The sequence below is a fragment of the Frankia sp. AgB32 genome, from assembly GCF_023243045.1.
Classification (GTDB): domain Bacteria; phylum Actinomycetota; class Actinomycetes; order Frankiales; family Frankiaceae; genus Frankia.
Map to the genome: position 1 here is coordinate 1 of NZ_JALKFX010000042.1, position 54,633 is coordinate 54,633.

General features: G+C 71.2%; 45 protein-coding genes and 1 pseudogene. 33 read left to right on the forward strand and 13 right to left on the reverse strand.

Annotation, left to right across the window (positions count from 1 at the left end):
- From MXD60_RS14695 to MXD60_RS14705, 3 genes and pseudogenes are all read right to left on the reverse strand, one after another.
- Positions 1-180 (reverse strand): annotated as a pseudogene (locus MXD60_RS14695) (hypothetical protein); the annotation flags it as partial.
- A gap of 123 nt (positions 181-303) precedes the next feature.
- The gene (locus MXD60_RS14700; RefSeq protein ID WP_248819627.1) at positions 304-1,614 is read right to left on the reverse strand and encodes a DUF445 domain-containing protein; all 1,311 of its coding nucleotides are present in this window, start codon (positions 1,612-1,614) and stop codon (positions 304-306) included.
- 270 nt (positions 1,615-1,884) lie between these two features.
- Positions 1,885-2,175, reverse strand: coding sequence for a DUF6343 family protein (locus tag MXD60_RS14705; RefSeq protein WP_248819628.1), 291 nt, complete (start codon positions 2,173-2,175; stop codon positions 1,885-1,887).
- Positions 2,176-2,318: 143 nt separating this feature from the next.
- Here MXD60_RS14705 and MXD60_RS14710 point away from each other — a divergent pair, with 143 nt between their 5' ends.
- From MXD60_RS14710 to MXD60_RS14780, 15 genes are all read left to right on the forward strand, one after another.
- A complete protein-coding gene (locus MXD60_RS14710; protein ID WP_248819629.1) occupies positions 2,319-3,311 on the forward strand; it encodes a thioesterase family protein in 993 nt (330 codons plus the stop codon).
- 657 nt (positions 3,312-3,968) lie between these two features.
- A complete protein-coding gene (locus tag MXD60_RS14715; protein ID WP_248819630.1) occupies positions 3,969-7,307 on the forward strand; it encodes a nitrate- and nitrite sensing domain-containing protein in 3,339 nt (1,112 codons plus the stop codon).
- Position 7,308: 1 nt separating this feature from the next.
- The gene (locus tag MXD60_RS14720) at positions 7,309-7,728 is read left to right on the forward strand and encodes a roadblock/LC7 domain-containing protein (protein ID WP_248819631.1); all 420 of its coding nucleotides are present in this window, start codon (positions 7,309-7,311) and stop codon (positions 7,726-7,728) included.
- Between the two features lie 111 nt (positions 7,729-7,839).
- The gene (locus tag MXD60_RS14725; RefSeq protein ID WP_248819632.1) at positions 7,840-8,211 is read left to right on the forward strand and encodes a DUF742 domain-containing protein; all 372 of its coding nucleotides are present in this window, start codon (positions 7,840-7,842) and stop codon (positions 8,209-8,211) included.
- A complete protein-coding gene (locus MXD60_RS14730; RefSeq protein WP_248819633.1) occupies positions 8,192-8,821 on the forward strand; it encodes a GTP-binding protein in 630 nt (209 codons plus the stop codon). Before MXD60_RS14725 ends, MXD60_RS14730 begins: the two co-directional genes overlap by 20 nt.
- Before the next feature lie 116 nt (positions 8,822-8,937).
- Entirely contained in the window at positions 8,938-9,966 is a 1,029-nt protein-coding gene (locus MXD60_RS14735; protein WP_248819634.1) for a LuxR C-terminal-related transcriptional regulator, read from the forward strand.
- Positions 9,967-10,550: 584 nt separating this feature from the next.
- Complete coding sequence (locus MXD60_RS14740; RefSeq protein ID WP_283098385.1) at positions 10,551-10,862, forward strand: TcmI family type II polyketide cyclase; 312 nt, start codon at positions 10,551-10,553, stop codon at positions 10,860-10,862.
- 232 nt (positions 10,863-11,094) lie between these two features.
- The gene (locus tag MXD60_RS14745) at positions 11,095-11,352 is read left to right on the forward strand and encodes an acyl carrier protein (protein ID WP_248819636.1); all 258 of its coding nucleotides are present in this window, start codon (positions 11,095-11,097) and stop codon (positions 11,350-11,352) included.
- Positions 11,353-11,462: 110 nt separating this feature from the next.
- Positions 11,463-11,969, forward strand: coding sequence for an SRPBCC family protein (locus MXD60_RS14750; RefSeq protein ID WP_248819637.1), 507 nt, complete (start codon positions 11,463-11,465; stop codon positions 11,967-11,969).
- A gap of 14 nt (positions 11,970-11,983) precedes the next feature.
- Positions 11,984-12,457: a cupin domain-containing protein gene (locus tag MXD60_RS14755; protein ID WP_248819638.1), complete on the forward strand. Its 474-nt coding sequence runs from the start codon at positions 11,984-11,986 to the stop codon at positions 12,455-12,457.
- Positions 12,445-13,746 (forward strand): beta-ketoacyl-[acyl-carrier-protein] synthase family protein, encoded by a 1,302-nt coding sequence (locus MXD60_RS14760; RefSeq protein ID WP_518467991.1) that lies wholly within the window; start codon positions 12,445-12,447, stop codon positions 13,744-13,746. Before MXD60_RS14755 ends, MXD60_RS14760 begins: the two co-directional genes overlap by 13 nt.
- 110 nt (positions 13,747-13,856) lie before the next feature.
- Positions 13,857-15,074 (forward strand): beta-ketoacyl synthase N-terminal-like domain-containing protein, encoded by a 1,218-nt coding sequence (locus tag MXD60_RS14765; protein ID WP_248819666.1) that lies wholly within the window; start codon positions 13,857-13,859, stop codon positions 15,072-15,074.
- A 133-nt stretch (positions 15,075-15,207) separates the two neighbouring features.
- Complete coding sequence (locus MXD60_RS14770) at positions 15,208-15,945, forward strand: SDR family NAD(P)-dependent oxidoreductase (RefSeq protein WP_248819640.1); 738 nt, start codon at positions 15,208-15,210, stop codon at positions 15,943-15,945.
- A complete protein-coding gene (locus MXD60_RS14775) occupies positions 15,945-16,289 on the forward strand; it encodes an antibiotic biosynthesis monooxygenase family protein (RefSeq protein WP_248819641.1) in 345 nt (114 codons plus the stop codon). Before MXD60_RS14770 ends, MXD60_RS14775 begins: the two co-directional genes overlap by 1 nt.
- A gap of 29 nt (positions 16,290-16,318) precedes the next feature.
- Positions 16,319-16,636: an antibiotic biosynthesis monooxygenase family protein gene (locus MXD60_RS14780; protein WP_248819642.1), complete on the forward strand. Its 318-nt coding sequence runs from the start codon at positions 16,319-16,321 to the stop codon at positions 16,634-16,636.
- A 123-nt stretch (positions 16,637-16,759) separates the two neighbouring features.
- Here the strand turns inward: MXD60_RS14780 and MXD60_RS14785 are convergent, their stop codons facing one another.
- Both MXD60_RS14785 and MXD60_RS14790 read right to left on the reverse strand, forming a co-directional pair.
- Positions 16,760-17,101 carry an ATP dependent DNA ligase gene (locus MXD60_RS14785; protein WP_248819643.1) on the reverse strand — a complete coding sequence of 114 codons (342 nt, stop codon included), beginning with the start codon at positions 17,099-17,101 and terminating at the stop codon, positions 16,760-16,762.
- Between the two features lie 40 nt (positions 17,102-17,141).
- A complete protein-coding gene (locus tag MXD60_RS14790) occupies positions 17,142-17,762 on the reverse strand; it encodes an ATP-dependent DNA ligase (protein WP_248819667.1) in 621 nt (206 codons plus the stop codon).
- Between the two features lie 415 nt (positions 17,763-18,177).
- Between MXD60_RS14790 and MXD60_RS14795 the strand changes: the two genes are divergently transcribed.
- The 3 genes from MXD60_RS14795 to MXD60_RS14805 all read left to right on the forward strand — a co-directional run bounded on the left by MXD60_RS14795 (position 18,178) and on the right by MXD60_RS14805 (position 23,487).
- The gene (locus tag MXD60_RS14795; protein WP_248819644.1) at positions 18,178-19,434 is read left to right on the forward strand and encodes a hypothetical protein; all 1,257 of its coding nucleotides are present in this window, start codon (positions 18,178-18,180) and stop codon (positions 19,432-19,434) included.
- A gap of 500 nt (positions 19,435-19,934) precedes the next feature.
- Positions 19,935-21,092, forward strand: coding sequence for an enoyl-CoA hydratase/isomerase family protein (locus MXD60_RS14800; RefSeq protein WP_248819645.1), 1,158 nt, complete (start codon positions 19,935-19,937; stop codon positions 21,090-21,092).
- A gap of 1,057 nt (positions 21,093-22,149) precedes the next feature.
- Positions 22,150-23,487, forward strand: a complete 1,338-nt coding sequence (locus MXD60_RS14805; RefSeq protein ID WP_248819668.1) for an ATP-dependent 6-phosphofructokinase — start codon at positions 22,150-22,152, stop codon at positions 23,485-23,487.
- A 64-nt stretch (positions 23,488-23,551) separates the two neighbouring features.
- Here MXD60_RS14805 and MXD60_RS30340 read toward each other — a convergent pair whose 3' ends face one another.
- The 3 genes from MXD60_RS30340 to MXD60_RS14820 all read right to left on the reverse strand — a co-directional run bounded on the left by MXD60_RS30340 (position 23,552) and on the right by MXD60_RS14820 (position 27,216).
- The gene (locus tag MXD60_RS30340; protein WP_248819646.1) at positions 23,552-24,487 is read right to left on the reverse strand and encodes a GNAT family N-acetyltransferase; all 936 of its coding nucleotides are present in this window, start codon (positions 24,485-24,487) and stop codon (positions 23,552-23,554) included.
- Positions 24,488-24,698: 211 nt separating this feature from the next.
- The gene (metX, locus tag MXD60_RS14815; protein ID WP_248819647.1) at positions 24,699-25,973 is read right to left on the reverse strand and encodes a homoserine O-acetyltransferase MetX; all 1,275 of its coding nucleotides are present in this window, start codon (positions 25,971-25,973) and stop codon (positions 24,699-24,701) included.
- Complete coding sequence (locus MXD60_RS14820) at positions 25,924-27,216, reverse strand: bifunctional o-acetylhomoserine/o-acetylserine sulfhydrylase (RefSeq protein ID WP_248819648.1); 1,293 nt, start codon at positions 27,214-27,216, stop codon at positions 25,924-25,926. Before MXD60_RS14820 ends, metX begins: the two co-directional genes overlap by 50 nt.
- A gap of 613 nt (positions 27,217-27,829) precedes the next feature.
- Between MXD60_RS14820 and MXD60_RS14825 the strand changes: the two genes are divergently transcribed.
- Positions 27,830-29,080, forward strand: a complete 1,251-nt coding sequence (locus MXD60_RS14825; RefSeq protein ID WP_248819649.1) for a DUF222 domain-containing protein — start codon at positions 27,830-27,832, stop codon at positions 29,078-29,080.
- Here MXD60_RS14825 and MXD60_RS14830 read toward each other — a convergent pair.
- A complete protein-coding gene (locus MXD60_RS14830) occupies positions 29,049-29,462 on the reverse strand; it encodes an ATP-binding cassette domain-containing protein (protein WP_518467984.1) in 414 nt (137 codons plus the stop codon). The genes MXD60_RS14825 and MXD60_RS14830 overlap by 32 nt on opposite strands.
- A gap of 376 nt (positions 29,463-29,838) precedes the next feature.
- A complete protein-coding gene (locus MXD60_RS14835; RefSeq protein ID WP_308222481.1) occupies positions 29,839-30,981 on the reverse strand; it encodes an ABC transporter substrate-binding protein in 1,143 nt (380 codons plus the stop codon).
- Between the two features lie 622 nt (positions 30,982-31,603).
- On the opposite strand from MXD60_RS14835, the gene MXD60_RS14840 reads away from it, so the two are divergent.
- From MXD60_RS14840 to MXD60_RS14880, 9 genes are all read left to right on the forward strand, one after another.
- Complete coding sequence (locus tag MXD60_RS14840; RefSeq protein WP_248819650.1) at positions 31,604-34,948, forward strand: sensor histidine kinase; 3,345 nt, start codon at positions 31,604-31,606, stop codon at positions 34,946-34,948.
- 74 nt (positions 34,949-35,022) lie between these two features.
- On the forward strand, positions 35,023-35,427 hold the full coding sequence (locus tag MXD60_RS14845) for a roadblock/LC7 domain-containing protein (protein ID WP_248819651.1): 405 nt from the start codon (positions 35,023-35,025) through the stop codon (positions 35,425-35,427).
- Positions 35,428-35,484: 57 nt separating this feature from the next.
- Positions 35,485-35,844: a DUF742 domain-containing protein gene (locus MXD60_RS14850; RefSeq protein ID WP_248819652.1), complete on the forward strand. Its 360-nt coding sequence runs from the start codon at positions 35,485-35,487 to the stop codon at positions 35,842-35,844.
- A gap of 131 nt (positions 35,845-35,975) precedes the next feature.
- Entirely contained in the window at positions 35,976-36,914 is a 939-nt protein-coding gene (locus tag MXD60_RS14855; protein ID WP_248819653.1) for a proline dehydrogenase family protein, read from the forward strand.
- A gap of 7 nt (positions 36,915-36,921) precedes the next feature.
- Positions 36,922-38,610 carry an L-glutamate gamma-semialdehyde dehydrogenase gene (gene pruA, locus MXD60_RS14860; RefSeq protein WP_248819670.1) on the forward strand — a complete coding sequence of 563 codons (1,689 nt, stop codon included), beginning with the start codon at positions 36,922-36,924 and terminating at the stop codon, positions 38,608-38,610.
- 129 nt (positions 38,611-38,739) lie between these two features.
- Positions 38,740-38,976, forward strand: coding sequence for a hypothetical protein (locus tag MXD60_RS14865; protein WP_248819654.1), 237 nt, complete (start codon positions 38,740-38,742; stop codon positions 38,974-38,976).
- A 279-nt stretch (positions 38,977-39,255) separates the two neighbouring features.
- Positions 39,256-39,696 (forward strand): DUF5134 domain-containing protein, encoded by a 441-nt coding sequence (locus tag MXD60_RS14870; RefSeq protein ID WP_248819655.1) that lies wholly within the window; start codon positions 39,256-39,258, stop codon positions 39,694-39,696.
- Positions 39,697-39,808: 112 nt separating this feature from the next.
- On the forward strand, positions 39,809-40,492 hold the full coding sequence (locus MXD60_RS14875) for an AIM24 family protein (protein ID WP_248819656.1): 684 nt from the start codon (positions 39,809-39,811) through the stop codon (positions 40,490-40,492).
- Between the two features lie 80 nt (positions 40,493-40,572).
- The gene (locus tag MXD60_RS14880; protein ID WP_248819657.1) at positions 40,573-42,123 is read left to right on the forward strand and encodes a CoA transferase; all 1,551 of its coding nucleotides are present in this window, start codon (positions 40,573-40,575) and stop codon (positions 42,121-42,123) included.
- Between the two features lie 90 nt (positions 42,124-42,213).
- Here the strand turns inward: MXD60_RS14880 and MXD60_RS14885 are convergent, their stop codons facing one another.
- Positions 42,214-43,509: a hypothetical protein gene (locus MXD60_RS14885; protein ID WP_248819658.1), complete on the reverse strand. Its 1,296-nt coding sequence runs from the start codon at positions 43,507-43,509 to the stop codon at positions 42,214-42,216.
- Between the two features lie 843 nt (positions 43,510-44,352).
- Between MXD60_RS14885 and bfr the strand changes: the two genes are divergently transcribed.
- The 3 genes from bfr to MXD60_RS14900 all read left to right on the forward strand — a co-directional run bounded on the left by bfr (position 44,353) and on the right by MXD60_RS14900 (position 47,719).
- Complete coding sequence (gene bfr / locus MXD60_RS14890) at positions 44,353-44,835, forward strand: bacterioferritin (RefSeq protein ID WP_248819659.1); 483 nt, start codon at positions 44,353-44,355, stop codon at positions 44,833-44,835.
- A gap of 648 nt (positions 44,836-45,483) precedes the next feature.
- A complete protein-coding gene (locus MXD60_RS14895) occupies positions 45,484-46,095 on the forward strand; it encodes a superoxide dismutase (protein WP_248819660.1) in 612 nt (203 codons plus the stop codon).
- 700 nt (positions 46,096-46,795) lie between these two features.
- Entirely contained in the window at positions 46,796-47,719 is a 924-nt protein-coding gene (locus tag MXD60_RS14900) for an alpha/beta hydrolase (protein WP_248819661.1), read from the forward strand.
- 23 nt (positions 47,720-47,742) lie between these two features.
- On the opposite strand, the gene MXD60_RS14905 is transcribed toward MXD60_RS14900, so the two are convergent.
- Positions 47,743-48,408 carry an HD domain-containing protein gene (locus MXD60_RS14905; protein WP_248819662.1) on the reverse strand — a complete coding sequence of 222 codons (666 nt, stop codon included), beginning with the start codon at positions 48,406-48,408 and terminating at the stop codon, positions 47,743-47,745.
- Positions 48,409-48,829: 421 nt separating this feature from the next.
- Between MXD60_RS14905 and MXD60_RS14910 the strand changes: the two genes are divergently transcribed.
- A complete protein-coding gene (locus MXD60_RS14910; protein WP_248819663.1) occupies positions 48,830-50,530 on the forward strand; it encodes a GlnX family signal transduction membrane protein in 1,701 nt (566 codons plus the stop codon).
- 122 nt (positions 50,531-50,652) lie between these two features.
- Positions 50,653-51,687 carry a glutamate ABC transporter substrate-binding protein gene (locus MXD60_RS14915; protein WP_248819664.1) on the forward strand — a complete coding sequence of 345 codons (1,035 nt, stop codon included), beginning with the start codon at positions 50,653-50,655 and terminating at the stop codon, positions 51,685-51,687.
- 27 nt (positions 51,688-51,714) lie between these two features.
- Here the strand turns inward: MXD60_RS14915 and MXD60_RS14920 are convergent, their stop codons facing one another.
- Positions 51,715-54,012 carry a serine/threonine-protein kinase gene (locus MXD60_RS14920; RefSeq protein WP_248819665.1) on the reverse strand — a complete coding sequence of 766 codons (2,298 nt, stop codon included), beginning with the start codon at positions 54,010-54,012 and terminating at the stop codon, positions 51,715-51,717.
- Positions 54,013-54,633: the final 621 nt, after the last annotated feature.

Sequence of the window (54,633 nt, forward strand, 5' to 3'; positions counted from 1 at the left end):
GGTCAGGCCACCGCTGGGCGTCGGCAACGGCTCGCCGTGGGCCGCCACCAGCGCCGTGCCGAGCCGTCGGGCGGCCCCCCCGGTGCCCCGCCCGCCGGGGCCGGGGCCCCCCGCCGGGGCCGGGGGGGCGCCCGCCCCCACCCCCCGGTCCGGGCCCTGGGAATCTGGCCGGTGCTGCACTGCGCGCCCATCCCGGTCAACGTCGTCGTGGCCCGCACAGTGGGCCGGGCTCTCCGTGCCACATGGTTCCAGACGTGCGCACCCGGGGATGCGCAGGGTGGCCGGCACGTCGCGCGAAGGTGGTCAGAAGACGAGCTCGGTCACCGTGTGGATGAGCAGGCCCACCAGCGCACCAACGACCGTTCCGTTAATCCGGATGAACTGCAGGTCCCGGCCGACGTGCAGCTCGATGCGCCGCGAGGTCTCCGCGGGCTCCCAGCTCGCCACCGTGTCCCCGATGATCGCCGCGATGTCGCCCTTGTACCGTCCGACGGCCCGGGTGGCGAGGTCGGCGGCCCCCTGGTCGACAGTGGCCGCGAGCACGGTGTCCGTGGCCATGCGCTGGCCGAACGCGGCCAGCTCGGAGCTCGCCCGGACCCGGACGGTGCTCTGCGGGTCGGTGGTGAGGTCCAGCAGGATCGTGCGCGTCGTCGCCCAGATCGCCGAGACCGCCCGGCCGACCTCCGGGTGCCCCAGCAGGCGCTGCTTGATCTGCTCGACCTGCTCGCCGAGGCAGGGATCGGTGCGCAGCCGGCCGGCGAAATCGCCGAGGAACCGATCGATCGTCTGGCGAATCCGGTGGTCGGGGTCGGCCCGCAGGTCCGCCAGCGCCTCCAGGGCCTTGTCGTACGCCTTGGCCGAGACCGCCTCGTCCAGCCACTGCGGCGTCCAGGCCGGAGCCTGATCGCGCACGAGGCGGGTGAACGTCTCCGGATTGCGCACGAGCCAGTCCTGGATCTCGGCGACCAGGACGTCGACCAGCCGGTGGTGCAGGCGATCGTCGAGCACCCGCTGCAGCGCCGTGCCCAGCACGCCCGCCCAGGGCCGTTCGACGATCCGCGGCAGCACCGCCTTCTCGACGATCTCGCCGACGAGGTCGTCGTTCATTCCGGCGATCGCCGCGGACAGCCGCTCGGCGACCTCGGTGGTGACCCGCTCGGCATGCGCCGGCTCGCCCAGCCAGGTCCCCACCCGCCGGGCCACCCCGATGCCGTCGATCTTCTCCCGGATGACGTCCTCGGCGAGGAAGTGCGTGCTGACGAAGTTCTCCAGGCCGCGGCCGAGGGCGTCCTTGCGGTGCGGGATGATCGCGGTGTGCGGGATCGGCAGCCCGAGGGGATGGCGGAACAGCGCGGTCACCGCGAACCAGTCGGCCAGCGCGCCGACGACCCCCGCCTCGGCGGCGGCGGCCACGTAGCCGGCCCAGGCGGGCCCCCCGTGGCTGCGCCAGCCCTGGGCGGCCAGGTAGACGGTCACGACGACTGCGAGCAGTCCCGTCGCGATCAGCCGCATCCGGCGCAGGCCCTGGCGCAGCCCTGGCTCGTCCGCCGTCCCCCGGGGAAAGGCGGTCCCGCGTTCGTAGGTCGCGCCCTCGGGGGCCACCGCGTCGTCCATCGAGCGCCGTCCCTCCCTGACCCGCCTGCGCACCGACCATCCCACCCGGACGGCCCGGTGAACGGTCGTCGCCCCGTCCCCGGGGACTCGCGGCTGCGGACTGATCGTCCGGCTTCTCGGACACCCTATGTGTCGCGGCGCGGCCGATGACCCGCGGCGAGGGCCGAGACCGCGGGGGAGGACGGCACGGGCTGTCCGGTCCGGGTGGGGCGCTCGCGTGGCGGGTGGGCGCAGGGCGCCCCGACCGCGGCCCGGCTGGGCCCCGTGCGGTCACCGGCGCCGTCGCGCCGTCCCGTGGGCCCGGCGGTGGATCACGACGAGATCGACCACGGCCACGGCGGCCAGCAGCGCGAGGAACGCGGCGGCACCGGGATTGCCCGCCCGTGCGAACAGGACGGCCGTCACCCCGCAGAAGAGCAGGCCGAACAGGGCGAGCACCCGGCGCAGCCCGAGGGCGCTGCGCGCCGGCGGCCATCCGCCCGACCCGCGGGACAACCGGCGCCGCCAGCGCCGACGCGGGAGGTCCCCTTGCTCGCGCTGGTGCGGCAGGGAGCTGGTCACGGTCCTCGGCATGCCCTGTCCGCGGCGACGCGAACCGGCTGCCCGGGTCCGCGGGCGGCGGCGTCCGACGGGCGCCGCGGTGGCCTGCCGCGGGTCGACGGTGGCCGGACCGGTCAGGCTGACCCGCCTGGCAGAATGTCAGGGTGACAGCCCCGAGTGAACCCGGCATCTCACCCGGATCGCCCAGCGGGCCGCCGGTGGGGGCGCGCACTCTGGCGACGGCCGCGTCCGCCGGGCGTGCCGAGCCGCCCCTGCCGCGCCAGCAGGCGGCGGCGATCACCGAGGCATGGGCGGAGCGCGACCCGCGCCGGGACGCCACGTCCGCCGCCGATCTGCTCGGTCTCACCGTGGATGCCGAGGCCCGCCGGGGCGCGTTCGTCGCGGCACCACACCTGCTCAACGCCCGCAGGACCCTGTGGGGCGGCTGTGGCCTCGCCGCCGCCATCGCCTTCGCGCAGGCCTGCGGCGCCCGGGAGTGCGTGTGGGCCCAGGCCCAGTTCGTCGGCCCCGTCCATGCCGGCGCGACCGTCGAGCTGCGCGCCGACGGGGGCGCACTGTCCCAGGCCGCGGTCCGGGCGACGGCGGAGGGGCGCACGGTGTTCCGGGCGGGTGGCACGTTCGGCCGGGCGACCGGGGCGGTGACCCGGTTCGCCCCGTCCGGTTCCTGGGCTCCGGACCCGCTCGACTGCCCGCCGCGGGAGTACCCGGCCTGGTTGACCTTTCCGCGCGATGGCGTGCTCTCCCTGGTCGAGCAGCGGTGGGCCAGGCCGCCCCGCACCGTGCTCGACGGAACGCCGGGCACCGGCCGCAGCGCCCTGTGGCTGCGCCTGGTGCCGCCGCTGCCGCTGACCGGTGCCGCGCTGGCACTGCTCGCCGACTTCACTCCGGTCGGCCTGATCGAGGCCATCGGGGACATGTCGATGGGCACGAGCCTGGACAACCAGCTGCGCGTCATCGCCGCACCGGTCGGGGAGTGGATCCTGCTCGACGTGCGGGTGGAGGCCATCGTCCGCAACGTCGCCCAGCTCCGGGCGCGGATGTACGACGCCGCGGGTGCGTTGGTGGCCACCGCCGGCCAGGCGGCCCTGGTCCACCGGGTGCGACCGCCGGGCGACGCCGTGCCCGGGCAGGGATGACCTGCCGGCTCAGGCGGGCAGGTGGGCGGCCGGCGGATTGAATCCGCCGTAACCGGGCACCTGCTCCAGATCTCTCCTTTCGGGCTTCGGGCGGGCGTGGCGACGTAGCCTGATTGCTCTTCACGGCAAGGTAAGAGGCGTGGCCGGTGGGTGGTTGCCGGTTCTCGTCGTCGATGGATGACGGCTGTGCGTCCGGCGGTTCATCGATGTGCCTCTCGGAATATCGATGGGTGCGCGTTGTCGCTGTCGCGAATCCGGTTATCTGGCGCGCCGCCAGGAACTGCGGAGTCGGGTGAGTGCGTGCTGGTTACCGCTGCTGCGTGCTCGCTTTGGCGGCTGGGCGTTGCCTGGGACCGCCTACCCTGGATCTCACTGCCGTTCGTGATAATCGGCAGCTGGCATCCCTTATGCCGTCACGGCCTGCGACCCTGTCGTTGCTTTTTGGTTGAAGCGACAAGCCCCTAACACCCGTCCTGGAATCCCCCGCTAGAGTTAGCCCTCGCCCCGAGGTCAATCGCCCGATGCCCGGGCCAAGTCGGCAATGCGTCGGTCCAAGCGTTGTCGTGTGTGGTCCTCCTGGGGCAAGTCCCGTTGAAGTCGAACCACTCACCCCGCACATGAGGCGCCCACCTGACGGGTGCCGGACGAGAGGACCGGATGCTCCAGAATTGGCCCATCCGCTCGAAGCTCGTGGTGATTCTCGTCGTCCCCCTGGCCGCCTTGGCGGTGCTGAGCGTGATACAGGTGCGGGGGAACGTCGACAACGTACGGGCCGCGAACCGAATCAAGTCGCTGGCCAGCTTCTCGATCAAAGCAAACGACCTGGTAGCGGCGTTGCAGACCGAGCGGTTCGCCACGAACTCCTACGTTGGCTCGAGCTATCTGGCGACCCCCCAGGGGCAGCTGGCCGTCGACGCGCGCGTCCCGGTCGACCAGGCGCTGGCGACCTACCGCGCGGGTGAGTCGGGCCTGCCGTCGAGCGCCCGGGACCCGCTGGCGACGACGCTGGCGGCGATCTCGACCCGGCTGGACAAGCTCCCCGCGCAACGGCGGGCGATCGACGCGCGCGAGGCGCGGGTCGATCAGAACAACACCTATTACAACGATCTGGTCGACGACCTGCTGTCACTCAACGGCCGCGTCGCGCTCGGCAGCCACAGCGCGGCCCTGGTCAACGGGGCGGCCACGCTCGCCAGCATCTCGCAGGCCAAGGAAGAAGCCGCACAGCAGCGCGGCGCCGTCGCCCGCGTGATCATTCTTGGTCAGCAGGACCAGCTCACCCTGCACCAGATCGAGAGCTCGGCCGGTGCCGAGGACGCCTGGCTGACGCAGTTCCGCACCACCGCGACCGCGGACGAGCAGGCGTACTACAACGCCACCGTCGGCCGTACACTGTCGGCCGCGACGGCTATTCGTGACACGACGGTGAACGCAGTGGTGTCCGGTCAACCCGTGACGACCACCCAGCAGGCCTGGCTCCAGGCCGTCGGGGTAAAGATCGACGCACTGCACGAGGTTGAACTCCGGATCGCCAACGATTTGGGTACGACCAGCTCGGACATCTCTAGTTCAGCTACCCGCAACGCACTGCTCGGCGGGATTGGTGTGACGTTGGTCCTATTCCTGTCGATCGCCATTTCGCTGCTCGTCGCGAGTCCGATGATCCGGCATCTGCGTACCCTGCGACAGGGCGCGCTCGAAGTCGCCACCGACCGGCTTCCCGGGGTTGTCGAGAGGCTTCACCGCGGCGAACAGGTCGAGATGACCGCGGAGATATTCCCCGTCGATGTAAAGAGCACGGACGAGATCGGCCAGCTCGCTGAGGCGTTCTCCACGGTGCATGCGGTGGCCGTGCGCACCGCGGTGGAACAGGCCGCCATGCGCAAGAGCATCGGTGACACCTTCCTCAACCTCGCCCGACGCAGCCAGGCGCTCATTCACCGCCAGTTGAAGATCATCGACGGCCTGGAGCGCAAGGAGACCGACCCCGACGAGCTCGAGGAACTGTTCCGGCTCGACCACCTCGCCACCCGCATGCGTCGCCACGCGGAGGACCTCATCGTCCTGTCGGGCTCCAAGCCCGCCCGAGGCTGGCGCCGCCCGGTCGAGATCAAGGATGTCGTGCGCGGCGCCGTCGCCGAGGTCGAGGACTACACGCGGGTCAAGGTCATGCCCATCGACGGCGGCGCCATCAGCGGCCACGCGGTCGGTGACGTCATCCACATGCTCGCCGAGCTCATCGAGAACGCCACCTCCTTCTCGCCGCCCCACACCCCGGTGCAGGTCAACGGGCACGAGGTCTCCAACGGCTTCGTCATCGAGGTCGAGGACCGCGGCCTCGGCATGAGCGCGCAGGAGTTCCAGTCCATCAACGAGCGGCTGTCCGACCCGCCACCGTTCGACCTGTCGACCAGCGAGCGGCTCGGGCTGTTCGTCGTCGGCCGCCTTGCCGTCCGGCACGCGGTCTCGGTGAAACTACGCCCCTCGCCGTACGGCGGCACGATGGCCATCGTGCTGGTCCCGACCGGCCTGCTGCGCCAGTCCGACGAGGACGGCGACGGGCGCCCGACGAGTGGCGGCGCGACCGTCCGCTCGCTGCCCGCGCCGGCCGTGCCCGCGCTCGACGGCCCCCCCTTTGACGAGGACGGCCTGGCCGAGCGCGGGCCCAACGAACCGCGACCGGCCGCGCCCCGTCCCGGCGATCCCCGTCAGGACGAGTCCCGCTCCGGCCAGTCCCGCTCCGGCCAGCCCCACTCCGACGAGTCCCGGCCGAACGCGCTGCGCCCGACCGAGCGCCGGCGCGCGGGCCGCGGGGAACGCCGACTGGATCTCGCTCCGCCGATGGACGCCGACGAGCACCCCGCGGACGGCGTGCGCCCGGCCTCCGTGCCACTCGCCGACGTGCCGCGCGCCGAGGAGCCGGTGCCAGCCGAGCAGATCCCCGTGGATCCGCTCGCCGATGGGCCCCTGACCGCGCCGCAGCCCACCTACATGCCCGAGTCGATCACGGGCGCCGACGAGACCCTCCTCGACGACCTGCCGGTGTTCGCCACCGTCCGGTCGAACTGGTTCGTCGCCGACCGACCCTCGCACCCCGGCGCCGGCGGCCGGCGCTCCGACGGCCCGACCCGCGTCCCGGGCGAGGCCGCCGAGTCCGAGCGGGCGGTCGACGGTGAACCCGGTTCGGTCGACCGTGACCCGTCGACCGGCGGCGATCAGCGCCGCTCGCGGATGATCGGCCGCGACGCCGCCGCGCTCGGCGCGGGCGAGCTGGACCGGGGACCGCGAGGTGGGGATCTGCCGCAGCTGCCCAGCCGTCGGGCCCGCCCGGGCAACGGCTATCCAGCGGGTTTCGCCGACCCGGCAGCCGCCGACGACGGGCGCGCGCCGGTCGAACCGGCCGCGGTGCCGGCCGGGCCCGCGGTGCGACCCGGCCAGGGAGCGAACTTCCCGGATCCCGGCCGCTACGACCCGGCCGGTTATGGGTCCCCCGCCCGCGACGGTGCCCTGGGCGCCGGCCCGCCGGCCTCCAGGTTCGGCAACCCCGGACCGGGGGACCAGCCCGCCAGGTCGGCGCGCCCGGGTGAGGTGGGTCGCCACGACCCGCTGACCTCGCCGCTGAGCCGCACCACCGGCCCGCGCCAGCCCGACCCGCGTCGCGGTGGCCCCGCGGGACCCGGCGCCACCGGCCCGGGCGACGAGGTCGTCCCGTTGCACCGGCGGGCCGGCCGCGGGCGCGACGGCGGGGACGCGGCCGAGGACGGCCAGCGCGGTGAGGAGCAGACCGACCTCGGTCTGCCGAAGCGGACCCGGCGGGCCAGCCTCGCCCCCCAGCTTCGCCGCGACGCCGCCAGCGAGCGCCCCGCCCCGCTCGCCGCGCACCGCAGCCCGGAAGAGATCCGCACGATGATGTCGTCCTTCCAGAGCAACTTCGGTCGCGGTCTGGCGGACGGCCAGGACTCCAACGACGGCGATGACGTAGGAAAGGTGACCTGAGATGCGCCCGCTGGGACCGTCCGAGAACATGAGCTGGTTGCTCAACAACCTCGTCAAGAAGGTGCCGGAAGTCACCTACGTGATCGCTCTGTCCTCGGACGGCCTGCTTCTCGCGACGTCGTACGGGATGGACCGGACCACGGCCGATCAGCTCGCGGCGGTCGCCTCCGGCTTCAACTCGCTCGCCCGCGGAGCCGGCCGGTTCTTCGGCGGTGGCAGCGTCCGGCAGACGATCGTCGAGATGGACGAGGGCTTCCTGTTCGTCACGGCCGTCGGCGACGGTTCCTGCCTGGCGATCCTGTCCAGCCCCGGCGCGGACATCGGCCTCATCGCCTACGAGATGGCCCTGCTGGTGACGAGGGTCGGCGAGTTCCTCACCCCGGAACTGCGCGCGCAGATGCAGTCCGCGCTCCCGCTGTAGCGACCCGACCCATGACGGCCGGCGGGGGTGCGGCGGCGGGTTTGGCCCGCCGGTCGACCTCCTGCCCGCGCCGACCGGACCGCAGAGAACTCTCCAGGCAGGAGGACCGGCATGTCGTACGACGAGGAATGGTTCGACGAAGAGGCGGGTCCGGTCGTCCGTCCCTACGCCGTGACCGGGGGCCGGACCCGGCCGACCAACCGGGCGCTGGATCTGGTTGCCCTCGTGATGACCACACCCAACGGGCGGCTGATGACCGCCACGTTGGAGGCGGAGCAGCGCGCGATCGCGCTGCTGTGCCATCGGGTGCAGTCAATTGTGGAGATCTCCGCCCGACTGGACCTCCCGCTCGGGGTCGTGCGCGTCCTCGTCGGCGACATGCTCGATGCCGGCCTGGTCACCGTGACCCGTCCGGCCCGATCCTCGGACCGCCCCTCCGCGGCCCTCATCGAAAGGGTGCTCGATGGACTACAGGCCCTCTAGAACGCGCCCGCCGGAGGCGGCGACGTCCCTGCACCCGGTAAAGATCATTATCGCCGGCGGGTTCGGGGTCGGGAAGACGACGTTCGTCGGGGCGGTCAGCGAGATCCCACCGCTGACCACAGAGGCCGCGATGACCTCGGCGAGCATCGGGATCGACGACACCAGCTCGGTCACCTCGAAGACCACGACCACCGTCGCCATGGACTTCGGTCGGATCACCCTCGTCGACAGCGTGATCCTCTACCTGTTCGGCACGCCCGGTCAGGACCGGTTCTGGTTCATGTGGGACGAGCTGGTCCTCGGCGCGATCGGCGCGGTGGTGCTCGTCGACACCCGTCGGCTGGCGGACTCGTTCCCAGCCATCGACTACTTCGAGGAGCGGGACATCCCGTTCCTCGTCGCTCTGAACCGGTTCGACGGTTCCCGGGAGTACCGCGGCGAGGACGTCCGGGCGGCGCTCGACCTCGACCCCCGCCGGCCGTTGGTGTTCTGTGACGCCCGCCAGCGCGAGTCGGTCCGCCAGGCGCTGGTCGCCCTGGTTCGCCACGCCCTCGACGTGGTTTCGGCGGAGCAGTCGGGCCGGCCGGCGCTGCCCCAACGGTCCGGGTGAGCGCCGTCGCCGACGGCCGGGGGGCAACCGGTAACACCACACACCTCGCGGTGGGGACGAGCTGGGCGACCGGTCCTCGTCGAGAGACTCACGAACCAGCTCCGGGGAAGGGCACGGTGCTTGATCTTCTCGGCCTCGACGGCGTCGCGTTGTCCGCCTACCGGCTCTGGTTGCGTCACGGTTCGCTGGGTGTGGCCGATGTCGCGGAGCTTCTCGGAGAGCCGGCGCGCGACGTCGGTCAGGCCCGTGATCGTCTGCTTGAACTGGGGCTGCTGCTCGCCTCGCGGGAACGGCCCGGTCACTTCGTCGCGGTGCACCCCGAGGCCGGTCTGGACCATCTGCTCCAAGCCCAGCACGAACAACTCATCCGGCGCCATGAGCGGCTGGTGCGCGCACGCGCGCAGGTCAGCGTCTTCGTGTCCGACTACCTGGAGAGCCGACCGGATCCGGACGGCGTCGAGGTGCAGCGCATCGACAGCGTCGACCACGCGCGGGCGGAGCTGCTGGCGATCGTCGGACGGGCCGAACGTGAGGTCCTGACCCTGCGTATCCGACGTCGAGCGGCATCGACGCTGTCCAACGATGTCATGCCGGTGGAGCTGCGCGCGCTGCGGCGAGGTGTGGTGATGCGTAGCGTACTGCCGCGCGCCACCCGCCAGGACGAGAACGGCGTCGGCTACCTGCGCACCGTCGCCGCGCACGGGATGGACGCCCGTCTGCTGGATGACCCGCGGCTCGAGGCGACCACGGTCGACGGCCGGATCGCCCTCATCGGCCCCGCCCTCGGGGCCGCTCCCGGCCGTGGTGGCGGTCGCGGCGTTGGCGGCGGTCATGCCCTCCTCGTGCGCACGCCCGAACTCGCCTCCGTTCTGCGAACCCTGTTCGAGCAGGTCTGGGAGATCGCCGAGCCGATCAGCGGCGAACTGGCCGACGCGTCCGCGCCCGAGGCCGCGGACAATCCGTCCGACTCCGAACGACTGCTGCTGCGACTGCTCAGCCTCGGAGTCAAGGACGAGGCGGCCGCCCGTCACCTCGGCGTGTCCGTGCGCACCGTCCGGCGAATGATCGCGGACCTGATGACGCGCCTCGACGCGCGCAGCCGATTCCAGGCCGGCACCCTGGCGACCCGCCGCGGCTGGCTCTGACCCCGCTGGCGCCGGCCGCTGGTTGATCGCGTCCGGGCGTGCACACGCACGCCCGGACCGGGCTGAACTCAACCGGTCGCGTTTTTGCTGGGTTGTGTTCTGCATGCGTACCAGTTGGCACCTGATTGCCGGGGCAGTTTGTTGCCAGACAGTTTCCGGGACGCCGGCAGCTTCTGGCCGCATGCTCTCGATGAGCCCAGCAGAGACCACCTCGAACGGGTGGTCGCGAAGGCACGTCCGGCAGTCGCGTGACCGGCGTGCCCGCGAGCCTGTTCCGACCAGCCGACCCTGTGCAGCGTGTGATCTCCGGCAACGACGCCGACGCACGCATGTCCGCCATGCAGACCGTCAGACCGTCAGACCGCCACGCCGTCGTGCCTTATGCCGCCGCACCGCCAGATCCCGCGCTGCGCAGACCCCGCAGTGCCGCCCAAGCCGCCGCGCCCTCGTTTCGTCGCCGCAGCCGAAACGAGCCCGTGTCCGACGGCCCTGGCCCAGCACCCTACTAGGAGCATGTAGTGCCCGCAGCCGCCGGATCGCAAACCTCGGCCGCCACCACTCCCGGAAAACGCACACATCGCACTCTGATCGTGGCAAGAATGAATCCCGCCGACGCCGATGCGGTCGCGGAGACCTTCGCGGAGTCGGACGCGGGCGAGCTGCCCGTGATCGTCGGTGTCACCCGACGTGAGCTTTTCACTTTTCATGGATTGTACTTCCACCTCATCGACGCCTCGGCGGACGTCGCGCCGGCGGTCGCGAACGTGCGCGAGCATCCGCTTTTCGTCGACGTGAACCGCAAGCTGGACCAGTACATCACCGCCTACGACCCGGCGACCTGGCGCGGCCCGGCCGACGCGATGGCCCGGAGCTTCTACCACTGGTCGGCCGACTGACCGCTCCACCGCGGGACCGGTGGGGCCCGCGCGCGCCCACCGCCTTGCGTGGCGGCGCCCCGTCCACCCGATCTCCCGCGAGCCGCATATAGAGGTCGCTGGTGGTTTCGCGCCGCGTCTCGTCGCGATCCGCCGATTCTCGCCGGCCCGGTCCGTCGCCCCACCCGGCGCCCCCCGTTCCGTGAGAAGTCATGCCCGAGCAGCCCCAGGACGATCCAGCAAGGAGCTTTTCATGCCCCAGGAATGGACCGCCGACGCACTCCTCGACTTCCTCGTCGACCAGGTCGGACTCCCGCAGGAGGACCGCCCGAGCACCCTCATGGTGAGCCTGACCGACATTGGTCTCGACTCGTTGGCATACCTGCACCTGTCCGCCGAGGTGGCCGACGTGTTCGGCGTCGACCTGCCCGCCGAGATGATTCCGGGGCAGTCGCTCGCCGAGATCCTCGACACCGTCAACGCGGCCCTCGGGGAGCGCGAGCCGGTCTGATCCGAACATCCACCCCGTCGATCTTCTGTCCTGCACCTACCACGCCGTGACACCTGTGTATCCGTACCCGACGTCCGTCCCGGATTCCCTTTCCTAACCGCGGAGTAGCTGTGAGTGGGCACACCGACAACTCAATCCTCATCAACGCCGACATCGACACCGTCTGGACCATGACCAACGACCTGGAGTCGTGGCCGGACCTGTTCACGGAGTACGCGTCCATCGAGATCATCGAGGTGACCGGAAACACCTTCAGGTTCCGGCTGACCATGCGCCCGGACGAGAACGGCACCGTGTGGAGCTGGGTGTCGGAACGCACACTCGACCCGGTCGGCCGACAGGTGCGCGCCCACCGCATCGAAACCGGCCCGTTCGAGTACATGCACATTCACTGGACCTACGCCCCGGAGGGCATCGGTACCCGGATGCGCTGGGTGCAGGACTTCCATCTGCGGCCCACCGCGCCCCGCAACGACGAGCAGATGACCGATCGCCTCAACACGAACACCGCGCGGGAGATGGCGGTGATCCGGGACAAGGTCGAACGGGCCGCCGCGGCCGGCTCGACCACACTGCTCGCTGACACATCGGCCGCCCCCGTGCCGGAACAGGTCTGAGGAGGACGGCCCCGATGGCATCCCCAGCGATCGCGCCCCCGAAGGTCCTCTGCATCCACGATGTCGCCCCCAACCGGCGCCGCGGCGGCGACATCCGCACGCTGCTGTCACCGGCGACGGTCGGCTCGACGTCCGGATTCCTCGGCACTCTCACCCTGGAACCAGGCGAGTTCGTGACCGAGCACTGGCATCCCTACTCGGAGGAGTTCCTCTACTGCGTGCGCGGCGCCGTGACCGCACGCCTCGACGGCCAGGACCACGCTCTGCCCGCGGAGCACGGCGTCTGCGTGCCGATCGGGATGCGTCACCGCATCACCAACGACGGCGACCAGACGGCGTTCCTGGTGTTCCACCTCAGCCCGCTGGCGCCCCGTCCCGACCTCGGCCACGTCGACACCGAAGCGGTGCTCAACCCGGACGCGGCGCACACGCCGATCATCCGCTCCGGCCCGTGGGCCGAGGCGCTCCCGCCCGGATCCCGGCGGTGAGGCCGCCGCGCGAGGTGGCGGTCACCGGCATCGGGGTGGTCGCCCCGGGCGGGACCAACCGCAAGGAGTTCTGGACGCTGCTCACCGACGGCCGCACCGCGACGCGGCGGCTGTCGTTCTTCGACCCCGCGCAGTTCCGCTCCCAGGTCGCCGCCGAATGCGACTTCGACCCGGCGGCGGCAGGCCTGAGCGCCCAGCAGGTCGCCCGCAACGACCGGTTCGTGCAGCTGGCCCTGGCCGCGGCCCTGGAGGCGGTGGACGACAGCGGCCTCGACCTGCGGCCCGCCGGCACCGGCGGGCTCGGTGACGACGACGCCGGCCCGGTCGTGGGCGTGAGCATGGGCAGCGCCGTCGGCGCGACGACCCGGCTGGAGAACGAGTACGTCGTCGTGTCCGACTCCGGCCGGCACTGGGAGGTCGACCCGCGCTACGCCAGCTCGTTCCTCTACCACGCGCTCGTGCCGAGCTGCCTGGCCACCGAGATCGCCGACCGGTTCGGCACCCACGGGCCGGCGGCGGTGGTCTCCACCGGCTGCACGTCCGGCATCGACGCCGTGGGACACGGCGCGCAGCTCATCGCCGACGGCGAGGCCGACATCGTGATCGCCGGCGCCTCCGACGCGCCGATCTCCCCGATCTCCGTCGCCTGCTTCGACGCGATCCGGGCGACGACGCAGCACAACGACGATCCCGAACACGCCTCCCGCCCCTTCGACGCCAGCCGGGACGGCTTCGTGATGGGCGAGGGCGCCGCGGTCCTCATCCTGGAGGACGCGGCCGCGGCCCGTGCCCGCGGCGCGCATGTCTACTGCCACGTCGCCGGATACGCGTCCCGGTCCAACGCGTTCCACATGACCGGCCTGCGGCCCGACGGCGCCGAGATGGCCGAGGCGATCCGGATCGCGATGTCGGCCGCGCGGGTCAACCCCGACGACATCGACTACGTCAACGCACACGGCTCGGGTACCAAGCAGAACGACCGGCACGAGACGGCCGCCTTCAAGCGGGCCCTGGGTCCGCGGGCCTACGGCGTGCCGGTCAGCTCGATCAAATCGATGATCGGCCACTCCCTCGGCGCCATCGGCTCGCTGGAGATCGCCGCCTGCGCCCTGACCATCGAGACCGACGTCGTCCCGCCGACGGCCAACTGGACGACGAGGGACCCGGTCTGCGATCTGGACTACGTGCCGAACGTGGCCCGTGACCACGCCGTCGACGTCGCCCTGTCGGTGGGCAGTGGCTTCGGCGGGTTCCAGTCCGCCGTCGTCCTCACCGGGCCGAACCGGTGAGCGCGACCGCCGGAGCCGCTGTCGCGCACGCCGGGGAACGTCCCGCACCCGCACCCGCACCCGCACCGGCGCCGGCGCCGCGCGAGCCGGGGTCGCCAACGTCCCGGCCGGTGGTGACCGGCCTCGGGGTGGTCGCGCCCAGCGGCATCGGGGTCGAGGAGTACTGGGCCTCGACGCTGCGCGGCGAGTTGCGCGTCGCCCCCATCACCCGGTTCGACCCGGCCCGCTACGACGCAACCCTCGCCGGTGAGGTCGTCGGATTCACGCCGGAGGAGCACGTCGACAAGCGGTACCTCGTGCAGACCGACCGCTGGACCTGGTTCGGGATGGCCGCGTCCAGGCTCGCCTTCGCCGATGCCGGCTACGACCCGGCCGCCCACGATCCGTACGCGACGGCGGTCGTGTTCGGCAGCGGCTCGGGCGGCAACGACTTCGGGCAGCGGGAACTGCAACGCCTGTGGACACGGGGACGTACCGCCGTGAGCGTCTACCAGTCGATCGCCTGGTTCTACGCGGCGACCACCGGCCAGACGTCCATCCGGCACGGCCTCAAGGGGCCGTCCGGTGTCCTGGTCAGTGATGGTGCCGGCGGGCTCGACAGCCTCGCCCAGGCCAGGCGGGCGGTCCGCCGCGGCACCTCCGCCGTCCTCGCCGGCGCCGCCGAGGCGGGGCTCACGCCGTACGCGCTGACCTGCCATCTCTCCAGCGGGAGGGTGAGCACCGCGGCGTCGCCCGCCGACGGCTACAAGCCGTTCGACGCGCGGGCGAACGGCTACCTGCCCGGGGAGGGCGGCGCGAGTCTGCTCGTCGAGGACCCGGCGTCGGCGGCCGCGCGGGGAGCGTCCCGGATCTACGGGGAGATCGCGGGCTACGCCGCCACGCATGACGGCGGCGACGACCGCGGGCCCGTGGCGGGCGGCCGCTGGCTGGCGACGGCCATGCGGCGGGCGCTGGCCGATGCCGACCTGCGACCTGACGACATCGATGTCGTCTTCGCCGACGGTGCCGGTTCCGTCGACCTCGACGCGCGGGAGGCGGCGGCGATCCGCGCGGTGTTCGGCGACCGGCCGGTGCCCGTGACAGCGCCCCAGGGCCTGATCGGCCGGCTGTGCGCCGGCGGCTCGGCGCTCGCCGCGGCCACGGCGCTGCTGTCGATCCGGGACGGTGTGATCCCCGCCGTGGGGAACCTGGACACCCCGCACCCCGATCACGGTCTCGACCTGGTGCGGGAGCCTCGCCAGACCCGGGTGCGGACCGTGCTGGTCAACGCCCGAGGCTACGGCGGGTTCAACAGCAGCCTCGTGCTGCGTGCCGTCGAGCAGGGCTGACCTCACGCGCCGAGGTTGCCCTCCGGGCCCGGCCCTGCCCTGCCCTGACGCCGCACGTGCCGGCCCGATTCCGATCCCGATCCTTCGACGTCCGAAACCCGATTGTTCTTTTGACTCAGGAGACGAGACAGCGATGTTCCCAGACCTGGCCGGGCGACGAGCCCTGGTAACCGGCGGTACCCGTGGCATCGGCCGAGCCGTCACGCTCGGTCTCGCCCGAGCCGGCGCCACGGTCGTCGTCGGTCACCAGCGGGAGAGCGAGGAGGCCGAGAGCCTGCGCCGCGAGCTGAAGGCCACCGGCAAGGACCACCTGCTCGTGCAGGCCGATGTGGCCGATCCGGCGCAGATCGGGGAGTTGATCGAGGCCACCGGCACCCACCTCGGCGGCCTCGACATCGTCATCAACAGTGTCGGCACCATCAGTCACATCCCGTACGCCCAGCTGCCGATCGAGGCCTGGACGCAGGTGCTGGCCACCAACCTCACCGCCACCCACCTGGTCACCCAGGGCGCCCTGCCGCTGCTCGGCGACTCGGGCTCGGTGGTCAACATCGGCTCCGGCGCCGGGCTCGTCGGCGTGCCGCTGCGCGCCCACTACACCGCTGCGAAGACCGGCCTGATCGGGCTGACCCGGTCCCTGTCGAAGGAACTCGGCGCCAAGGGCATCCGGGTCAACCTGGTCTCCCCAGGCGTCATCGAGACCGATCAGGCCGCCGGCATGCCCGAGGCGGCCCGGGCCGCGTACACCAACCGCATCCCGCTGGGCCGGCTCGGCGAGGCCGACGAGGTCGCCGCGGTCGTGCTGTTCCTGGCCAGTGACGTCTCGTCCTATGTGAACGGCGCCACCTTCACCGTCGACGGAGGAATCTGATGACCGCGACCCCGCCCTTCCGGATCATGCTGACGATGCGGATCCACCCGGGCCGCGAGGCCGAGTTCGAGCGCACCTGGCTGAACATCGGCGACGTGGTCACGTCCCATCCCGCCAACCTCGGCCAGTGGCTGGTCCGCTCCGAGGAGGAGTCGAGCACTTACTACATCGTCAGTGACTGGGTCGACGAGGCCAAGTTCCGCGAGTTCGAACGCAGCGACCGGCATCTGAAGCACCGGCAGGCCCTGCACCCGTTGCGGGCCAGCGGTTCCATGGTCACGGGCAGCGTGCTGACGCATCTGTGTGGCGCCGCCGCCACCGCGCCGGTCGCGGCGGTCGGCTAGCCGTGGTCGCCGAGCCGACGGTCCGGGTGATGATCTGGGCGATCGATCCGCCGGACGACCCGGGCGCCGTGGAGCGGGCCTACCACGAGATCAGCTCGAAGCTGGTCGGCACCGAAGGCCTGCTCGGCAACACACTGCAGCGATCGGCGGCCGATCCGCGCCACCACGTGGTGGTCAGTGCCTGGGCCGGCATGAGCCAGTTCACCGCCTGGGAACAGGGCACGAGCCACCGCGGCACCACCTCACCGCTGCGGCCGCTGCAGGACCCCGACCGCCGTCCGATGATCTACATCGAGGCGGCCGCGTACGGTCCGACCGGCGCGTTCGACCAGCCACCCACCGGCTGACCAACGCGCGTGCCGCCGTCGCCCGGCGGAAGAGGCGCTCGGACCGGTCCCATCCGCAGGCCGGGGTCGGTCCGAGCCGTCGGGACGCACCGTGCTGCCGCCCGGCCGGCGGGAGTCGGGAGGTCACCCTTGTACGTCACGATGCGTGTCGGCGGGCGCCAGATCGAGTCGAAGCCCCTTGAAGATGGGATGGCGCAGCCGTCCCTCGGTCGTCCGGGAGCCGAACTCGACGTCGGCGATCATCTGTGGCTCCACCCAGACCGCCGTACGGCCGACCTCGGCGGGAACGTCGCGGAAGGGCGGGTCGGCCCGGCGCAGGAGAGCCAGGGCGGTGGCCAGCCGATCCAGCATCGCCTCGGTGAGACCGGAGCCGACCTGGCCCGCATAGCGCGGACCGCTGGGCGCTGCGGTGCCGACGAGCAGCGCGCCGATCTGGTCCGCTCGGCGACCAAGACCGACTCCCAACCGCCGATGAGGACGCTCTGACGTCGGGTGTGCCGAATCTTCACCCAGTCGGCTGAGCGACGTCCGGCTGATACAGGGAGCCACGTCGTTTCGCGACGACGCCCTCCAGCCCCGCCTGGCCGGTGGCGGCCAGCACCTCGCGGCCCGTTCCTTCCAGCTCCTCGGACAGGTGCAGCCGGCCGGGCCCGGCGAGCGCCGCCAGCAGCGCGCGCCGTTCGGCATAGGGCAACCCCATGGTGGAATGCCCTTCGAGAAAGAGCAGGTCGAACACGAGGTAGCGGACCGGGATCGCGGCAGCGCCCCGGCGGGCGAGCGCCGGGCTGGCGACGTGCACGCGATGACTCAGCCGTTCGAAGTCAGGACTGCCCGTCGGGCCGAAGGCGACGACCTCTCCGTCGAGAATCACCTGTGCCCTGTCCAGCGCCGGGCCGAGGGCGCCAAGCTCGGGGAGGACCGCGGACACGGGCAGCCCGCTGCGTGTGCGCAGGCGGGCCCGCCCTCCGTCGACGAAGGCCAGCAGACGGACACCATCCCACTTGACCTCGTAGGCCCAGTCCGGCCCATCCGGTGCGGTCAGCGCCGGCGTGGCGAGCATCGGCTCGATCCGGGCGGGCATCGGCTCCGCGTCGGGAGCCCCGGACGACGCGACGCGACGCACCATCACGCTCCGATCCTCCGGCCTCGGGTGGGGCAGGCCGCTGTACCCCGGCCGTCGGCCACTGCGGCGGCACCAGCGCGAGCCCGGCCCGCGTCGTCGCTGCGTGGCCGTGGGGGAGTTGACCTGCAACGGTTTTCGCGAACGTCGCAGGCGCGTTCACCCTGCGGTGTACCCGCTGACCGGCGTCGGGCGCCTTCGTCCGGCGGTCCTGCCGTGGTGGTTCCGCTCCGCGAGGTCGGTTGCCCCGCGGCAGATGCGCTCGACGTGACCGGCCGTGCGGTTCACGGCGCCATGAGGCGCCACTGCGTGGCAATTCGGCGCCCTGGTGTAGAAATGCGCCGTCCGTCTGGAGGCGCTGGCAGGCGGCGGTCAGCGGTGCTGACGACCGTTCCGGACGGCGCGCTTTCGGGAGATGTGGATGCCTGACTCGTCCGCGTTGGACGTTCTTATCGGACTTGCGCTGCTGTTCGCCGCGTTCAGCCTGGCGGTCTCCCGCCTCAACGAGGCCGTGCTCGGCCTGCTGAACTATCGCGGCCGCCGGCTGGAGGCAGAGCTGCGCCGGCTGCTGGGAGGCCGGGCCGCCGGCGGCCCGCAGCCCGGTCCGGACGGCCACGCGGGTGCCGATCTGGCATCGGAACTGCTCGACGGACCCCTGCGGGCGCTGCGCACCGCGGGCGACGACAACGGCTCCGCCAACATGGCCGATCATCCACCGGCTCGCGGCGGATGGGCCGCGGTTCGACGCGCGCGACGCCTGCGGCTGCCGTCCTATGTCCCGTCCACCGTGTTCGCACAGGCCCTGGTCGACCGCGTCGATCCGCCGGCCCGGGCGATGCTGACCCAGCTTCGCCCGCAGACCCTGCCGGACCAGACGTCCGCGGACGACCGCTCCCGCTATGAGGCGGCCTACGAAGCGGCGACCCGCGTCCTGAACGGGACCACCGCCGAGGCCCTGTACGACGCGCTCCCCGCGGATCACGCGGCCGGCCGCGTGATCGCCGCGGCCCTGGTAGCCGCCGTTGGCTCCGCGGCGGTCGGGACCCTCGAGGAGGGGCTGGCCGCCATGCCGCCCTCGTTGGCGAAGAACGCGCTGACAGCCGCAGTGGTCCGCACCGGCGGAGACCGAGAGAAGATCATCGCCGAGTTGGCGAAGTGGTACGACCAGGCGATGGACCGCCTTTCGGGCTGGTACAAGCGACGCGTCGCCGTGTTCCTGCTCTGCTACGCACTCGCCTTGTCCGCCGCGTTCAACCTCGACGCGATCGGCATCGCCCGCGCCCTGTGGCAGGACGGCACGGTCCGTCAGGCCGCGGTGACCGCCAGCCAGGTGGTTCAGTCCGCTCCCGCGAGGGCCGACGGGTCGGCGGGCACGGGCGATCCGCGGGCCGGCGACGCAACGGAGTCGCAGGCAGCGGATGCCACCGAAGAAGCGATTCGAGCAGTGCGAAGCGCCTCCGGCCTCGCGCTACCGATCGGCTGGATCCGGGCCACCGACGACCGTGACGATCCCCGTGAGGTGCCCCGGTCGGTGGAACGCTGGCTGGTGAAGATCCTGGGCATCGCGATCGCGTGCTTCGCCCTCACCGCGGGCGCGCCGTTCTGGTTCGAGCTGCTCGGACGTCTCGTCAACATGCGGTCCACCGGTCCGAAGCCCCGCTCTGCCACCAGCAGCTGATCGTCCACGCGCCGAGCGCGACCCGCGGCAACTCGTTGACCGGCCGGGCCGATCGGAGGAGCGTCGGACACGATGCCTGGACAGGGCTGGCGGGAGGGCCCCTTCGGCCTACCGATCCTCCAACAGCCGCGTGCGTGGTTCGCCGGACCGATCCGGGTTCGCCGTGAGGTGGGCGACCACACGGCATTCGTCGTCGAACGGTCGGCGGCGCCGCTGCGGGTCCGTTCCACCAGCTCGGCTTCTGAGATGTCCGGGACATGCGTCCGGGACATCCGACCTGACCGGGTCCCCGGCCCTTGTCGTCCGAGCCCTCTCGGCGGGTGGGAGTCCTGGCGCACTAGCGTCCACCCCGTGACCTTCTCCTCGGGCGAGCCCGCTCGAACGGTGCCGGCGCTGATCGCAGGGGCCATCTTCGCGCGCAGGCGCGTGGTCCCCACCGCGGGCCATGGTGGCAACGGAGCGGAAACCCTCCGTCCCGCCCCGGCGGTACGGCCCGGCAGATGATCTCCAGTCCAGCCGCTGTCCTCGCCGAGATGTGGGCTGACCCGGAGGCGTTCAGCCCACTGGGCAGTCGAGTCCTGCTGGCTGTCGACGCGGCGTCCGTAGACGCGGTCAGAGTCGCGGAACTCGGACGGCGGTTGCCCTGTATCTGCGTCGCCGTCGCGGACGATCCGCGCTCGGCTCCCACGGGCATCACCACAGCCGGCTTCGACATCCTGCTCACCAGCGAGCCCGAAGCGCCCCGCCCCTGGGTGAGTGTCCCGGGGACGATGGCAGCGACCGTCGACCTGCTGTCCGGCGCGGCCAGGGCGAACCCGTTCGCCGCGGTCGCGCTGGCGCAACTGCTGCGATCCAGCACTGGCATCGACATCCGGGACGCCGTGGTGGCCGAGTCGTTCGCCTACTCGGCTCTGCAGGCGGGGCCGGAATTCGCCCACTGGCTTGCCCGCCACCGGCAGCGCCGTGCGAGGCGGGCGGCCCGAGACACCGACCGCCGAGACACCGCGGTTGCCCCGGCGGACTCCAGGGGGAAACCACAGCCAGCGGAGCGCGGGAGCCCAGCCGCGAGCGGCGCCTGGGGATCCGCCCCTGCCGTCCTCGTCCACCGGGACAGAACGGCACTCATCGTGACCCTGAATCGACCCACGGTGCACAATGCGGTGAACGCCGCTGTGCGTGACGGCCTCGTCAGTGCGTTCCGGCTCGCCGCGCTCGACGACGACGTCACGGAGATCCGCCTCGTGGGCGCCGGGTCGTCGTTCTCCAGCGGCGGCGACCTGACCGAGTTCGGCACGTTGCCCGGCCCTGTGCAGGCGCACTCTGTGCGTACGACCCGCAGCATCCCGCTGAGCCTGCTTGCTACCCGGCTTCCGACGACCGCCTTCGTGCACGGACTGTGCATCGGGGCGGGTGCGGAGCTGCCCGCGTTCTGCGGACGGGTTGTCGCCGCTCCCGACACGACCTTCCGCCTCCCGGAGACCGCGATGGGCCTCGTTCCCGGTGCCGGCGGCACCGCGAGCCTTCCGCGGCGGATCGGCCGCGAGCGCGCGACCTACTTCATCCTCAGTGGCCAGGCCATCACCGTCGAGCTGGCCCTGGCCTGGGGGCTCGTCGACGAGATCGCACCTCGGCCGGCCATGCCCGTGGCCGGCGACTGAGTTCCCGCCCGGTTACCGGGCCGCTGTGCGACCGAGCCTGCCGGTCGGGAGCACGGCACGACGGACAGCCGCTCGACGCGCTCGCCGTCGCGTCGAGGACCGCCGTCGCGCCGTGCGGATCTGGCCGCGTCCCGATCCCTCCTCGGGCGCAGCCGCCAGGGTGGGCCTTCGGAGCGGCATGCCGCTGCGAGAGGTGCGAGCTGCGGACCCGACGGTCAGCCTTCTTCTCGGGCCAGCGGCCACCTCGCACCGCGACGCTCCAGGGCTGGGACAAGGGTCGTCCGCCGTATTTCTCCGGCAGTCCGAGCATCGCAGCTGATGACCGCCGGCGGCAGGTCCGTTGGACTCCGGCCGCACGGACAAGTGGCCGGCGCGTCGACCGGACGACCGGCCTGCCCGGGTCGGGCCGCCTGGCCGTCGCTCCAGCCGGGCGCGTCGTCCGCATGTGAACGAATCGCACGTGAGTGAGCACATCGTGTCACGTCAGACGTCATGATCGGCGCTGGGTCGGCAGATGGCGCCTGCCCGTCTCCGGCCAGGGCGCCCAGCGGTTGGAAGCGCCGTTGACATCTTCCTGACATGCCACGGTGACGTTTGGGGAGGTCGAAGGTGGGCGGCCTGGGCGCCATTCGTCCCCAGTCGAACCGGATCGGGCGGGTACGGGGGGCAAGGGCCCGACACCTCCCCCCGCGGGCTGTCGTTGGCGGCGTAGAGCTGCCGCGAGCTGGGAAGACGACAGTCGGAGGCGGGGCCTGAGAGCGCGTCGGGTCGGCCGATCTGACGGGTCCGACGCCGGGGCGGGCACGGAGGTGTCCGCGCGAGCCAGGTTCCGGTCGGTGTCGGGATGCGGTTACGCGGGTTTCCAGTGGATGAAGTGAATGTTTCCGTCCGCTGGTGACCGGGTTGGCCCGCCGATGCCACCGTCGCGGTGGGTTTGGGGCGGTAGTCTCGGTCTGGAAGAACTGGGATGATCGACGGCGCCCTGCGGCGGGCTCACCCGGGTATGTATGGAGCGGAAGACACGAAGCGCCAAACGAGACGTGAGGGCCGGGCAACGGTGGGTGCGCCACTGCTGGTGGATAATGCCGATCTATCGGTTAAGACCATGGGTCCATGCCGGATAGATTCACCTCTTCTGCCCCTGTTGGGCGAACGGCCAACGACGCAGCATTACATCGACGAGGCAGACAAGGTCCTCTACGACGACACCACCTCCATGATCAGGGAGCGTGGTGTTGATCTTGCTGAGCTGCCGGGGTTCGAGCCGGCTGGCCCGCGCCGAAAGATCTACTTTGATCCTTCCAAGACCCGAGTCGGTATCGTCACGTGCGGCGGCCTTTGTCCCGGGCTGAACAACGTGATCCGCGGGCTCGTCCTGGAGTTGACCTCGCACTATCGCGTCCGGCGGATCGTTGGTTTCCGCAACGGCTACCAGGGGTTCATTCCGCGCTACGGTCACGACGTCATCGATCTCACCCCCGAGAGCGTGGCGAGCATCGACGACGACGGCGGGACCATTCTCGGCAGCTCCCGTGGCCAGCAGGATCCGGGCGAGATCGTCGACTGCCTGTCCCGCATGAACATCAACATTCTGTTCGTCATCGGCGGGGACGGGACGCTTCGCGGGGCGAAGGAGATCTCCCGGGTAGCCACCGAGCGCGGTGAGAAGATCGCGGTCGTGGGGATCCCGAAGACCATCGACAATGATATTCCCTACATCGACCAGAGCTTCGGCTTCCAGACGGCTTTCGGCAAGGCCGCGGAGTCCATCCGGGTCGCCCATGCCGAGGCAACCTCCGCGCCCGGTGGGCTCGGCGTCGTCCGCCTCATGGGTCGACACTCCGGTTTCATCGCCTGCTACGCGACTCTCGCCAAGAGCAACGCGGATGTTGTGCTTATCCCGGAACTGCCCTTCAAGCTCGAGGGCGACGGCGGGCTGCTGAACTACCTGCGCAGCCGGGTGCTCGAACGCGGCCACGCCGTTGTCGTCGTCGCCGAAGGTGCCGGCCAGGAGCTCATCACCGACCAGCCAGAGGGTGCCGACGCCTCCGGCAACCGTAAACTGCACGACGTCGGCCAGGAGATCTCCCGCCGGATCAAGGAATATTTTGACTCCGAGTCGATCGAGCTGAACCTGAAGTACATCGATCCGAGCTATCTCATCCGCAGCGTTCCGGCGAACCCGTACGACAGCGTGTACACGATCCGCCTTGCTCACGCCGCTGTTCACGCCGCGATGTCCGGTCGTACCGAGATGGTCGTCGGCCGCTGGCGGCGCCGTTTCATCCACATTCCGATCGGGCTGGCGGTCAGCCAGCGTAACCAGGTGGACCCGGCCGGCGATCTCTGGATGTCCGTGCTTGAAGCAACAGGCCAGCCGCCCCGCTTCGAGTAGAGCCGACGCGGCGGCCTCTGGGTGGGTGACGATCGGTGATCCACCTGTGGCCATGGGCACTCCCTCATTGCCGAGTGAGTCGCGCTGCCAGACCAGCCCGAACGCCGGGCCACTCCGCACGGAGAACCGAGTAGTACGCGGTGTCGCGGGCCATGCCGTCGGTGGCGAGCATGTGTGCCCGCCGAATTCCTTCGAAACGCGCTCCCAGCCGCTCGATGGCGGCCCGTGAACGGGCGTTGCGGGCATCGGTCTTCAAACAGACCCGCACGGCCGACCAGCCATCGAAAGCATGGCCAAGCAGCAACAGCTTGGCCTCGGTGTTGATGGCGGTGCGTTGAGCGGAGGCGGAAAGCCAGGTCGCGCCGATCTCCGCCACCGACGGTAGATCCGCACACGCCGGCGGGACGTGGCGCTCGGCCCCCGGCTGGCCCGCAACCGATCCGTCCGGTGCGGAGGCGTCCGCTGCGTCGCCGTCCTGACTCGGCCGAGAGTGACCTGCGTTCGACTCCGGGGGAGACGGCCAGCTGCCGCCGGTGTGGACAGCCCCACCGTCGACCTGTGCCAACCCGGAATGTTGTGTCGACGTCTGAACGGTCACGGTGCTCACCACACTTCCGTGTACCGTCGTGCTCGTTGTGGTCCACGTCTGGCTATCCCCGTTGGACTGCTCCGTAGCTGACCAGCTCGTGGCCGTGACGCCCACCTGGCGGACACCGGCATCCGGCCGCCAGAAACCAAGATCGAGAAAGCGCGTGGAACCGACCAGGCGGCCACCATCGATGTCTTCCGCGGCCAGGTCGCGAATGGCAAAGGGCACTGCGAGTTCCCCGTCGCGATCCGCGATGGCCGCCGCCACGTAGTCGACCATCGCCGAGCGGGTCGCCGGAACGCCCGTGAAGCCGTACGTGACCCGGTTCTCGGTGGCGGCGCGCAGCAAAGCGTCCACGTGGTCGAGGCGCAGCGGTTCCAGGCGGATACAGCGACCGGAAAGCACCGGCATGGTCCAGGGGAGGGGGAGGCTAGACACGCTGCCAGGATGCCGCCGGGGTGGAGTTCCGGCCAGGCCTTTTCGCGCGCCCTTACCTCCGGTGCTTCGATCCGCGGCCCGGCCGCCCTCGTCGCAGCGTCACAACCTGGAACCGGCCGCGGCCTGCGAGGCTGGCAATGTCACCGCCCTGGTCGGGCCCACCGCACGTCGACCGGGCAGGCTGTCATGGGGATGGGAGGGCGGTGCGGATGATGTCGCCTACCTGCTCCGTCTCGATGAGAAAGCCGTCGTGCCCGGAGCGGGAACGGACCCGGTGGATCGGAGCACCGGTCAGCCCGGCGATGCCCTGCTGCAGCCGAAGTGGATACAGCCGGTCAGAGTCGACGCCGGCAACGGTGAACGGCACCGGACAGGACCGCAACGCGGCGGGGACTCCACCGCGACCCCGGCCGACGTCCTGGGTCATCATCGACCGGGTCAACGCAACGTAGGAGCCGGCGTCGAAGCGGTGCGAAAGCTTTCTGGCATGGTGATCGAGATACGACGTCACCTCGAATCGGCCGTCGGCCCGGACCCGTGCGGCGAACCGGTCCTCCAGCTCCACCTCGCTGCGATAGCTGATCTGGGCCATGCGGCGTGCCAGACCCATGCCCCCGTGGGGGCCCTGATCCCAGGGCAGGCCGTGGTAATCGCCGCCATGCCAGCCAGGATCATCGATGATCGCTTGAACCTGCAGGTCGTACAGCCCGATCTGCTCCGCGGTGGCGGTCGCGCCGCAGGCGAGAACAACCGCGTGCCGTACCCGCTCAGGGCGGCTGACAGCCCATTCGAGTGCTCTCATGCCGCCCATCGAACCGCCGATCACTGCCGCCCACCGCCGGATGCCGAGACCGTCGGCGAGCGCCGCCTCGGCACAGACCTGGTCAGCGATGGTGATCTCGGGCCAACGGCCACCCCACGGCTGCCCGTCGGGACCGACACTGGCGGGACCGGTCGTGCCCTGACAGCCACCGAGAACGTTGGGAACAACGACGTGGAACCGGTTGGTGTCGAGCGCGCGACCCGGACCGATCAGGCCGTCCCACCAGCCCTCGGTGGAATGGCCTGCTGCTGCCGCCCCGGCGGCATGGCTGTCACCGGTCAGCGCATGCAGGACGAGCACCGCGTTGTCCGCGACTGAGTCGAGCCGCCCCCACGTCTCGTAGGCGACGGTGACATCCGGCAGCCGGCCCCCGCGCTCCAGGGGCAACGATCCGGGTAGCTCCACGAACCGGCGGTGCCCGACAGGGTCGACCCCCGCTCGCCACGCACCGCGGAGGACCACCTGTCCGCTCGGATCAGCGTCGGCGGAGCCTTCCTGCTCGTGGGCGGCCGAGCCGGCCCGGCCAGGCCCGGCGAGCCCGGCAGGCTCCGCCCCGGCCGGCGAGATCGGGGCGGAGTTGTCCCGCTCAGCCTTTGGCCGCACGGAATCCGGCGTCGAGGTCAGCGAGGATGTCATCGATTCCCTCAATGCCGACTGACAGGCGGATCAGATCGGGAGTGACACCCGCTGCGGCCTGCTCGGCCTCGGTGAGCTGCGAGTGCGTCGTCGTGGCGGGATGGATGATCAGCGAGCGGACGTCGCCGACGTTCGCGAGGTGGCTGAACAGTTCGACCCCCTCCACGAACCTGCGCCCAGCCACAGCGTCCCCAGTGATGCCGAACGACAGGATCGCACCCGCGCCGCGCGGAAGTACCTGCTGCGCGCGGGCGTACCACCGCGAGGACTGCAGACCGGGGTAGGCGACCCACCTTACTTCGTCGCGGGCCTCAAGCCATTCGGCGACGCGCTGAGCATTCTCGACATGCCGCTCGATTCGCAGCGAGAGAGTCTCAAGACCCTGCAGCAGGAGGAAGGCGTTGAACGGTGAGATGGCCGCGCCGATGTCACGCAGCAGCTGCACGCGAGCCTTGGCGATGTAGGAGCCGTGGCCTAGTGCCTGCCAGTAGACAAGCCCATGGTAGCTCGGGTCGGGAGTGGTGAAGTTCGCGAACCGGCCGGAAGCGCCGTAGTCAAAGCGGCCACCGTCGACGATCACCCCGCCGATGGCGGTGCCGTGTCCACCGATGAACTTCGTCGCCGAATGCACAACGATGTCGGCCCCGTGCTCCAGCGGCCGGTAGAGGTATGGCGTGGCGAGAGTGTTGTCGATGACGAGCGGAATTCCATGGGCATGGGCAACCTCGGACACGCCGGCGGTGTCCAGAACGTCGCCGCGCGGGTTGCCTATGGTCTCACCGTAGAACGCCTTTGTGTTCGGGCGCACGGCATCCCGCCACTCCTCGAGATTGTCGGGGTCGGCGATGAAGGTGACCTCGATACCGAGCTTGGGCAGGGTGTAGTGGAACAGGTTGTAGGTTCCGCCGTAGAGGCTGGCGGAGGCAACCAGATGATCGCCGGACTCGGCGAGGTTGAGAATCGCCAGCGTCTCGGCGGCCTGTCCCGAAGCGGTCGCCAGGGCTCCGATGCCGCCCTCCAGCGCTGAGATGCGCTGCTCGAACACATCCTGCGTCGGGTTCATGATCCGCGTGTAGATATTGCCGGGCTCGCCGAGCGCGAAGAGTGCCGCCGCGTGATCTGTATCGCGGAAGACGTAGCTCGTCGTCTGATAGATCGGGACGGCCCTCGCGCCGGTGGTCGGATCGGGGTGCGCTCCCGCATGAATCTGCTGGGTTTCGAACGACCAGCTTTCCGTGCCCATCTGTCAACCTCTCCCCATTTTATAGATGAAGATGAGTGCTGTTACGCGAACATTCGAGCGGGTCACCGAGGGTCCGCTGTGTCCGCAGGCATCTGTGGTGCGCCTCGCGGGCGGCGTCCGCGACATTCTGACCGTCGATCGCGTTGTCCATCGCACACGGAACCGGCTCGAAGGTGCCAGGTATCGCCCTGGCTGCCGTATTCGTGGGTACACCGCCGGCGGGGTGGGCTAACGGCGGTCCCGACGCCGGCGGGTGTGTTCGACCGGCTGTCAGCCGACGGAAGGCCTCGCGGCTGTGGCGGTGATACGGAGGGGGACTCCGTCGAGACGCGGGCAGCCCGTCGAACATCGTCCGCTGGCTGGTAGCCGGGCTGGACGTCGGGGGAGTGACCTCACGTTTCCGACGCTAGCAGCGATGCGCGCCGTTGTCTGCCACCACCGACTGCTCCGATCGAATTTGTCGAGAATAACTGCGGCCGGCGCGTGCGGCGGGGTGGGTCATTCAGCGCTGCCCTGGTGGGTTGTGGTGATGAAAAAGATGAAAAACTGCGAGCGGTGATGTTACCAGCGCGTATGACTAACATTTTCACTCTCTCGCCTCTACGGTTCATCCATGACGATCGATGCTGCCGCGCCGCCGGGCCATCCACCGGTCTGCTCTGGGCTGGCCACGTTGACCGGGCTGCTGGACGAGGTGATTCCTGCGCCACTCTGGTCGTTGTCCGACGCTGACCTCGACGACGCGCTGTACCAGTGCTCGGTCCAGCAGTCCCGCCTCGCAGCGCTGCAGCTGCGCATCGTGCGGGAGGTCGACGGCCGCAATCTCGCGCGCCAGGCCGAGCCAGGTTCCACCGCTGACCACATCCGGGCCCGCTTGCGGCTGCAGCCGCTTGACGCCGCCCGTCTGGTGGACCTCGCGGCCGCTGTTGACGGCCCGCTGGCCGCCACCGGGCGGGCGCTCGCCGAGGGCGCGGTCACCCCCGCCCAGGCGATGGTCATTCGGAAGTCACTTCGATCACTTCCCCTGGAGACCAACCTCGAGGCCAGGCTGGAAGCGGAGCACCTGCTACTGGGCCACGCACGCTCGTTCGATCCAGGTGAGCTGGCCCGGGTGGGACAGCGGATCCGCGAATGTCTGCGCGCCGCTGCGGGCAGGAAACCCCGCCGTCGGACGCGGCGTGCCACCAGCACCAAGGACAGCGAGGAGGCCAGCCGGAAGCACGATCCGTCGCCCGGGCCGGGCGCCCGCGGAGACTCCGACGACGATCCGATGGAGGGCGTTGGTGAACATGCGTCATGGGACGGTGCCGAGGGCGGGACTCCTCCGGCGCCGGGCAGCGGTCCGGGAACCGGAGAGGGAGACATCCACGAAGGCAGGGCGCGCAGGCGCGGATCACCTCCGGGCACCGAGCCGGAGAGCAGCACCGAGCGCGGGGACGCAGACGGAGCCCCCGCCACGAGTGGTGGGCCGTCGGCGGCCGAGGACCGGTCCCTGCACCTGATCGATCTGCTCGGTGGCGGGACCCGGATCATCGCCGAACTCGACAACGAGGCAGCCTCCGTGGTGTGTGAGGCGCTCGAGCCGCTGGCGACACCCAGCTCCTCAGCGGACAGTCGCAGCGCGCCGCGACGACGGGCTGACGCCCTGGTCGAACTCGCGCGACGCGCGACGGAGGCGGCACGTCCGCCGCAGGGCAGAGCTGGCCCTCGCCGCGCTCCGGCCGGTGCGTGGGCCCTGCTCTTCCGCGGATCCACGCCCTACGCGGACCCGGGTACGGGAAGCGAGTGTGGCGTGGAGCGCCGTCGCCGCCTGCCCGTCCGTCGGCAGCGGGTTACGGGCAAAGTGGAGAAACAGCACGCATGAGCGACGAGCGCTGAGGTGGGCACGACAGTGTCGGTGCGAAACCGTGGGGGCAACGATCGGCGGCTGGCCCCGTCTCCGGAGCGCGACGGTACTCGTCCCGAGGCATCCCGGTCAGCTCGGCCAACATCTCCACGTTGCGCCGTACCCTGCGCCAGGGAAGCAGAGTCGGGTCCTGGAACACGTAGCTGATCTTGTCCATCGCCACCTCGACCGTGCCCGCGGAGGCGTCGGTCAGCCCTGAGGCCAACCGGAGCAGCGTGCTCGTGCCGCAGCCGGACGCGCCGACGACACTGACGAACTCTCCGTCCCGGACCGTCAGGTCGATCGGCGCGAGCGCGACGGTTCCGTCGGGATAGCGCTTCTGCGTGCCTCGGAACGCCACAACGGGCGACGCGGTGGAGACTCCCGGCCCGCCGGCGTCGCCGACAGGGGAAGCGGGAAGCCGCGTCGGCGCGTCCTCGCTGGCCGGCTGGTGAAACTGTCGTGGACGCCGTGCTGGTGGGCACCTGTGGCGCGAGCCGAGGGTGGTCGCCGGCTCATCCGCTGGCCGTGCCGTTCGCCGCGGGGGTGGGCGTCGACAGCGACGAGGATGGACTGGTCGGGTCGCCGGTCGTGCCGCCGGGCCCCGGCGCGGGCCAGCGGACGGCGGCAGCAGCCAGGTCGCGGGGATAGATGGTCGTGAACGTTCTGTCGACGTTCTGCTCGATGACCGTCGCGGCGAGAGCGTTCTGGTGGGTTCCGTCGAATCGAACGCCGTTTCAGGGCATGATGGTCGCGTTTCCTGGAAGATCAAGTGCGACGAGGGCGGACCGTACACGTTCCCGGTCGATGCTGTCGGCGTCCATGATTGCGCGCGCAAGGATTGTCGCTGTGGTGAATGCCATAGCGGCGTTCGTTGTCATGGGCGTCCCGAAGTCCTGCTGATAGCGTTCGGTTGCGACCGCTGCCAGTGGATTGGCCCGAGCGATGGTCGGGGACCAAGGTGCCTGTCGGCTCACCCGGACCTCGAAGCCGGGTACCTCGGTAAGTCGCGACGCCTCAACCGGCGCGCCGTAAACGACTACCTCCGGCGGTATGTACCCGCCCGCGCGGAAGGCGTCTCCGATCTTTTCGCCGGTGCCACTGGATGCGGTCGTCAGTACGACGTCGGGTGCCGCGGCGCGGATTGTCGCCACCGCGGCTGGCAACTCGGTACCCTCGGGTTCGTACGGCGCGGACGCGACGATTGGATTTCCGGCATCCTCGACGAACTCCGCCACGGTCGAGCGCAGATCGTCGCCTGTGGCGTCGTTGCTGTAGAGGACGGCCACCCGTTGGGCCACCTGTCGCTGCTGCTCGATGTTGCGAAACAGCGACAGGACGGCGCCGCCATAGTCGGCGGCGTCGGGGCCCGCGCGGAAGAACCAGTCCAGGCCCCGCTCCGTAAGTGCCGTCAGTGGCGCGTCGCCGTTGATGAACGGGGTCTGCAGCCGTTCCGCCCGCTGGCTGGCGTCCAGCGTGGCGTCCGAGTCGAGCGCGCCGACGATCCCGGCCACATCACGGTCAGCTGCCAGTGTCGCCGCTTCATCCGCTGCATGCTGTTGATCATTTTTGGTGTCCAATGTCACAACCGACAGTCGAGCATGTCCGGATGGCCCCCAGATTTGTCCGGGCTGGTATCCGGGCCACTCCTTTCCCGCGTTGATGAAGCTGCGAGCGAGTTCCGCTCCGCGTTGTGTGTCTCGTCCACTGCCCTGGTCTCCGCCGGTCGATGGCGCGAGAACTCCGATCTTGACTATCCCGGAAACATTCGATTGCCGAGAGTTGTCGGAGTGGCTACAGGCCGCAAGGGTCGCGGTACACGCGAGCGCAAGACCTGCCACGCACATCCTTCGAATACCGTGGATCATCACGCCCCACATGCACGCGGCTCTGTGTGGAGTGAAAGCTCCAGCGACCGGCGCCGACACTAGTGGTTTGCCCGGAGCTGTCGACAGCGGGGTTGTATCCAGGGCGGACGATTAGACCACTCTCGTCAAGAGGCCCCCTGTCGGCCGTCCGGTGGGCGCAAAATAGCCTTTCGGTCTGGTTGAAGCGGCACCGACGCGAAGGCGAGCCCGAAGGGGCGATGCCGGCCGGGCGAGGGCTCGAGCTCGACGTGGTGCCGTCGAAGCTCCGGCGATCGAGAGGTGAAGAGGTACGGGACGCGTGATCGAGCCAGGAACAGAGCGGGCGGGGGCCGAGGTGCGCATTGGCGTGCCTCGGGACTCTCGCGGTCTGGACTCGCGGGACACGGATGGCCGCGGCTTTCTCGCCACGACACCCGGTCACGGATCGGGCCTCGCTGTCGGGCTTTGGAAACCGTCCCCCGGTGGTCAGACCGCGGGGCCGCCTGTTCCGGAGAGCCCGGATCGGTCCGGGGCGGCGCCTGGGTCGGAGGAATCCGGTAGGCAGGCCTGGCGGCGCGGGCGGCGTCGCGCCGGCTTCGCCGCACGCGCGACCGATCCGGTTGTCGGTGGTGGAGAGAAAGGGAGTCGCCGCGCCATGGCACGCCTGCGGCCACGCCGACGACCGGGGCTGCGGGACCTGCCCGTCAACGGCAAACTCTTCGCCGCGTTGGCCGTACCGACGGCGGCGTTCCTGGCACTCGCACTCCTGTCGGCGGTCACCTGGCTGTCCAGCGCCGCCAGCTACGGCCGCGGGGTGACGGCGGCGAAGCTCGGCCAGCAGGTCACTGCCACCGTGCACAAACTGCAACTGGAGCGCGACCTCGCTGTCGGTTTCATCAGTAGTGGTCGGGGCGCCGATGCGGCGACGCCACTCACGGCCCGACTCGGCAGCCAGCAGCACGCGGTCGACACGGCAGTCGTCCAACTGCGGGCAGCCCTTCATGGGTCCACGGATGATCTGGGCGCCACAACCGGCTCGGTGGCCCAGCGCGTCGTCGGCGGTGTGGACGGGCTGCCGGCGCTACGGGGGTCGGTGCGGTCCGGTGGACTGACGATGGACGCGATCTTCAACCAGTACTCGACCGTGATCACCGATCTTCTGGATCTTGACCGTCGGATCGGGCAGGGACGCGACAACGAGGACCTGCGCTACTCGGCAACCGTCCTGAACGACCTGTCCACCTTCAAGGAGATCAACTCCCAGGTGCGCGGTCAGCTCTACGCCACCGCCTTCGCCCATCGTTTCGACGTCGGTGCGTCCGACCGCTTCTCCGGGCTGCTCGCGCAGGCGCAGACCGCGCAGGACGCGTTTCGCGCCGCCGCACGCCCGGAGGACTGGGCCCGCTTCGATCAGATCGTCAACGGCCAGGCAGTGCTGACGGTCAAACGCATCTCCGAGCGGGCTGTGCAGCGCCAACGGCTGGACGACCTCGACATCGATCCCGACCAGTGGTTCGCCGCCAGCACCACGCACATCGAGCTGCTGCGAACCGTCGAGTCGCAGCTTCTCGCCAACACCACCCGCTCGGCCGAGCAGCTACGGACCGACGCGTGGCAGCGGACCGCACTCATCGCCGCTTTCATCCTGATCATCACTGTCGGTGCGAGTGTCTGGACGCTCGCGATCGCGCGGACGATGACCGGGCCGCTACGGCGCCTGCGGGCCGAGGCACTGGATATCGCGGAGGTCCGCCTGCCGCAGCTGATCGAGCAGCTGTGGACGGAGGACCTCGACAAGGTCGATGCGACCATCCAGCCCATCGGCATCACCTCACGCGACGAGATCGGCGAGGTCGCCCACACCTTCGACCGGCTGCAACGCGAGGCGGTGCGGCTGGCCACCGAGCAGGCCGGTCTGCGTCGCAACGTCAACACGCTGTTCCTGAGCCTGTCCCGGCGAAGCCAGAGCCTGATCGAACGGCAGATCGCGCTCATCGATCGGCTCGAAGCCGCCGAGGAGAACCCGCTTCAACTGGAGAACCTGTTCAGGCTGGACCACCTGGCGACCCGGATGCGCCGCAACAGTGAGAACCTGCTCGTCCTAGCCGGCACGGGTCCAGGGCGGCGGCGGTCGGGCTCGGTGCCACTCGGGGACGTGCTGCAGGCCGCGCTCGGTGAGATCGAGCAGTACGAGCGGGTGCAGATCGTCGACGTGCCGGAGGTCCGCCTCTCCGCCGAGCCGGTCAACCACATCGTTCATCTGGTGGCCGAACTACTGGAGAACGCCGCCCAGTTCTCCCCGCCCTACCTGCCGGTCGACCTGGCCGCCACCAGCGCCGACAACGGCGATGTGCTCATCGCCATCAACGATGGCGGCCTTGGCATGTCCGAACGGGAGCTCGCCGCGGCGAACCAGCGACTTGCCGAACCCCCGCTGTTCGATTTCGCCATTGCCCAGCGCCTCGGGCTGTTCGTGGTCTCCCGCCTGGCCAGCCGCCATGACATCGATGTCCGTCTGTCCCGATCCGACGCCGGCGGTGTCCGAGCGTCCGTGCGATTGCCGGCGGCTCTGCGCGCGGGTGCGACGGGCCTGGTGCCCCCGCCCGCTCGCGAAAAGGCGACCGGGCAGGCCGGTGCCGCGACCGCCCGAGGAAGTCTGGACGGCGCGCTCGTCACCTCCGTCCGCAACGGGTCCGTCCGCGACGGGCGGACCGGAGCGCAGGAGTCGGTCGGCGCCGACCTCCGAGGCGACCAGGACCGCGCTCTGGTGGCACAGGCCAGCGTGCCGCCGCTGCGGGCGACCACGGATCCCGACAGTTCCGGCGGATCGCTGCCCCGCCGCAGGGCCGGCAACGGCTACGACGCCCTCGCCCTCGTCGGGAACGCCTTGGCGACCCTCGACGGCCCCGCGAGTGACGACGGCGGAATTTCGGTCACCTCCGGCCGGACGCACGGCGTGGCCGCAGACGCCGATCGGACGGGCGCCCCTCCGGCGGCCGCTACGTGGATCCATTCCCGGGTCCCCGGCGACACCATCAGCTCCGCGCTGGTGGGCAGCCACGACGAGACGCGTGCGGGCGGCGCGCCGCCCACGGATCACGGGGGCCAGCCCAGGACCGTGGGTGACGTGGCCGTGAGCCTGCCGCCCATCGCTGACGCCGTCGCCGAGCTGGAGCGGCGTCGCGCGCAGGCGGCAGGCGAGCGCGGGACGGTCGTGCCACTGCCAGGCGCAGGCACCCACCTGCCTGCCAGTCCGGTGGTGCCGGCCCGCCCGGTGGCGGAGCGCGTCGATCCAGGCGCCGGGACACAACCCGGAGCGAGGGGACCGCGAGAGCCGGGGTTCGGTGCGCCCGCGATCAGTCCAGCGGGGCCCGGACCGGGTTCGACAGCCACGCCCGTGGTCGTGTCCGCGGCTGCCCGCCGCTGGACCGAACTCGTGCGGGAGGCGGCGGCGGACGTGTTCTCGCTCGCGGCGTCACACGACCCGTTCGACTGGTTCACCCATGACCAGGCGTCCAGCGGTCCTGGTCCGGCCCCGTCGATGACCACCGAGGTGGGTTCGGCCTCGTGGTGGAACAGCGCGCCGTCCGAGAACGGGTTCCCGACGGCGTCGCCCGACGCCGGTACCGACTCCATCCCGACACCGGTCGTGGCGAACGATGGGTCTGCGAGCACGAGTGCCGTTGATGAACCCTGGCCCGCCGCCGGCGATGCGCCGACAGCGGCTGGCCCGGCAGCGTCCCGGGCCACCACCCTGTCAGGCCTGCCGGTTCGCACCCCGCAGGCGCAGCCGTTCGCCGTTCAGGGGCCGCTGCCCGCGCCCGCCCGGCCGGCCGAGCCCAACCCGTTCTTCGGTTATGTCGCGAGTACCGACCGGGCGATGGACGGCAGCGAGGCGGACGCGCCCGAGTGGATCAGGGGCCGGCTGACCCGGCTGTACGAGGGTGTACACCATGCCCGGGGAAACGGTCTCGTGCCGGCCGACGATGCCGACGGTTGAACCCAGCCGCCCCGCGCGCCGCACCTGACCCTTGACGTCACCGCCGATCACAACCGGCAGTCTGGAGGACAATCGTGACCCAGCCGGACAACACGAATCCCTCACTCGACTGGCTCATCAACAACTTCGTGGACTTCGTTCCCGGCGTGGCGAACGCGATCCTCGCCTCGTCGGACGGACACCTGCTCGCGGTGTGCAGCGGATTCCCCCGTGAGCGGGCCGTGCAGTTGGGCACCATCGCCTCCGGTCTGTTCAGCCTGACCACCGCCGCCGCGGAGTTCTCCGACGGCGGGCGCGTGACGCAGACGATCGTGGAGATGCCGCAGGGCTCCTTGCTACTCATGGCGGTGGGTGAGGGCTCGTGCCTCGCGGTGCTCGCCTCCAACACCTGTGACATCGGCCTGGTCGGATATGAGATGACGGTGCTTGTCGCCCGGACCCGGGAGGCGTTGACTCCCGAGCGGCGGGCGAAGGTGTGACCGCTGGTCGCCGGCCGACGTCCGCACGTCCGCACGTCCTGATGGCCGGGTGAGCGGATGAACGGGGACGCGCCCGAGCCGTCGGGGGAACTCGTGCGGCCCTATGCGGCGACCCGTGGTCGGGCGCGGCCCTCACGACTGCTTGCGCTCGAGGCGATGGTGACCACGACGCCCCAGGGTCTCGCGAGAGTGTCCGGGCTGCTGCTGGAGCAGAAGTCGATCGTCACCTTGTGCGTGTGGCCGCAGTCTGTGATCGAGATCGCGGCCGCGCTTCGGCTGCCAGTCGGCGTGGTGCGGGTGCTGGTGGCGGACGCCGCGGCGGAGCGGCTGGTGGACATCTCCCAGCTGAGTACCCCGACGGGCGGGCCGGAGCTGGACCTGTTGGACCGGGTGCTGACCGGACTGCGCCGACTCTGAGCCGCCGAGTTCGGCGCGCGCAGCCGCGCGGACCCGCGGGGCCGCGCCACCCGACTGGACAGCCGGAGCCATCTCCGAGATGCTACCGATTGTGTTGAGTCGATCACCAAAGGTTCGGGTTCGGGGTCGCGATGATCCGTGATCTCGTGCCCCGCATCGTCGCCACCACCCCGGTCCGTGCCGGGCTCGCGCACGGTCCACTCTCCGCCGCCTTCGTCGATCGCTTTGTGGCGGGCCCGACAGAGGCTGATGCGGTCAGGGCCGTCGCCCGGCTGGCCGGCCTTGGTCTGACAGCTACCGTCGACCGCCTCGGTGAGGGCGTCACCGAGCCCGCCGAGGCGCTCGCCACCGTGGGGGCCTACCGTTGCCTGCTCGACCTGGCCGATCAGGCTGGATTCGCAGACGGTCTCGACCTGTCCGTGAAGCTGTCCGCTCTTGGCCAGGCTGTGCCGCGGGACGGGCACAAGGTGTCCTACGAGAACGCCGCCGAGATCGCCGGGCGGGCGGCGGCGGTGAACGCCACGGTCACGCTGGACATGGAGGACCACACCACCACCGACGCGACGCTGGACACGGTGCGGGATCTTCGCCGTGACTTCCCAACGGTCGGCGCGGTCCTGCAGGCCCAGCTGCGGCGGACCGAGGCCGACTGCCGTGATCTCGCGCATGGCGGCTCGCGGGTCCGTCTGTGCAAGGGCGCGTACCGGGAGCCGGCGGCTGTCTCGTACCGGGACCGATCCGGCGTGACCGCCGCCTACGCGCGCTGCCTGGGCATTCTGCTGTCCGGGGCCGGATACCCCATGATCGCTACGCACGACCCCGCCCTGATCGCGCTCGCCGACCGGCTCGTTGAGGCCCATGGGCGGCCGCCGGGGAGCTACGAGTACCAGATGCTGTACGGGATTCGCCCGGGCGAGCAGCAGCGCCTCGCCGCGCGGGAGGTGACTGTCCGGGTCTACCTTCCCTACGGCCCGGACTGTGTGCCGTATCTGTCCCGGCGGATCGTGGAAAAACCCTCCAACCTGCTGCTCGCCCTTCGCGCGCTGGGGCCCGCCCGACGCGATGAGTGAGGTGGCCATGGTTTCTGCGGCGAGCGTCGTTCCCAACGCCGAGAACGAGCCGGCCCGCGACTACGCGCCTGGCTCGGCGGAGCGGGCCGGTCTGCGCCGGGCTCTGCTCCGTCTGGGCGGCGAGCACCTCGAGCTGACCAACACGATCGGAGGACGGAGCCGACCCGGTGGCGGAGTGTCCCGCGACATCGTCCAACCACACGCGCATCGGCGGGTGCTCGGCACCTTGCGGGAGAGTACGCACGTCGATGCCGCCGCCGCCGTCACGGCGGCCAAGGCGGCCGCGGGGCCGTGGCGTGAGTTCGGCTTCGTGGAGCGAGCGGCGGTGTTCCTGCGTGCGGCGCAGGCGCTCGCCGGGCCCTGGCGTGACACCCTCAACGCGGCGACGATGCTGGGCCAGTCGAAGACGTGCCAGCAGGCCGAGATCGACGCCGCCTGCGAACTGATTGATTTCTGGCGCTTCAACGTGATGTTTGCCGCAGACCTGCACGGCGCGGCGCCACGCAGTGCCGTCGGTGAGTGGAACCGGCTCGACCTCCGTCCGCTGGAGGGCTTCGTCTACGCGGTCACTCCGTTCAACTTCACCGCCATCGCCGGAAACCTGGCGACGGCGCCCGCGCTGATGGGCAACACCGTCGTGTGGAAACCCGCGCCGAGCCAGGCCTTCGCCGCCCATTTTCTGATGCGGCTGCTCGAAGACTCCGGCCTTCCACCCGGGGTGATCAATCTGGTGGGTGGGTCGGGCGAGCCAGTCAGCGACGTCGTCTTCGCCGACCCGGATCTTGCCGGAGTCCACTTCACCGGATCCGCCACCGTCTTCGCTCGGCTGTGGCGATCCGTCGCCGCCCATCTGGACGGCTATCGCGGCTATCCCCGGATCGTCGGCGAGACCGGCGGCAAGGACTTCGTGGTCGCGCATCCCTCCGCCGACATCGACGTCCTGCGCACGGCGTTGGTGCGGGGAGCCTTCGAGTACAGCGGCCAGAAGTGTTCAGCGGCCTCCCGGGCCTACGTACCTGCCAGCCTGTGGCGGCGGATGGACGCGGAGCTGGCGGCGGCGACCGAGGCGCTGTCAGTCGGCGACGTCAACGATTTCGACCACTTCACCGGCGCGGTGATCGACGCTCGCGCCTACGCGCGACTGGCAGCCGCCTGCACCCGGGCGGCGAGCGACGCCACCATCACGGTGCTGGCCGGCGGGCACTGCGACGACTCCACCGGCTGGTTCGTACGACCGACGGTCCTGGTCGGTACGGACCCGGGACGCGAGTGGTTCACCCGTGAGCTGTTCGGCCCGATCCTGTCCATCCACGTCTACGACGACAACCGCGTCGGGGCGTGGGACGAGGTGCTGCGCCTCGTCGATGCGACCAGTGAGTACGGGTTGACCGGATCGGTCGTCGCCACGGACCGGGCCGCGATCGCTCGGGCCGAGCACCTCCTGCGGTTCGCGGCCGGCAACTTCTACATCAACGACAAGCCGACCGGCGCGGTCGTCGGACACCAGCCCTTCGGTGGAGCACGCAGGTCAGGCACCGACGACAAGGCGGGGTCGGCCCAGAACCTGCTGCGCTGGGTCAGCGCGAGGATCGTCAAGGAGAATCTCAGCCCGCCGGTCGGACACGGCTATCCGCATATGGGACGCCCGTCGTTCGCCACCCCCCTCGCGGTCCCGGTCGACCTCGAGTCCGGGTAGGCAGCCGTCGCGGCCGGCAGGGGCCGTGATGAGGCCGACATCAGCCCGGCGCAGATAAACACGGGGACGGTGAGATCCACGGACCATAAACTTCGGCTGTCCGGTCCTTCAGATCATCCAGGAGTCGTTATGCCGGCTGCCGAGCGCACGCGCCACCTTCTGACCTTCTGCGGCAAGTGCAGCTGTGGCTGCCCGGAACTGCTGGTCGACCATGAGGCGCCCACCGAGCGCCGCATCGTGATCACCGACGACTTCGGTCAGCGCATCCAGATGAGCGTCGAGCAGCTCGAGGCCATCGTCGAGGAGGCCCGCGCCGGCCGGATCACCGAGCTTGTCACCGCGGAACTCGCGCTGGGAGTGCGCTGAGGTGCCGCGAGGCAGATCCCGCCGCGCCGGGCGGCGGACACCTCCGCCCGGCGCGGCTGACGGGCGTGTGGTTACCCCGGTAGGCGTGCGCCGTCGGTCCCGACCCTGGTGACGCATCATCACGTCCTTCTGCGATCGCCGCAGCTACCTACCGCCGTCACGCTCGTCGCCGCCGTACTCACCGCGATCGTGGCGGGTTGGCATGCGGCGCGGATCCTGGCATATGACGGTCGAGCCGATCATCTGCCAGGATTTGTCCGCCGCCTACGTCGGGGGCGCGTGGCCTTCGTGCCTGCGGAGTTCGGCCACATGGCGATCGCGGCGGGCATGGTCGTCATGTTCGTCGGTCCGGCCGCCTGGAGTTCCTCCGCTGCGTTCGCCTGCGCCTATCTGCTTCTCGCCGGGGTCTACCTGCTTCTCGTCCTGACTCATCCGGCATGCTGCGAACCGGCGAGATGGTCGTGCTGCTCGATGCTGGTGATCGAGGCGCTGGCGATGTCCTGCATGGCCCGGGCCGGCCGTTGGCCGGTGGGTGAGCTCGGTGATCCAAACGATCTTTCTGGTTGGTTCATCGTGGTCTTTGCCGCCTCCGCGGTCGCCGCGGTCGGCGGGCCGCTGCTGCGGCGGGCCGCGTCCGGGCAATCCCCTGCTCCCAGCCCGGTCACGCCGATCACCTCCCGGCTGGTGATGGCCGCCGGCATGCTCCTGATGCTGCGGTGAGGCCACGGGAAGGCCGCCTGGCCAGGCCGACCGACGCCAGGCCCGCCCCCACGCGCGGGACGGCTGGCGGGGTCGGCCGCAAAGGGCGATCCCGGCGGGTTTCAATGGAGGTATGACACGTCCCCTGGGAGACTTCTCGGGCGGCCAGCCAGCCGGCCCGCCGTTCGCCCTCGAGGAGGGCGGACGGATGCTGCGGGTACGTCTCGACGGTGGCACGGTGTTTGCCAAACAGGGCTCGATGGTCGCCTACCGCGGTCGGGTCGACTTCGCCTACAAGGGCCAGGGCGTGGGTGGATTCCTCCGGCGCGCGGTCACCGGTGAGGGCCAGGACCTGATGAAGGCCGAGGGTCGGGGCACTGTCTGGTTCGCGGAGTCCGGCAGTCACATCTCGATCTTCAACCTCGACCGGGACGCCCTGACGGTCAACGGCCGAAGCCTGCTGGCTCTGGAATCCGGGGTGAAGTACAAGATCACCTCCACTTCGGGCGGCCTCGGCGCGATGATCGCCGGAGGTGTGTTCAACACGGAGGTGTCGGGCACCGGCGGTGTCGCCGTGCTGTGCCTGGGGTCTCCGCTGGTCCTGTCGACCGATGAGCCGGTGTGCGTCGACCGGGACGCTGCGGTCGCCTGGACGGCCGGTGTCCGGACCAGGGTGGTCTCCACCTTCAAGCTGGGCAATCTCGTGGGCCGCGACTCCGGGGAGCTCGCGCAGATCGAGTACTCCGGCCGGGGTGGCTTCGTCGTCGTCCAGTGCGGCGAGACTCCGGCGGCGGGTACGACCTCCGACAAGACCTGACCCGCCGTTTTCTCGACCCCGCGCTGGGAGCTGTCGTGCCGACACCAGGAGCACCGCCGGCCGGCGATGCGATGCCCGCGGTGCTCACGAGGTCGTCCGATCCCGCGGAGCTCACCGAACAGTCGACGCGGCTGGCGCTCGACGAACTGCGTGGAGTGCTCGTCGCGCAGGGCCTCGACGGTGGCACGGAGCGGGCGAGCGTCCCCGCGGCGGCGGGCCCGGGTGGTGCGCCGGCCGGCGCACACGCGCTGAGCTGGGCGGCCAGCGGACTGATGTGGCTGACCGGGACGCCGGATCGGGCACCCCTGGTGCCGGACGGACCAGTCCTCGATCGCGCGCGGGCAGCGGCCCGGCTGTTCGCGTCGCTGTCCGCACGGCTCGGTTGCCGGGTTGATCTTGATGTTGCTCGCCTGCTCGGCGGTCGCGCCGCCGTGCTGGGGCTGCGCCGTGGGGGGGAGTTCTCCGCGAACGGGAGCTGCCGCCTGCTACCGGCCGCGGACGAGTGGATCGCGGTGAATCTCGCCCGCCCGCACGACGTGGGCGCCGTCGATGCACTTGTCGGGGCCCTCGGCGCCCGGACCGGACCGGCCGTGGCCCACCGGAGCCCTGCCAGCCAGGCGTGGACCGCGCTGGCCGGCACGGTTTCCACCGTTGCGGCCTCGGACGTGATCCAGATTGCGCGGTTGTTGGCCATACCGGCGTCCGTACTCCGCACGGATCGCCGGACCGTGCCGTTCCGTTCGTTGCCGGTGGTGGACGCCCGACCCGCGGACGGCCCCGCGCCGCGCCGCCCCTCGGGGGCGCGGGATGCCACTGATCGCCGCCCGCTCGTTCTCGACCTGTCCGCCATGTGGGCCGGACCGTTGTGCGCGCACCTGCTGGGGCGGGTCGGACTACGCGTGGTCAAGGTGGAGAGCACCACGCGCCCCGATGGCGCGCGCGGCGGCGACCCGGCCTTCTACGACTGGCTGCACGCGGGGCACGAGAGCGTTGCGCTCGACTTCGGCGCGCCGACGGGCCGGGCGCAGCTGCGGCACCTGGTGGAACGGGCAGATATCGTCATCGAGTCGTCGCGTCCGCGCGCCCTCGCCCAACTCGGTCTCGACGCGCAGGGGCTCGTCGCGGCCCAGCCCGGCAAGGTCTGGATCAGTATCACCGGGTATGGCCGGGTCTGTGGCGCAGTGGACCAGGCGCCGGATCCGGTCGCTTTCGGCGACGACGCCGCCGTCGCCGGCGGCCTCGTGGCCTGGGAGCGGGGTGCTCACGGTAGGACCCCGGTCTTCTGCGCCGACGCGATCGCTGACCCGTTGACAGGTCTGTTCGCCGCGGTCGCGGGGGCCGCCTCGCTTCTGTCCGGGGGCGGCCACCTCCTCGACATTCCCATGCGGGACGTCGCCGCCTGGGTGGCCACCCGATCTGGCGTCGACGATGGCGATCGGCGCGACCAGGCGCTTCCGTGGCGGGTCACCGGGTCTGAGCCAGCCGGCTGGACGGTGCACCATGCTGGCCGCGACCAGCAGGTACTGCCGCCACAGGCGCCGTGGTCGGACGACGCAGCCGCGCCCATACCGCGAGCCGCCCCGTCCGGTGCGCACACCCGGACAGTGCTGGCCGGGATGGGCCTGATCTGACCCGGCAGGCCCGGGATTTCCGCAGGTGACGGGCCTGGGCGACGCCGCGTGCCGGCCCGTCCGGCGGTGTGCGCCGGGTCGCTCGGGCACTCAGTCGTCCCTGGCCCGCCGAGGTCGACCTGATCGCGATCTGGGCTGGGCGCGCCGCCGACGCGTTCGCGGCCGGCTGGCGCCTGACCCGTCGTCCGGCTCGCGGGGGTGGGTGGATCCCGCCACCTCCCCGAGATCTGCTGCGGTTGCCGGATGACCTGAATCGATCCCCGCACCGCCGGCCGGTTCGAGACCGGACGGTGGCGCACCGCCAGGCTCGGTACGGAGTGGCGGGTCGGAGGCGTCGAACACGGGTTCCGTCGGGTTGTCGTCGCCGAGGAACCCCCCTGCCGGTTGGGAGTGGGCGCGCAGGCTCCCACCCACGCCGGCGCTGGGCCGGCTCGCCCAGCCGATCTCGGTGGCGGCCTCGAAGAAGGCATCGTCCAGCCCGGGCCGGAAGCCGACGGTGGGTGCGTCGTGCGCCGGCCTGGGCCGCGGCGTGCCGGCGACACGGGATCCGAGAGGCGCGGCGGCCTGCCCCGTCGGTGGGTCCGCTGCCTGCGCAGACCCCACGGCCCGGCTGCCGCTGTCGGCGGTGTGGTGCCGGCGCCGCCCGGGATCGGCGGCCTCGACCGGCGGAGCGGCTGGGACAGGCGCGGCCAGGCTGGTGCCGTTCCCGGCCGGCGGGATCGTGCCCGCATCGACAAGATGCCACGCCACCACGGCGAGACCGACCAGCCACACGTACCAGACCAGCTGACCGATCACTCTGACGGTGATCGCCGTGTCGACCCCGAAGGGCAGGAGCGTTCCGCCCAACATCCCGCCCGCAGCGAGCCCCCCCCACCCGGCGAGCGCGAGGGCGGCGAGACGGGTCGACACCGCCCGACCGGGCACGCCACGGAGCAGACCTGAACGTGCCGCCTGGGCCAGCAGGACAAACGTCCAGCTCGCCGTCAACAGGCAGGCCAGGACCTCGCCCGCCATGACCCCGAACAGCGTCCGGGCCGTGTCGAAGGTGGCCAGGGCATGATCCGCCTCGGCTGGAATCGCGGCTCGGCGGGCCAGCGCCGGTACCGATACCAACCAGAACAGCACACCCGTGAGCTGGGCGGCGGCGGCCGCAGTCGCCAGCACCATCAGCAGCGGGCGGTGCGGCCCCCGCGGCAGGAGACGGACAAGCCCCACCGTTATCGGCACAAGCAGACCGTCGGCGATGCCGGCCAGGGCGAGCGCGGCGCCGATCGAGAGCCCGTGGTCCCGCACGGCGGCGAGCGTGCCGGCCGTCGACGCGGTGAGGACGTCGGGATAGCCCAGTGAGCGGCGCAGCGCGGTGAGCCCCAATGCGCCGCTCACCGCGCAGACCAGGAGCAAGGTTGCGGTGGGGCGCTGACCCGTCGACACGGACGTCGCACCTCCCCGACCTCTCCGGGCTGGTGGTCGCGACGGCGGGCGGACTCAGCCTCGCGGCGCCCGCGCCTCCCGCTTCCATCTTCCGTCACGAGAACATCACGTAGAGTAGTCGAACATGGGAGGGTGAGCCTGTCGGGGCCGCGAGGGTGGGTCATGTTCGACCATGTCAGTCCGTGCCGCGCTCTGTCCGTGTCGCGGGCCGTGTGAACGCGGCGTCACGGTCGATCTCGGCGATCGTTCTCGCGTCGTCGGACATGGCGGACGAGATTGCGGCAACTACACACTGCACGCAAAGATGTACGTCGCGATGCTGACCGGCTGTGGCGCCTCGCTCCGGTCCGCCTGCCAGGTTGATGATTTCCATCTCGGTTTCGGTGCGGCTCCCGCCTGGCTGGGGCCCGCCGAAGAGTGGTATTCAACCGTGGGCGGCGAGGCCCCCGGCTATTCCCGGCAAGGCGGTCTGCACGCCCCGATTGAGGCGGATCGTCCGTTCGTGTGTGCCACCTCCGGGTAGGCTCCTCTAAGTTCGGGCAGCCTTACCTGTATTGGTGTCGCGGAAGACGGGGTGGTGCGGGCGTCCCCGGCTCCCTGCGAATTCCCTATCTGTGTGATTTGCTGATGCCGAGAGGTTCGTGTGTCCGACCGCTCCGACTGCTCTGTGGCGACGTCGCCGCAGATCGTTCGGGTTCCGGCAGCGGGCAGACGGCCCGGTGCTATGGGGACCGAGCCCCCCCACGCCCGTGGGGAGGTCCGGTCGGAGACGGTCGGCGGAAGGGTGTTGAACTGATGGCGACCCGTGGTGACGCGGAAATCATAGAAGTGCTTAACAGTGTTCTGACGAACGAGTTGACGACGATCAACCAGTACTTCCTGCATAGCCGGATGCAGCGGAACTGGGGCTACCGGCGGATCGCCGAGCACTATTATCACGAGTCGATCGACGAGATGAAGCACGCAGATAAGCTGATCGAGCGGATCCTCTATCTCGGTGGACTTCCGAATCTGCAGCGGCTGCACACGCTGCGTATCGGTGAGACGGTTCCCGAGCAGCTTGAGATCGACCGCACTGGCGAGGTGGACGCGGTCGACCTGCTGCGTCGGGGCATCGTGCTGGGCCGGGAGCGCGGCGATGTGGGCTCGGCGGTGTTGCTGGAGGACATCCTCGTGTCGGAGGAGGAGCACATCGACTGGCTCGACGCGCAGCTCGAACTGATCTCGCAGTTGGGTGCGGCCCACTATCTGAGCCAGCAGATTCACGAGGACGACTGACTCATCCGGCGCGCAGCGGCCAGTCCCGGGTATCACGCCCGGGCCCGGCCGATGGCCTGTTCGGTGTCTGGTCGGCGCGTCGCTCCTGGGCTCGTCAAACCATCGGTGTCCGGCTGTCGCGGTCTGCCCTTCCGTCCGGCGCAGCCGTTTCGGGGTGAGCGCGAAGTGGTCGGACATCCTGGTCCGCGGCGAACCCCAGGAGGGCACTCGATGGACCCGGACCTGGCCGGGCGGCGGGAACGGCGCCTGGCCAGGTAATGCCGGCGGTCCGGTGGTTGGCCGGCTTTGCCCGGGGCACGTTCGCACGCGGAGCCGAAATTCCCCACCCGCTACGCTTTCGTTACTGGGTGTGCTGGCGGCGGCGGCGCGGTTCCATCCCGGATGATGGTGTCCGGTCTCGCTATGCAGGACCGATCCTCCTGGCGATAGGGTTCAGGCGGGGGGATCGCAACACCTGACATCGACGTCCGCAGGGTGCCGTCGCGGCGGCTGGTAGGGGAGGAGCGGCTGATCATCGCCCGGTCTGTCCCGCTGTCGCCGTCTCGCCAGGTGGCCGTGGACGTCGCCGAACCGCCCACCTGAACTGCCGGGAGTCCCCACTCGGGTGCCCCCGGACGAATCCCTTGGAAACGAAAGGATCGTGCTCTAGTGGCGACGTACACGCTGCCGGACCTGAAGTACGACTATGGCGCGCTGGAACCGTCCATCATCGGGCAGATAGTCGAACTGCACCATGACAAGCACCACGCGACCTACGTCAAGGGTGCCAACGACACGCTGGAAAAGATCGCCGAGGCCCGGGACAAGGGCGACTTCGGGGCGATCGTTGGTCTGGAGAAGACGCTCGCGTTCAACCTCTCCGGGCACATTCTCCACTCGATCTACTGGGAGAACCTGTCTCCGGACGGCGGTGACAAGCCGGACGGCACGCTCGGTGAGGCGATCGCCGCTGACTTCGGGTCCTTCGACGCCTTCAAGGCGCAGCTGAACGCCGCGACCACGACGGTGCAGGGTTCTGGCTGGGGCGTGCTGGCCTACGACGCCACCGCGCAGCGGCTGCTCGTCGAGCAGGTGTACGACCACCAGAGCAACGTGGGTGTCGGCAACACGCCGCTGCTCGTGTTCGATGCCTGGGAGCACGCCTGGTACCTGCAGTACAAGAACGTCAAGGTCGACTACGCGGCCGCCCTGTGGAACATCGTCAACTGGGCTGACGTGGCTGCGCGTTACACGAAGGCCAAGGGCGCGGCGGCTCTCTGAGCACGCTGTCCCTGCTCGACCAGCCGGGCCTGACGTTCGGCTGATCCAGTCGGTCGCGCGACGTGGCGCCTCGGCACTCGCTGAGGCATGCGTGCGGGCATGGCCGGGGCCTCCGGCGACGGACGTCCTTGCCATGCCCCCGCGCGCGCGTTGCTGTGAGATATGGCATATCTGCGTCGCCTTGACGAATGGCGTCGAGCTACTCAGTGTGGTAGACATGTCTGTGGACGTGCATCAGTCCGTTCGACGGCCGTGTGAGGCCCTCACGCCGCCACCCTGTTCCACGCGACACTGTCACTGATTCACGACAACATGTCCGCGGCCGCCGCGCCGCGCCGGCCGCCACGGCTGTTCCAGGCCGACGCCGGGATTGCATGTCGCCACTTGCTTCCCCTTCTCCTGGATGGTCGGGAGCCACGTCGGCCATAGGCGGTCCACGCGACCGGACCGCGGTGACCGGTAGCTCTCAGCTACGCGGCACCCTGGCCTGGCGACCACCCGTACGACCGCGGTGCGGCCGAACGAGAATCCTCATGTGCTTGTCCGCGCCGGACAGCCGGGCATCGGTCCGCGAGGGACCCGGTGTTCTGGTGGCGACCGGCGCGAAGATCTCCTGTATGCCCCTCACACTGCCGCGCCCGCGGCACGTCCGGCCCCAGGCCGTGGCGACCGATTTCTCGCGAAGGAGTGCCAGGCGCCGATGAAGTCGCCGAGCCGTCCGCCGTTCCGAGCCGTCCCCGAGACCGGGGCCACCACCCACGCCGCGCACCCGACGCCGCCCGGGCCGACCGCGGCGGACGGGTCCGCACGACGCGAACCCCAGGTACCGGCCGCACGCAGCCACCAGACTCGAAGCGCCGCCGAGCTGCCCGCCGGTATCGGGTCGTCCCGTCGCCGCCCAGCCGACCTCACTCCCGTGGCGCCGCGCCCCCGGTCCGCCCCGGACGCGCCCGCCCTGACCGCGGGTCGCCTGGCGGCCGGTGACCTGTGGGCGCCCGCCGCGAGCAGCTCCGCCAGGTCAGCGACGACCCTGCCAGGCCGCGCCGGCGAGCCGGAGGTCAGGTCCGTCGTCGCCGCCCTGCCGGGCCGTGGCGAGGATCTGGCGGCCTTCGCGGCGCTCGGGGAGCGTCTCGCGCTGGACGGCCACCGCCTCATCACCATCACCGGCGGAGCCAGCCGGATCCCCGCCATCGTGGAGACCCGAGTCCCGGGTGTGCCGTTCGTACTCCTGGGGTCCGACACCGGCGCGCTCGCCGCGGTCGCGATGACCGGCTCGCCCGCCGTCCGGCCCGACGGGCTGGTCCTCCTCGGCATACCGTTGTTGCACGTGCCGGTGGCGGGGCTGCCCCTGGAGGATCCCTCCCCGCGGATCCTGCCCGACCTGCCGATCCTGCTGATGCACGGTGCTGACGACGAGGTGAGCCCGCTGCCACTGGTCCGGATGACCACCCGGACCGCCCGGCAGGCCGACCTCGAGGTACTTCCCGGCGGACATGATCTGCTGACCGGTCCGGGCCGGCGCTGCGTGGCGGCCCGGACACTGCTGTTCCTGGAGATGCTTCGGTCCGCGGACACCGCGCCGACACAGCGGGCGTTGACCCCGCACACGTCGCCGATCGCCTGAGCGGGCCAGGTCGGCGTGCCGATTCAGGGCAGAAGGTATCCCCGGCGGACTGCCTCGTCGATCATGACGCGAAGGTATTCCCAGAGGGCGCGCGATCCACTCGCGATGACCTCCTGATGGGCCAGCACGTCGGCCTTGGTCACCCCGTGCGCACGCCAGCTCCGGCCGCGGGTGTAGAAGTTCAGCAGCAGTGGCTGGACTCGGTCCAGCGCCCGCGCGAAGCGGGCGTCGGGCGTGCGGCGCGCCTCGAACTCGTCCCACATCGCCCGCAGCGGGACCGCCTGGTCCGCCGGTAGCTGCGGGAAGAGCCGATCGGCGGCGGCACGCTCACGTTCCTCCTGGTCGGCGACGGCGCGCACGTCGTACAGGAAGGTGTCGCCGGCATAGACCTCGACCAGGTCGTGGATGAGCAGCATCCGGATGACGCGGGCCTGGTCGACCTCCGCGGCCGCGTACTCGCCGAGCACGACAGCCAGCATGGCGAGATGCCAGGAGTGCTCCGCGTCGTTCTCCCGGCGGGACAGATCGATCAGATGGCTCTGCCGCAGCACGGACTTGAGCCCGTCGATCTCGACCAGGAAGGCGATCTGGCGGGCGAGGCGAGCGTCGGTGATGCCCGCCGGCGGTGCGACGGGCCCGCCGGGTGACGCTGTCGCGTCGTGGCCGGACTCGGGCGGGCTCGTCGACACGCTGAACCTCGCAGTCTCCTGAGGGCGTCCGGCCCGCTGGCCCGGACAGCCGGCGGGTACCTGCCACCTGTGGGGGTTCGCCGCGCGACGGGGGTTCTCACCAGTATGGAGCGTCCGTGGGGACCATGCCTTCGACGCCGGCCGCGGCACGGCGCAGGCCCGGTGAGGACCCGAGGTCGGCCACACCAGGCGATATCCTGCACGACCTAACAGGATCACGAGTACATGCGTACGCTCCGTGAGCGTGACTGCCGTAGTGTCGCCGCCGAGCGGGGAGCCAGAGGTCCCGCGCCGGCCGCGTCTGCGGCGACGGTCCGGTGGGGCGGATCCGCACGGCGGTCCGCGCCGCCGTTGGACGCGGTCGGCGGGAACGGAGCGCCCGGGTCGCCCGCACCCACGCGGGATTGCCCGCCTGGCGTGGGTGGCGCAGGCGATTGTCGCCCGCTGCGACGCGATGGTGACCTTGGTCGGTCTGCTCGCGGTTCTGGTGGTGACGCTCGGACTCTTCGGACTGACCCTGCGCAGTGTGGTCGCCCACCGTCTCGACGCGACGGACGATCTGGTGACCCGCCAGGGGCAGGCCCTCGCCACCGCGCAGGAGTTGCGATCCGCGCTGTCCCAGGCTGACGCCGCCGCCGCCGGTGAGGTGTTCGCCTCGGTCGAGCTCCTGGTGGACCGCGGCGAGCCGGCGGCGCAGTTGCGACGGCGCTACGACGACATCAAGACCGGTGCCTCGTTCGAGGCCAGCGTCGCCGAGTCCGCCCGGGATGTCCTCGACCTGCGTCGGCTCGATCCCGCGCTGTGCCCGTCCGGGGCCGACTCCAGGATCACACCAGCGGTGTCGATGCCCGGGGACGAGGCCACTGACGACGATGACCCGGGCTCCGCGGCGGGTGACGGCGATGATCCGATGGAACGCGGGGCGCCGCCGGACGGATCCGGTCAGGCCGGCGGGATGGAACCGCCGTGGTCGGACCGTGCGCCCGCGGACGCGGCGCCGGCAGCTGGCCGCGACGCCGCGGCCCCCACGGGTGCCGTACCGCCGACCGACGACGTCGCCAGCGGGGGCGGGCCGGCTCCGGCTGCCGGACCCTGTCCGCTGGAACTGCTGACCGAGGCCATCCCCGTCTACAACGGCATGGTCGAGCGGGCGCGGGCCAACGACCGGGCCGGTCTTTCGGTAGGGGAGGCGAACCTTCGCGCGGCGTCGACCATGATGCGCGCCGAGATCCTGCCTGCCACCGAGGTGCTGGTTGCCCGCTACGCCGATGCCGTCGACCTCGCCTACCAGCGGGCGACCGGGGCGCGGGGGGAGTGGGCGGTGGTGGTCACGGCGGCGTTGGCACTCGGCTCGCTGCTCGGTGTGCAGTTCCTGCTGGTCCGCCGAACCAACAGGTTGATCAACCCGGGCCTGGTGATCGCGACGGGCGCGGTGCTGACCGCGACGATCTGGACGGCGGTGGCCTTCGGTACGCAGCAGACTCGGCTGGACACCGGTCGCGACGCCGGCTACCGGCCGATGACCCTGCTCGCGCGCTCGAAGACCCTGGCGCTCGAAGCCCGGGTCGACGAGAACCTCTCGCTCGCCGCGCTCGGTAACGGGGTCCGCTTCGACGAGCACTTCGCCTGGGTGGCCCGCGGCCTGGGGTTCGAGCCCAACGGGCGGCGGCTGGAACCCGAGGCGGTCACCCGGCGTGGTTCCCTCGTCGTCGCGCTCGACAGCCCGGGTGGGGCGGCCCCGCCGCCCGACCTCGAGGCGGACCTGCAGACGTGGCTGCGGGTGCGGGACTCGGTGGTCCGGCTGCTGGCAACCTCGCCGGACTCGGTGGTGGCCGCCGCCCACGGTCCGGGTGATGCCGGCTCGGCCGGGGGAGATCCGCGCTCGTCCGACGCGTTCGGCCTGGCGGTGACCCGCACGCTCGGACCCGGGACCGCCGCGTTCACCCGTTTTCTCAGCACGCTGGATGTGGCGATCGACAGCGCGCGCGGCCGGTTCGAGTCGGACGTCGACCAGGCGGCCGACACGATGCGCGGCCTGCGGTTGGCGGGCCCGGTTCTGCTGCTCGCCGCGATCGTCGCCGCGGCGGCCGGGATGTGGCCGCGGTTGAGGGAGTACCTGTGACCCGCCGTGGCCGGCGACAGATCGCCCCCGGCGGCCGCATCGGGATCCGACTGCCACGGCCGGCCCGTCGGCCCCGGCCGCGACCGGTCGCCGCTGCGCTCGCCTGCGGTGTCGCGCTCCTGGTGACGGGTGCGGGTTGCAGCACCGCCCGCAGTCCGCTGCCGATCGAGGCCGGGCCGCTGCCGCGCTCGCCGGCGCCGGCGTCGACGCCGGCCGAGTCGTCCGCGGCGACCCAGACGGGGGGAGCCGGCACGACGAACCCGGACGGAACCTGCCGCGAGGACGGGCAGCCGCTGCGGGCCAGCGAACCGCCGCTGGCAACGCTGCCGTCACCGGGGCAGATGCCCGCCGGCAGTCGGATGGCCATGATTGCCCGGGGGCGCGGGTACCTGCGGGTCGGCATCGCGACCGACGCGCCGCCGGCGGGCCTGATGAACTGGCGGACCCTGCGGCTGGAGGGGTTCGATGTCGGGATCGCCCGCGCGGTCGCCGCGGCGATCTTCGGGTCGGCAGACGTCGACGACCACATCCAGTTCCATGCGGTCACCACGTCCGAACGCGAGGACCTGCTGCGTTCCAACATGGTCGACATGCTGGTCGCCACCATGACCATCACCTGCGAACGCAAGCGGCAGGTCCGGTTCTCCAGCCCCTATTACGAGTCCACGCTGCGGCTGCTGGTCCGCCAGGACGCGGGCATCGGCGGCCTTCCCGACCTCGCCGGCCGGCCGGTCTGCACCTCGGCGGGCAGCACCGCCAGCGCGAAGCTCGCCCGGCTGCCCGCGCCGGCGCCGCGGCTGGTGACCCGCACCCGGATCGCCGACTGCCTGGTCGCCCTCCAGTACGGCGCCGTCGACGCGATCGTCGGCGACGACGTGCTGCTCGCCGGCCTGGCGGCACAGGACCCCTACACGGTCGTGCTGGGCCCGCAGGCATTCGGACCGGCCTTCGCGGCCGGCGGTCGGCTGGACGAGCCCTACGGCATCGCCATGCCGATCACTGGCGACGCCGCGGGGGACGACGGCTTCGTCTCCTTCGTCAACGGGGTGCTTCGCCAGATCATGCTCGACGGCACCTGGTCGCAGCTGTACGACGAGTGGCTTCGGCCGGGCCTGCGGATGCCGGGCCGTCCGCCCATCGCCAGCGTGCTGTCCTGAGCACGCCGGGGGCCGCCCGGCCCGCGATCAGATCAGGGTGCGGGGCCGGGCGCGGTTCGCCTGGTTGACCAGGCTCACCCGGCCGGCCCGATCCCGGGTGAGCCGAGCCATCTCCCGGTAGGTCTCGGCCAGGGCGAACCGCAGCTCGCGTTCGACCATCGGCCGGCCGAGCAGTTCCGGCGCTGCTGGGCCCTCGGCGGGGACGCCGCCCTCGGCGAGGATGCCCAGGGCAGCGAGGAAGATGTCGCGGCGTAGCTCCGCGCGCCGTCGTTCGCCCAGGTCGAGCAGCGGATCGGCCAGGATCGCCGCCGCACGCAGCAGTGCCGCGCAGCCCGCGGCCGGGGCGCGGGGCACGCATGGTCGGTCCACGAGGACACCGATCATCCGTACCCGCGAGGCGGTGTAGGCGGAGGAGGAGCGTTGCACCCGCTGGTAGGCGTCGAGCCTGCCGCCTGGGTCAACCCGGCATCGGGCCAGTCCGAACGCGGCGCTCGTGACGCCGGGATCGATGACGCACACGACGTCGAACAGCTCCGCCGCTCGCTCCCGCGCCGCGTCCCGCTCCGCGGCCGAACCGGCGCCTGCCGCCACCTCGGCGAGGGCGACGGCGAGCGCCAACCGCGGGGCGATCTCCCCCGGGACCTGCGAGTACACCCGGTCGAAGGCGGCAACGGCGAGGCCCGGGCGCCGCCCGACCAGCGCCGCGAGCCCCCTGTACCAGTCGATGCGCCATTCGTGGGGGGCGTCCGCTGTCGCCTCGTCGAGCACCCGCGCCGCCGCCTCGAGCTGCCCGGCGCGGATCGCGGCGCGAGCGAGGGCGAGCCGGACCTCGAAGGTCATCGGCACGATCGCCGCCAGCCGCGCCGAGAGCGCGTCGGGGTCCTCGTCCGGCCCGGCGGACAGCGCGGGCGCCCGCGGGTCATCCGGGTCCACCCGCAGGTCGGGCAGCACCTCCCAGGGTGCGGGCGGCCCCGCCGGCCCGGCCTCGCCGGTGGGATGCCCGGCGGAGTCGAACCAGCGGCTCGCTAGCGGCGGCACCGGCCCCTCCGTGCTCGCGACGATCTCGTACAGCACCCCGACCAGCTCGTCGGTGAGTTCGGTGGTGCTCTGGAAGCGTCGCAGCGGGTCGGTCGCGGTGGCGCGGCGCAGGAGGCGGTCCAGCGATTCGAACTCCCGCAGCCGCGGATGGGCCCGGCGCGGCGGCAGCACGTGCCGGTAGGCGTCGACGAAGCCGGGGAAACGTCCCAGGACCAGGCGGGCGAGCGTCCGGGCGACGGCGAAGATGTCCGTCGTCACCGTGGGTGTGGTCCGCTCGATTCCGCCGGGGCGTTCGCCGTCGTCGTCGAGTTCGGGCGCCCGATAGCCGGGGGTCGACAGGTAGCCGGAGACCCGGTCGTCGAGCCGGCGCGCTCCGCCGAGGTCGATCAGCTTCACCCCGGACGGCGTGATCATCACGTTGTCCGGTTTGAAGTCGCAGTACACCAGGCCCATCCGGTGCAGGTGCCCCAGCGCGGGCAGGACCCGCAGCAGATAACGCAGCACGTCGGCGGCCGGCGGCGCGCCGGGCTGCCCGTCCGGCCCGGCGGGCGCGGAGTCGGCCAGGGCCGTCAGCGAGATCCCGGGAACGTACTCCATGACGATGTAGTCCTCGCCGGCATGGGTGACGTAGTCGAGGATCTTCACGATCGCCGGGTGGGAGACCGTGGTGAGGATGCGGCGCTCACCCTCCGCGATCCGCCGGGCCTCCGGGTTCGCCGCGTCGAGCAGGCCCTTGAGCACCACCCACGCCTGCACGTCGTCGCCGCCGAGATTGTCGTCGGTGGCGGCGTAGACCCAGCCGAGGCCGCCATGGGCGATGACGCCGTGAACGGTGTACCGGCCGACGCGCTCGCCCGGTCGCAGCTTGACGGTGAACGAGTAGCGGTGTCCGCACTGGCCGCAGGTGCCTTCCAGCGAGGCGGCCTCATGCTCGTCCGGGCGGGCCACCGGGGCGCCGCAACCTGCGCATTCCCGCAGGCCGACGGGCACGCTGGGGGCTTCGAGCAGCGGCGGGGTCGCGCCGGGAGGCGGGCCGATCCGACGGGGCAGGCGCAGTGGGTCCCGGGGCACGCCGGGCGCCGGTCCGCCCCGCGGGCGGCTGATCGTCCGGGGGATGGGGACCGCGGGGCCGGCATCGTCCTCCCGGCCGTCGCCGGGACGTGCGGAGCCGGTGAAGTGGGCACGGGTGGGTTCGGTCGGTTCGAGCCAGCGCGGCTGCCCCGCCTCGGCGCGAGCGGCATGGGGGTCGCCGGGGTCGTCGGGGTGCTGCCGGCCGTCTTCCACCATGGGCGTGCCTCTCGCCACCGTGACCGTCCCGCGCCCGGGTGGTGACGACCCCGCGGGGCGCCGCACCGGATTCGGATCGCCCCGCACCCGGCAGAAGATCACCGTGCGTGGTCGACCGGGCGCGTCCACAGCCTGCCACGGCCGGGTGGGCCCGTCGCGGTGGGAGAGGGCGCGGACCTGTCAGGCCGGTGCGGTCGGCGGGCCGGCCGGGCGCATTCCCTCAAGCTCGCCCGGCGGGCATCGGACGGTGTGTGCCCACTTTGACGGGAGAGCGGGTTTCCCGGCGGCGAGGATTGGCAGTGAACGGGAGAGTGGCCCGGTGTCCGTCGAGTTTTGTTGCGCATCTCCGAATTTTCGGTGCCGCCGGCTGCCCGGATCGCCCGACGCCATCGCGGTGGATCCGGCCCGATACTTTCGTCGTGGCGAAAAGTGTGTCGCGACGCGGCAGAACGGCCGACGTTGCCGGATTCGACGGCGGGAATAGGCCGCCCGGCCGCCGCTATCGACGGCAGCCGGGCCCGGGCCGCGCCCGGCCCGCGGGGCCGCGCCGCCGCAGGCTCGGCGCCGCGCCGGCGGCCGCCCCCCCGCCGGCGCCCCCCCCCCCCCCCCCCCCCGCCCCCC

Coding starts and splice junctions, on each gene's coding strand:
- MXD60_RS14800 (WP_248819645.1), top strand. CDS start 19,935: ATGATCTCCAGTCCAGCCGCTGTCCTCGCCGAGATGTGGGCTGACCCG.
- MXD60_RS14725 (WP_248819632.1), top strand. CDS start 7,840: ATGTCGTACGACGAGGAATGGTTCGACGAAGAGGCGGGTCCGGTCGTC.
- MXD60_RS14715 (WP_248819630.1), top strand. CDS start 3,969: ATGCTCCAGAATTGGCCCATCCGCTCGAAGCTCGTGGTGATTCTCGTC.
- metX (WP_248819647.1), bottom strand. CDS start 25,973: ATGACATCCTCGCTGACCTCGACGCCGGATTCCGTGCGGCCAAAGGCT.
- MXD60_RS14835 (WP_308222481.1), bottom strand. CDS start 30,981: ATGTGGGGCGTGATGATCCACGGTATTCGAAGGATGTGCGTGGCAGGT.
- MXD60_RS14700 (WP_248819627.1), bottom strand. CDS start 1,614: ATGGACGACGCGGTGGCCCCCGAGGGCGCGACCTACGAACGCGGGACC.
- MXD60_RS14745 (WP_248819636.1), top strand. CDS start 11,095: ATGCCCCAGGAATGGACCGCCGACGCACTCCTCGACTTCCTCGTCGAC.
- MXD60_RS14795 (WP_248819644.1), top strand. CDS start 18,178: ATGCCTGACTCGTCCGCGTTGGACGTTCTTATCGGACTTGCGCTGCTG.
- MXD60_RS14850 (WP_248819652.1), top strand. CDS start 35,485: ATGAACGGGGACGCGCCCGAGCCGTCGGGGGAACTCGTGCGGCCCTAT.
- MXD60_RS14875 (WP_248819656.1), top strand. CDS start 39,809: ATGACACGTCCCCTGGGAGACTTCTCGGGCGGCCAGCCAGCCGGCCCG.
- MXD60_RS14840 (WP_248819650.1), top strand. CDS start 31,604: ATGGCACGCCTGCGGCCACGCCGACGACCGGGGCTGCGGGACCTGCCC.
- bfr (WP_248819659.1), top strand. CDS start 44,353: ATGGCGACCCGTGGTGACGCGGAAATCATAGAAGTGCTTAACAGTGTT.
- MXD60_RS14820 (WP_248819648.1), bottom strand. CDS start 27,216: ATGGGCACGGAAAGCTGGTCGTTCGAAACCCAGCAGATTCATGCGGGA.
- pruA (WP_248819670.1), top strand. CDS start 36,922: ATGGTTTCTGCGGCGAGCGTCGTTCCCAACGCCGAGAACGAGCCGGCC.
- MXD60_RS14920 (WP_248819665.1), bottom strand. CDS start 54,012: ATGGTGGAAGACGGCCGGCAGCACCCCGACGACCCCGGCGACCCCCAT.
- MXD60_RS30340 (WP_248819646.1), bottom strand. CDS start 24,487: ATGCCGGTGCTTTCCGGTCGCTGTATCCGCCTGGAACCGCTGCGCCTC.
- MXD60_RS14865 (WP_248819654.1), top strand. CDS start 38,740: ATGCCGGCTGCCGAGCGCACGCGCCACCTTCTGACCTTCTGCGGCAAG.
- MXD60_RS14855 (WP_248819653.1), top strand. CDS start 35,976: ATGATCCGTGATCTCGTGCCCCGCATCGTCGCCACCACCCCGGTCCGT.
- MXD60_RS14900 (WP_248819661.1), top strand. CDS start 46,796: ATGAAGTCGCCGAGCCGTCCGCCGTTCCGAGCCGTCCCCGAGACCGGG.
- MXD60_RS14770 (WP_248819640.1), top strand. CDS start 15,208: ATGTTCCCAGACCTGGCCGGGCGACGAGCCCTGGTAACCGGCGGTACC.
- MXD60_RS14790 (WP_248819667.1), bottom strand. CDS start 17,762: ATGGTGCGTCGCGTCGCGTCGTCCGGGGCTCCCGACGCGGAGCCGATG.
- MXD60_RS14755 (WP_248819638.1), top strand. CDS start 11,984: ATGGCATCCCCAGCGATCGCGCCCCCGAAGGTCCTCTGCATCCACGAT.
- MXD60_RS14780 (WP_248819642.1), top strand. CDS start 16,319: ATGATCTGGGCGATCGATCCGCCGGACGACCCGGGCGCCGTGGAGCGG.
- MXD60_RS14775 (WP_248819641.1), top strand. CDS start 15,945: ATGACCGCGACCCCGCCCTTCCGGATCATGCTGACGATGCGGATCCAC.
- MXD60_RS14730 (WP_248819633.1), top strand. CDS start 8,192: ATGGACTACAGGCCCTCTAGAACGCGCCCGCCGGAGGCGGCGACGTCC.
- MXD60_RS14720 (WP_248819631.1), top strand. CDS start 7,309: ATGCGCCCGCTGGGACCGTCCGAGAACATGAGCTGGTTGCTCAACAAC.
- MXD60_RS14825 (WP_248819649.1), top strand. CDS start 27,830: ATGACGATCGATGCTGCCGCGCCGCCGGGCCATCCACCGGTCTGCTCT.